The 57,671-nt window shown below is 35.5% G+C and carries 47 protein-coding genes, 1 tRNA gene, 2 rRNA genes and 1 pseudogene (1 of these 51 running past the window's edge); 30 read left to right on the top strand and 21 right to left on the bottom strand.

The features are described from left to right. Positions 1-1,771: the 3' portion of a ribonuclease R gene (rnr, locus tag BZG01_RS16660; protein ID WP_101310979.1), read on the top strand. 395 nt of this gene lie to the left of the window's left edge; 1,771 of the gene's 2,166 nt are visible here — the last part of the coding sequence; its start codon lies off the left edge, out of view; the stop codon is at positions 1,769-1,771. A gap of 185 nt (positions 1,772-1,956) precedes the next feature. Next, entirely contained in the window at positions 1,957-3,309 is a 1,353-nt protein-coding gene (locus BZG01_RS16655; RefSeq protein WP_101310978.1) for a sigma-54-dependent transcriptional regulator, read from the top strand. 8 nt (positions 3,310-3,317) lie between these two features. On the opposite strand, the gene BZG01_RS16650 is transcribed toward BZG01_RS16655, so the two are convergent. Beyond that, complete coding sequence (locus BZG01_RS16650; protein WP_101310977.1) at positions 3,318-5,864, bottom strand: response regulator; 2,547 nt, start codon at positions 5,862-5,864, stop codon at positions 3,318-3,320. 345 nt (positions 5,865-6,209) lie between these two features. Here BZG01_RS16650 and BZG01_RS16645 point away from each other — a divergent pair, with 345 nt between their 5' ends. The 3 genes from BZG01_RS16645 to BZG01_RS16635 all read left to right on the top strand — a co-directional run bounded on the left by BZG01_RS16645 (position 6,210) and on the right by BZG01_RS16635 (position 8,166). Continuing rightward, complete coding sequence (locus BZG01_RS16645; RefSeq protein WP_101310976.1) at positions 6,210-7,073, top strand: Cbp1 family collagen-binding glycoprotein adhesin; 864 nt, start codon at positions 6,210-6,212, stop codon at positions 7,071-7,073. 167 nt (positions 7,074-7,240) lie between these two features. Next, positions 7,241-7,627 (top strand): hypothetical protein, encoded by a 387-nt coding sequence (locus tag BZG01_RS16640; RefSeq protein WP_101310975.1) that lies wholly within the window; start codon positions 7,241-7,243, stop codon positions 7,625-7,627. A 263-nt stretch (positions 7,628-7,890) separates the two neighbouring features. Continuing rightward, the gene (locus BZG01_RS16635) at positions 7,891-8,166 is read left to right on the top strand and encodes a hypothetical protein (RefSeq protein ID WP_101310974.1); all 276 of its coding nucleotides are present in this window, start codon (positions 7,891-7,893) and stop codon (positions 8,164-8,166) included. Between the two features lie 402 nt (positions 8,167-8,568). On the opposite strand, the gene BZG01_RS16630 is transcribed toward BZG01_RS16635, so the two are convergent. The 4 genes from BZG01_RS16630 to ileS form a co-directional block, all read right to left on the bottom strand. Then, on the bottom strand, positions 8,569-9,312 hold the full coding sequence (locus tag BZG01_RS16630; RefSeq protein WP_101310973.1) for a LytR/AlgR family response regulator transcription factor: 744 nt from the start codon (positions 9,310-9,312) through the stop codon (positions 8,569-8,571). Positions 9,313-9,765: 453 nt separating this feature from the next. After that, positions 9,766-10,377, bottom strand: a complete 612-nt coding sequence (locus BZG01_RS16625) for a lipoprotein signal peptidase (protein WP_101310972.1) — start codon at positions 10,375-10,377, stop codon at positions 9,766-9,768. Between the two features lie 125 nt (positions 10,378-10,502). Then, positions 10,503-10,877, bottom strand: a complete 375-nt coding sequence (locus BZG01_RS16620) for a TraR/DksA family transcriptional regulator (RefSeq protein WP_101310971.1) — start codon at positions 10,875-10,877, stop codon at positions 10,503-10,505. A gap of 35 nt (positions 10,878-10,912) precedes the next feature. Next, a complete protein-coding gene (gene ileS / locus BZG01_RS16615) occupies positions 10,913-14,353 on the bottom strand; it encodes an isoleucine--tRNA ligase (RefSeq protein WP_101310970.1) in 3,441 nt (1,146 codons plus the stop codon). A 649-nt stretch (positions 14,354-15,002) separates the two neighbouring features. Here ileS and BZG01_RS16610 point away from each other — a divergent pair. Together BZG01_RS16610 and BZG01_RS16605 are read left to right on the top strand one after the other, a co-directional pair. Continuing rightward, entirely contained in the window at positions 15,003-15,413 is a 411-nt protein-coding gene (locus BZG01_RS16610; protein ID WP_101310969.1) for an OsmC family protein, read from the top strand. A gap of 111 nt (positions 15,414-15,524) precedes the next feature. Beyond that, complete coding sequence (locus tag BZG01_RS16605) at positions 15,525-16,529, top strand: NAD-dependent epimerase/dehydratase family protein (RefSeq protein WP_101310968.1); 1,005 nt, start codon at positions 15,525-15,527, stop codon at positions 16,527-16,529. A 14-nt stretch (positions 16,530-16,543) separates the two neighbouring features. On the opposite strand, the gene BZG01_RS16600 is transcribed toward BZG01_RS16605, so the two are convergent. The 4 genes from BZG01_RS16600 to gldA form a co-directional block, all read right to left on the bottom strand. Continuing rightward, a complete protein-coding gene (locus BZG01_RS16600) occupies positions 16,544-16,855 on the bottom strand; it encodes a helix-turn-helix domain-containing protein (RefSeq protein WP_101310967.1) in 312 nt (103 codons plus the stop codon). A gap of 423 nt (positions 16,856-17,278) precedes the next feature. Continuing rightward, entirely contained in the window at positions 17,279-18,535 is a 1,257-nt protein-coding gene (gene metK, locus BZG01_RS16590) for a methionine adenosyltransferase (RefSeq protein ID WP_101310965.1), read from the bottom strand. A gap of 1,259 nt (positions 18,536-19,794) precedes the next feature. Continuing rightward, positions 19,795-20,172, bottom strand: coding sequence for a GxxExxY protein (locus BZG01_RS16580; RefSeq protein ID WP_101310963.1), 378 nt, complete (start codon positions 20,170-20,172; stop codon positions 19,795-19,797). Between the two features lie 44 nt (positions 20,173-20,216). Further along, positions 20,217-21,116, bottom strand: coding sequence for a gliding motility-associated ABC transporter ATP-binding subunit GldA (gldA, locus tag BZG01_RS16575; RefSeq protein ID WP_101310962.1), 900 nt, complete (start codon positions 21,114-21,116; stop codon positions 20,217-20,219). 207 nt (positions 21,117-21,323) lie between these two features. Here gldA and ispG point away from each other — a divergent pair, with 207 nt between their 5' ends. Both ispG and BZG01_RS16565 read left to right on the top strand, forming a co-directional pair. Next, complete coding sequence (gene ispG, locus BZG01_RS16570; protein ID WP_101310961.1) at positions 21,324-23,276, top strand: (E)-4-hydroxy-3-methylbut-2-enyl-diphosphate synthase; 1,953 nt, start codon at positions 21,324-21,326, stop codon at positions 23,274-23,276. Between the two features lie 175 nt (positions 23,277-23,451). After that, positions 23,452-24,132 carry a hypothetical protein gene (locus tag BZG01_RS16565; RefSeq protein WP_101310960.1) on the top strand — a complete coding sequence of 227 codons (681 nt, stop codon included), beginning with the start codon at positions 23,452-23,454 and terminating at the stop codon, positions 24,130-24,132. 12 nt (positions 24,133-24,144) lie between these two features. On the opposite strand, the gene BZG01_RS16560 is transcribed toward BZG01_RS16565, so the two are convergent. Next, positions 24,145-24,768, bottom strand: a complete 624-nt coding sequence (locus tag BZG01_RS16560) for an HAD family hydrolase (RefSeq protein ID WP_101310959.1) — start codon at positions 24,766-24,768, stop codon at positions 24,145-24,147. A 99-nt stretch (positions 24,769-24,867) separates the two neighbouring features. On the opposite strand from BZG01_RS16560, the gene BZG01_RS16555 reads away from it, so the two are divergent. From BZG01_RS16555 to BZG01_RS16525, 6 genes are all read left to right on the top strand, one after another. Then, positions 24,868-24,941, top strand: a tRNA-Ile gene (locus BZG01_RS16555). A 312-nt stretch (positions 24,942-25,253) separates the two neighbouring features. After that, entirely contained in the window at positions 25,254-25,841 is a 588-nt protein-coding gene (locus BZG01_RS16545; RefSeq protein ID WP_101310957.1) for a TetR/AcrR family transcriptional regulator, read from the top strand. Positions 25,842-25,985: 144 nt separating this feature from the next. Then, a complete protein-coding gene (locus BZG01_RS16540; protein ID WP_101310956.1) occupies positions 25,986-27,023 on the top strand; it encodes an efflux RND transporter periplasmic adaptor subunit in 1,038 nt (345 codons plus the stop codon). A gap of 98 nt (positions 27,024-27,121) precedes the next feature. Next, positions 27,122-30,214, top strand: coding sequence for an efflux RND transporter permease subunit (locus BZG01_RS16535; protein ID WP_101310955.1), 3,093 nt, complete (start codon positions 27,122-27,124; stop codon positions 30,212-30,214). 23 nt (positions 30,215-30,237) lie between these two features. Continuing rightward, positions 30,238-31,500: a TolC family protein gene (locus BZG01_RS16530; protein ID WP_180327363.1), complete on the top strand. Its 1,263-nt coding sequence runs from the start codon at positions 30,238-30,240 to the stop codon at positions 31,498-31,500. A gap of 444 nt (positions 31,501-31,944) precedes the next feature. Further along, positions 31,945-32,754, top strand: a complete 810-nt coding sequence (locus BZG01_RS16525; RefSeq protein WP_180327362.1) for an adenylate/guanylate cyclase domain-containing protein — start codon at positions 31,945-31,947, stop codon at positions 32,752-32,754. Positions 32,755-33,008: 254 nt separating this feature from the next. On the opposite strand, the gene BZG01_RS21605 is transcribed toward BZG01_RS16525, so the two are convergent. From BZG01_RS21605 to BZG01_RS16495, 6 genes are all read right to left on the bottom strand, one after another. Continuing rightward, positions 33,009-33,179 (bottom strand): hypothetical protein, encoded by a 171-nt coding sequence (locus tag BZG01_RS21605; protein ID WP_180327361.1) that lies wholly within the window; start codon positions 33,177-33,179, stop codon positions 33,009-33,011. Positions 33,180-33,749: 570 nt separating this feature from the next. Further along, positions 33,750-34,259 (bottom strand): type VI secretion system TssO, encoded by a 510-nt coding sequence (tssO, locus tag BZG01_RS16515; protein WP_101310951.1) that lies wholly within the window; start codon positions 34,257-34,259, stop codon positions 33,750-33,752. A 248-nt stretch (positions 34,260-34,507) separates the two neighbouring features. After that, positions 34,508-35,650 (bottom strand): hypothetical protein, encoded by a 1,143-nt coding sequence (locus tag BZG01_RS16510; RefSeq protein WP_101310950.1) that lies wholly within the window; start codon positions 35,648-35,650, stop codon positions 34,508-34,510. Between the two features lie 2 nt (positions 35,651-35,652). Continuing rightward, positions 35,653-36,669 carry a PKD domain-containing protein gene (locus BZG01_RS16505; RefSeq protein WP_101310949.1) on the bottom strand — a complete coding sequence of 339 codons (1,017 nt, stop codon included), beginning with the start codon at positions 36,667-36,669 and terminating at the stop codon, positions 35,653-35,655. Continuing rightward, positions 36,669-38,468 carry a type VI secretion system baseplate subunit TssF gene (locus BZG01_RS16500; RefSeq protein ID WP_101310948.1) on the bottom strand — a complete coding sequence of 600 codons (1,800 nt, stop codon included), beginning with the start codon at positions 38,466-38,468 and terminating at the stop codon, positions 36,669-36,671. The genes BZG01_RS16505 and BZG01_RS16500 overlap by 1 nt, the downstream gene beginning before the upstream one ends. Positions 38,469-38,483: 15 nt before the next feature. Next, on the bottom strand, positions 38,484-38,876 hold the full coding sequence (locus tag BZG01_RS16495) for a GPW/gp25 family protein (protein ID WP_180327360.1): 393 nt from the start codon (positions 38,874-38,876) through the stop codon (positions 38,484-38,486). A 306-nt stretch (positions 38,877-39,182) separates the two neighbouring features. Between BZG01_RS16495 and BZG01_RS16490 the strand changes: the two genes are divergently transcribed. From BZG01_RS16490 to BZG01_RS16480, 3 genes are all read left to right on the top strand, one after another. Further along, positions 39,183-41,603: an AAA family ATPase gene (locus BZG01_RS16490; protein WP_101310946.1), complete on the top strand. Its 2,421-nt coding sequence runs from the start codon at positions 39,183-39,185 to the stop codon at positions 41,601-41,603. Between the two features lie 107 nt (positions 41,604-41,710). Further along, positions 41,711-42,163 (top strand): hypothetical protein, encoded by a 453-nt coding sequence (locus tag BZG01_RS16485; RefSeq protein WP_101310945.1) that lies wholly within the window; start codon positions 41,711-41,713, stop codon positions 42,161-42,163. Positions 42,164-42,188: 25 nt separating this feature from the next. Continuing rightward, the gene (locus BZG01_RS16480; RefSeq protein WP_245870399.1) at positions 42,189-43,517 is read left to right on the top strand and encodes a DUF5458 family protein; all 1,329 of its coding nucleotides are present in this window, start codon (positions 42,189-42,191) and stop codon (positions 43,515-43,517) included. An 80-nt stretch (positions 43,518-43,597) separates the two neighbouring features. Here BZG01_RS16480 and BZG01_RS16475 read toward each other — a convergent pair whose 3' ends face one another. From BZG01_RS16475 to BZG01_RS16465, 3 genes are read right to left on the bottom strand one after another with little or no spacing between them, the layout of a single operon-like run. Beyond that, a complete protein-coding gene (locus BZG01_RS16475; RefSeq protein WP_101310943.1) occupies positions 43,598-44,464 on the bottom strand; it encodes a TssN family type VI secretion system protein in 867 nt (288 codons plus the stop codon). Positions 44,465-44,481: 17 nt separating this feature from the next. Next, positions 44,482-45,396 carry a hypothetical protein gene (locus tag BZG01_RS16470; protein ID WP_101310942.1) on the bottom strand — a complete coding sequence of 305 codons (915 nt, stop codon included), beginning with the start codon at positions 45,394-45,396 and terminating at the stop codon, positions 44,482-44,484. Beyond that, positions 45,386-45,970 (bottom strand): NlpC/P60 family protein, encoded by a 585-nt coding sequence (locus BZG01_RS16465; protein ID WP_101310941.1) that lies wholly within the window; start codon positions 45,968-45,970, stop codon positions 45,386-45,388. The genes BZG01_RS16470 and BZG01_RS16465 overlap by 11 nt, the downstream gene beginning before the upstream one ends. A gap of 518 nt (positions 45,971-46,488) precedes the next feature. On the opposite strand from BZG01_RS16465, the gene tssD (BZG01_RS16460) reads away from it, so the two are divergent. The 12 genes and pseudogenes from tssD (BZG01_RS16460) to BZG01_RS22140 form a co-directional block, all read left to right on the top strand. Then, complete coding sequence (gene tssD / locus BZG01_RS16460; RefSeq protein WP_101261654.1) at positions 46,489-46,875, top strand: type VI secretion system tube protein TssD; 387 nt, start codon at positions 46,489-46,491, stop codon at positions 46,873-46,875. A 447-nt stretch (positions 46,876-47,322) separates the two neighbouring features. Continuing rightward, a complete protein-coding gene (tssD, locus tag BZG01_RS16455; RefSeq protein ID WP_101310940.1) occupies positions 47,323-47,721 on the top strand; it encodes a type VI secretion system tube protein TssD in 399 nt (132 codons plus the stop codon). Between the two features lie 102 nt (positions 47,722-47,823). Then, positions 47,824-49,653: a type VI secretion system Vgr family protein gene (locus BZG01_RS16450; protein WP_101310939.1), complete on the top strand. Its 1,830-nt coding sequence runs from the start codon at positions 47,824-47,826 to the stop codon at positions 49,651-49,653. A gap of 11 nt (positions 49,654-49,664) precedes the next feature. Next, entirely contained in the window at positions 49,665-50,393 is a 729-nt protein-coding gene (locus BZG01_RS16445) for a PAAR domain-containing protein (RefSeq protein ID WP_101310938.1), read from the top strand. Between the two features lie 12 nt (positions 50,394-50,405). Beyond that, on the top strand, positions 50,406-52,181 hold the full coding sequence (locus tag BZG01_RS16440; RefSeq protein ID WP_101310937.1) for a T6SS phospholipase effector Tle1-like catalytic domain-containing protein: 1,776 nt from the start codon (positions 50,406-50,408) through the stop codon (positions 52,179-52,181). Between the two features lie 11 nt (positions 52,182-52,192). Next, on the top strand, positions 52,193-53,230 hold the full coding sequence (locus BZG01_RS16435) for a DUF2931 family protein (RefSeq protein WP_101310936.1): 1,038 nt from the start codon (positions 52,193-52,195) through the stop codon (positions 53,228-53,230). 231 nt (positions 53,231-53,461) lie between these two features. Beyond that, positions 53,462-53,710 carry a hypothetical protein gene (locus BZG01_RS16430; protein WP_101310935.1) on the top strand — a complete coding sequence of 83 codons (249 nt, stop codon included), beginning with the start codon at positions 53,462-53,464 and terminating at the stop codon, positions 53,708-53,710. A 4-nt stretch (positions 53,711-53,714) separates the two neighbouring features. Next, positions 53,715-55,013: a phospholipase effector Tle1 domain-containing protein gene (locus tag BZG01_RS16425; protein WP_101310934.1), complete on the top strand. Its 1,299-nt coding sequence runs from the start codon at positions 53,715-53,717 to the stop codon at positions 55,011-55,013. 39 nt (positions 55,014-55,052) lie between these two features. Continuing rightward, on the top strand, positions 55,053-56,069 hold the full coding sequence (locus BZG01_RS16420) for a DUF2931 family protein (RefSeq protein ID WP_180327359.1): 1,017 nt from the start codon (positions 55,053-55,055) through the stop codon (positions 56,067-56,069). An 11-nt stretch (positions 56,070-56,080) separates the two neighbouring features. After that, positions 56,081-56,488 (top strand): DUF2931 family protein, encoded by a 408-nt coding sequence (locus tag BZG01_RS16415; RefSeq protein ID WP_101310932.1) that lies wholly within the window; start codon positions 56,081-56,083, stop codon positions 56,486-56,488. Positions 56,489-56,534: 46 nt separating this feature from the next. After that, complete coding sequence (locus tag BZG01_RS16410; RefSeq protein ID WP_180327358.1) at positions 56,535-57,059, top strand: hypothetical protein; 525 nt, start codon at positions 56,535-56,537, stop codon at positions 57,057-57,059. A gap of 117 nt (positions 57,060-57,176) precedes the next feature. Continuing rightward, positions 57,177-57,338 (top strand): annotated as a pseudogene (locus tag BZG01_RS22140) (IS256 family transposase); the annotation flags it as partial. Positions 57,339-57,369: 31 nt separating this feature from the next. Here BZG01_RS22140 and rrf (BZG01_RS16405) read toward each other — a convergent pair. Further along, positions 57,370-57,477, bottom strand: a 5S ribosomal RNA gene (gene rrf / locus BZG01_RS16405). Between the two features lie 114 nt (positions 57,478-57,591). Further along, positions 57,592-57,671 (bottom strand): 5S ribosomal RNA (gene rrf, locus BZG01_RS22135); the annotation flags it as partial.

Below are 57,671 nucleotides of genomic sequence, written 5' to 3'. Positions count from 1 at the left end.
ACGTAAAAAAAGCAAGCAACCCGAAGGCGAAGTGGTCGAAATCGTTAAAAGGAAAAAAACCACTTTTGTAGGAATCGTTGATGTTTCTAAAAACTATGCGTTTCTGGTTTCATCGGGCAAACAAATGCCATACGATATTTTTATTCCTTTGGCAAAGTTAAATGGTGCACAAAATGGCGATAAGGCAATTGCACAAATAACCGAATGGCCTAAAAAATCGAAAAATCCGGTTGGTCAGATTACAACTGTTTTGGGTAAACCCGGTGATAACAACACCGAGATGCATGCGATTTTGGCTGAGTTTGATCTGCCTCATATTTTCCCCGAAAATGTAAACGAAGCCGCAGAGGAAATATCCGATGTAATAACAAAAGAAGAAATTGCTCTTCGCAGAGACTTCAGAGAGGCCACAACCTTCACCATCGATCCGCACGATGCGAAAGATTTTGATGATGCATTGTCGATTCGGGCTTTGGAGAATGGAAACTGGGAAATTGGTGTTCACATTGCTGATGTTACACATTACGTAAGAAAAGGGAGTATCATTGAACAAGAAGCTTTCGACAGAGCAACCTCTGTTTATTTGGTAGACCGTGTGGTTCCAATGTTACCGGAACGTTTATCGAACGGAATTTGTTCCCTGAGACCCAATGAGGAAAAATTAACTTTTTCTGCTGTTTTCGAAATGGATGATACTGCAGATGTAATCAATACATGGATTGGTAAAACCGTAATTAATTCGAACCGACGATTCACCTACGAAGAGGCACAGGAGATTATTGAAACCGGAGAAGGAGATTTTAGTGAAGAAGTTCTTGAATTGGATAAACTGGCTAAATTGCTGCGTAAAAGAAGATTCAAAAAAGGAGCAATTGATTTTGATCGTTTCGAAGTAAAATTTGATATTGATGAAGCGGGTAAACCAACACGCGTTTATTTTAAAGAATCAAAAGATTCGAACAAGCTAATTGAGGAATTTATGCTCTTGGCCAACAAACGTGTTGCTGAAGTTGTTGGACGTGTACCAAAAGGCAAAACTGCTAAAACATTTGTTTACAGAACTCATGACCAGCCAAATCCTGAAAAACTAAATACTTTCAACCAATTTATTCAAAAATTCGGATACAGTTTAAAAACAACAAATCCGGGAGCCATATCCAGTTCGCTAAACGCTTTATTGCACGATGTAAAAGGTGAAACCATTCAAAATCTGGTGGAAACTTTAGCGATTCGCTCCATGGCAAAAGCCGAATATTCTACCGTAAATATTGGTCATTATGGATTGCATTTCGATCATTACTCACACTTCACATCGCCAATTAGAAGGTATCCCGATATGATGGCTCACAGATTACTGGAGAAATATTTTTCGGGTGCTAAATCGGTAAATAAAGAGAAATACGAAGAGTATTGCCGTCATTGCAGTGAAATGGAGCAAAAAGCAGCACAAGCCGAACGGGCATCCATAAAATACAAACAGGTGGAATTCATGCAGGAACATCTTGGTCAGGAGTTTGTGGGAACAATATCCGGCGTAACCGAATGGGGCTTTTACGTGGAATTGGATGAAAACAAATGCGAAGGAATGGTTTCAATTCGTGAGTTGGAAGATGATTTCTATGAATTTGACGAAGACAACTATTGTATTGTTGGACGCAATCATCGTAAAATTTATCAACTGGGAGATAAAGTTGAAATTTTGGTTGCCAAAGCAAATTTGGTTGCCAAGCAACTTGATTTTGTATTAGCTGATTCTGAAAAAAATATATAATTCAAAAAAAACGCAAAGCAAGGTCGGATCTCTCATTTGAAATCCGGCCTTTTTCTATTGTTAATCAATTTAATAAAACACATTTCTTAATAAATAATAAAATGAGAGGCATCATTTCATTCATCCACTCTTTTTATGTAATTTTGATTGAAACCCACACATATTAAATAAAGGTAAGGTTCCGCATGAAAAAGATATTGATAATTGATGATGATCCAACTATTTGCCTGATGCTTCAGGGCTTGTTAAAGCGTAAAAACTTTGATGCAGATACTGTGTTTTCTGCCGGAGAAGCATTAAAAAAGTTGGAGATTAATCAATTTGATCTTGTATTAAGTGATTTCCGTTTGCCTGATTTTGATGGATTGGAACTTCTCCAAAAAATAAAATCAATGCATCCTCATGTTCCCGTTATCATTATGACTTCTTATGCTGATATAAGAACCGCTGTGAGTGCAATAAAAATGGGCGCGTTTGAATATGTAACCAAACCGCTTAACCCAGATGAAATACTCTTGCTAATCAATTCTGCTCTTGCAAAATCAGAAGAACCTAAAAGTTCTAAAAATTCACAAGAGAAGAAGAACAAAGAAGAGCTTGAATTTGTAAGTGGAAACAGTCCAAATTCCTTACAAATTGACCAGTACATTAAATTGGTGGCACCCACAGATATGTCTGTTATTATTGAGGGGGAGAGTGGTACTGGAAAAGAAATTGCAGCCCGAAGAATTCACTTTGACAGTAAAAGAAAAAAGAAAGCTTTTGTTGCCGTTGATTGTGGTGCTTTATCAACAGATTTAGCAGGAAGCGAACTGTTCGGTCATATAAAAGGTTCATTTACCGGGGCAATAAACGATAAAGAAGGTCAATTTGAATCAGCTCAGGGAGGAACCTTGTTTCTGGACGAAATAGGAAATTTATCCTATGAAATTCAAATGAAGCTGTTAAGGGCTTTGCAAGAACGTAAAGTTCGTAGAATTGGAAGCAATAAAGATATTGATGTCGATGTCCGGATTGTTGTTGCTACCAATGAAGACTTATCAGTAGCAGTAAATAATGGAGACTTTAGAGAAGATCTTTACCATCGTTTAAACGAATTCAAAATTACTGTTCCTGCCTTGCGAAACAGAATTGAAGATATTGAATTGTTTTCGAATTATTTTCTCGAACTATCCAATAATGAGCTGAATAAAGAAATAACCGGATTTAGCTCCGAGGTTTTGGAAAAATTCAAATCTTATTCATGGCCGGGCAATTTAAGAGAGCTTCGAAATGTTATAAGAAGATCTGTTTTGCTTAGTCCTGAAAAGAAAGTAGAACTAACCAGTCTACCCCATGAAATCTTAAATAACAATGCCAATAGTAGTTTTATTGTGGAAGGTTCCAATCTTAAATTAATTCAGGCTGCAAACGAAAAGGAGTTAATTGTATCCACGCTCCGAAAGGTGAACTATAACAAATCGAAAGCCGCCAGAATGCTTAATATCGACAGAAAAACCTTATACAATAAGATTAAACAATACGGAATCGATATTTAAAAATAGACTTAGGCAATAATTTCATCACGAATAGATGATATTACTAAATTTGTATTGGCAGTAACAGTTGCAACCAACTCTCTTATCTCTTCGTGGTTTATCTCAGCATTTTCTTTTTTATGAAGAATGGTTTCCAATCGCGTTAAAATAGGAACCACAATTACAACCCTAAGCTGGTTAAACGAAGAAAGCATCTTATGAGCAATTTCACCAATAGCCAGATAATTTTTATCAATCAAAGCTTTATTCAATAAATCGACATTTTCGTGTGCAGAAACAATAAACTGCTCCAATATCTGATTAACTAATCCCTGATCATCGGAGGTAAATTGCTTAATTTGAGTTAAGTCGAAAAGATCATCCGACATTGTTTTGTCAGTACCTTTTAATTCAATTCTCTCTTCTTTCGCATTCCCAAATAAATCTCGAAGCATTCCCATCAGAACAGCCTCATCGAATGGTTTCACAAGGCAATCTGTCATTCCCGATTGTATATACTGTTTTAAATCCGACTCTCTCACATTCGCCGTTAAAGCAATAATTGGAATCTCAGATTTTTGGGTTTGCTCCAATTTTCTAATATTTTTACACAGCTCAATTCCTCCCATTTCAGGCATGTGAATATCTGTAAGAATCAGATCGTAATCTTTTTGCCTGATCAAATCGAAGGCCTTAGATCCATCTTCCACAAAATCTGCCTGCAAGCCCCAACTGGAAAAAATAGTTTTTAACAGTAACAAGCTGTATGGATCGTCATCTGCAACCAAAAAGGATTTTTGCTTTAAAAAATCAGGAATTAGAACCTCTCTTAATCCTTTATGCTCAGTCACCTCTTCTTTCGATTCCAATAATGGTATCCGTAAAGTAAAACAAGATCCTTCACCCAACTTACTCTCTACATACAAATCACCACCTAACAATCGTGATAATCTTCTGCTAATTGCCAAACCCAATCCTGTTCCACCATACTTCCTTGCCGAAAACGAATCTGCCTGACTGAAATCTTCAAAAATTGTTTCTAATTTATTCTCATCAATTCCAATTCCTGTATCAATTACATTGACTTCGAACATAAAGTACTTATCGATTTGAACAACAGATGATTTGATTCTAACAGATCCCTTCGAAGTAAATTTTATGGCATTACTACCCAAATTCAATAGAATCTGTTTAATTCGAAACGGATCACTATCCAAATTAATCTGAGAATCCCCATCGTATTCCCAAGTAAAATCGATTTCCCTATTTTCAGCATTAATCTTCAGAACATCAAATACGTCAAAAACCAGTGAATAAGGTTGAAACGCAATATTTTCAATATGTAGTTTGCCAGCTTCAATTTTCGACAAATCGAGAATTTCATTGACCAAGCCAAGTAAATGTTTCGAAGAGTTTTTAAGAACCCGTACGAATCCCTGTTGCTGTTCTTCTAATTTTGTTTTATTCAGCTGATTTGTAAAACCAATTATGGCATTAAGAGGAGTTCTTATCTCGTGACTCATAATGGCTAAAAAGTCCTCTTTCACTTTTGCCAATTTTTCTGCTTTCCCTTTAGCAACAATCAATTCCTTTCGGTAAAAATTACTTTTAGTGATATCGGTAAGAATGAAAATTATAAACAGAATTCCCAATATAAAACCAACAATAATAATTACAGAAATCACAAATATTGAATTACTCGCTATCATTTTAGCACTATCGGATTCATGAGTTAATTGCTGCAATCTTTCCTTTTCCAACTGACGCAATAAAATTTTAATTTTATCCCACATTAATGAGTTTTCCTCAACTAAACGCAATTCTTCATTCGAAACAATCTCTCTGTTTAATCGCTCTTTGGCCTGAGCAGTAATCAACATATTCTCTAAACTTCTCAACAAACTATCGGCTTGTGGCAAATAACTAGTATCAACCTGAATTTGAGTTCGTTGAATTACAGTTTCAATGGAATCTATTTTGGTTTCACTCTTTTTGCCACTAAAAAGTCTGGCAACAAATCCTTTCTTCTTCTTTTCCTTCACCTCAGCCGGACTAACAACTGTATCCAAAAACGTTGTAGTAGTTGTGGTAGTCTTAATTTTGGTTTTTGCCGCATCAGAGACTTCACTTAGTTGCTCCATCGCTTTTTGAGAAAGATTTTCCTTCTCTTTTGATCTTTTTAATTCAACAAACTTCTCTAATTTATCAGCACGTTCCTCCAATAAATAATTCATTGAATCAATTAATAAAAACGATTTACTACTATCATCACTAAAATATCTAAGGGAATCCAAATCATTTTGAATCTCTATAATATTTTCAGCATAATTAGCCAGGTATCGTTCCTTTTTTGTTAATGAATAAATTCTGATTTTATTTTCAGCTTCCGATAAATTTGTCAAAATCCGGTTCATTCTGGCAATCTCGGCATCCGGTTTCGATAAGTATATAACAGAATCCAGAAGTTTATTATAAGACTGGTAAGCAATCAAGACAGAAGCAAAAATAGCCAGGAACACAAATATGTACCCTGCAACTACTTTTACCTTTATATTACTTCTACTTTCTGATACCATTTGAATTTATTTGTTTTCTTATATCACAGTAAGGTTTAAATTCTTTAAGGTAAAGTTAATAAGAATATTTTTAGTCCGTGCTCAAAATACTGGTACACATTCCTTTAAACAACCCTTAACCTTTTGGGTATTTTATACCCATGAACTGGGGAAATATTCCCCAACTCCGATTCCTCAACTCTAAAACCGCAATCTATCCGCGCAAACGAAACAGCGCATTAATCACTGATAACATGTAAGTTATAATGAATAGATGAATAATCTCCTTTGGCGTATAATCTTGGCATGATATTCATATATGTAATAGAAACAAGATAATGAAACCTAATCTCTAAAAACTAATTTATGAAACGTATTCTTATAGCATTGCTGTTTGTTCCATTATTTATCTCATGTAATCAAAAAGAGTTAAAACAATTAAGAGAACAAAACCAGCAGCTAACTGTAATGGCTCAGGAAAAAGATTCTTCGATTAATGAATTTATTGGATCATTAAATTCAATTGAAGAAAATCTTGAAATGATTAAGCAAAAAGAAAATATTATTGCAGTTAACTCTGAGAATCCTAATCAATCTCAAAAACAAAAAATTGCAAGTGATTTAACTTCAATCAATAATTTGTTAGAACAAAACAAATTAAAAATTGAAGAATTAGACAAAAAATTAAATAATAGCTGGTATCAAAACTCTAAGCTACGCAAATTAACTGATCGTTTAAAAACGGAATTGGAAGCTAAAGAAGGTGAAATTATTGTTCTGAATGACAAAGTAGCTAAATTGAACATTGAAGTAGATAACTTAAATGGACAAGTGACTGAGCTAAATGGAACTGTGTTGGCTTTAAATACTGAAAACGAAAACAAAACGAAAGTAATTGAAAACGCAACAAACGAACTAAATACAGCTTACTATATATTTGGAACCAGCAAAGAATTACAAGAGAAAAATGTAATTACCAAAGACGGTGGATTTATCGGAATTGGAAAAACAGCAGTTCTTAATAAAGATTTTAATACAAGTGAATTTGAAAAAATTGATATCACCAAAGTTACTACTATTCCTGTCATCGGGAAGAAGATTAGTTTTGTAACAAATCATCCAAGCAGCTCTTATAAGGTTGAGGGAGTTGAGACAGTTGAAGGCATTACAATCCTGGATCCGGTTGAATTCTGGAAATCTTCAAAGTATTTGGTAATCGCGGTACGATAATCAATACATGGTTGAGTTTTAAGGTTGTCCAAGAAAGGCTGTCAGGAGTGACGGCCTTTCTTATGCTTTCTATTTTGTAATCAATATTCAAATGATGAAACTGTTTTGATTGTTCATGAGTTTTTGTATTTTAGTGTTTTAATTTGATTTAAATAAAAATAACATTCATGAAAGAAGCATATCAAATCAATAAAGTTTATTCTATAATCCTAATACTTGTTGGATTAATTGGAGTTTCAGCAAGGTACTTTGATGCAGGAGATTGGCAATTGACAGCCTTGATTCCTACTTTCTTTGGACTTATACTGTACTTTTGCACCACAGGCATTCAGAAAGAGAATGCCGCAGTAGGACATGTTGCTGCACTTGTAACAAGCCTAATAATAATCATGTCTCTAGTGATGCTGTCGAAAGGTATTTTTGGAGATGCAGGATGGGGCAGAAAACAATGGATATTCCTCATTATAATAGCTGGTGGAATATGGAGTTTACGCAGTCAGATATTATACTTTAAAGCACAACGAAAAAGAAAAGCCAATCAAACTAAATCATAAAAAAGCCCTAACGGGCTTTTTTGCTTATAATACGATTCAACTTCTCAAAAAACAAAACCAAATTTCATTTATAAAATAGGAATCACTTTCTGAAATATCTTTTATAGGTTCGATTAGTATCACTATTATTTTTTCACTCAAAAATACTAGCTTTTCACTAAAACATTCATGCCATCCACTCATTTAATTTTTTTCACAAATTTGTTAACTTAATATTTGTTTTTAGGAATTATATCCTGCAATACAATAATTAATAAACAAAGATGGAAAAATCAGAAGTAACAACAGGTGCTTATACTCCTTACAGCACAAAGATTTCAAAAGAAGCTAAAGATATATTTCAAAAAGCCACTGAGGATCTGGTAGGAGTTGAATATAGTCCTTTCGCTGTAGCTTGCCAAATTGTTGGCGGAACCAACTTCAGATTCATTTGCAATGCTAAAGAAGTCTCTCCAAATGCTCCTGCCACGGTTGCAATGATTGAAATTTATCAACCTATAAACGGCATTCCCCGGATTTCTGAAATTAGTAGATGTTAAGTTAAAAAATCCTAAGGCTAATCCAAAGAAACAGAATAACTTTACTTACACACTTTATGGGATACTGCTTACGCAAAATCGCTTAATCTAAAAAAGAGGCTGTCTCCTAACTATGAAACTGCCTCTTTTTCAATTCCAGTAACTCCTTTTCCTATTATGTCTCTAATTTATATGCACTATCCTCTCCTTTTGATACTTCTACAGCCAGTTCCAATAATTCAACAAAAAATAATTAAGAATATATCTGGATATTTCAGAATAATTGTACCAGATGTTTCGGTAATATTAAGTGTATCTACTTCAATTCGTTTCAACAAGAACTATAACTTGTTTGCCGTTCTTATTTCTGCTATCATTTCCTGCTGTTCTGTTTGATTAGTTTTACTGGTTGGGAACTGATAATTATATGGTATGCAATAAATCAAACACATTATTGCAGTAAGTTTTTGCAACTGGAATGTGCTGGCCATCAACTATGATCATTTTCCCTTCAAAACCATCAATTTTAGTGAGATTAATTATATATGATCTATGCACCCTAATAAACTGATTTCCCGGCAATTTTGCTGTGAACTTCTTAAGAACAGTTGAGTATAGATAGTCTCCTTTTGTTGTATGAATTACCGTATAGTTATTCTCAGCCCTTAACCAAAATATCTCCTCAAAATTAACTCTGTCAAAATGATTGTTCTTCTTTAAAAACAGACAATTATTTAAATGCTCCAAGGACAAATTTTCTTCTTTATTTTCGCCCAAAGTGTGATTCAACTTCTCACTATTATTCACTGCAATTGTTAATGAAAAATGTATTTGATTTAATGTCGGATTTTGCAATACTATTACACTTGGATTCGCCTCCTTTAGCTTTTCAATACTAATTTGCCCAACAGTTGAAATGAGAAATATAAACGGAATTCTGAATTCACATTTAATGATCTCTGCTAATTGACATCCGTTAAGATCATCGTTCAAATTTACATCAATCAGAACAATATCGATTTCGGTACTCACTAAAAATTCGAGAGCTGCTTTGGAATGAAATACCGTTTTAACTATCTCATAATCCATATCGTTTAAGCAGTTCAGAATTCCTTCATCAATGGCATATTCATCCTCAACTATTAAAATTCGGATCTTACTTTTCATACTCTTTAGTCAATTTAATATAACAATTGCGCAATATCGAATACTTTAAGTATGCTACAGAAGTGTTCTTACATACATCATTCAGATAAAAATTAAAAAAACTACCATTAAGAGAATACTTCCCGTTTGATAGAAATGAATGGTATTTGCATAAATTTACAATTGCTAGTCGTTAGTAGTAGTCTTTATTAACACACAAACTCCTTAATTACAATTCAATCAAGAAATATAATCATAAACATGAGTTTAATAATAAATATAAGACAATCTGAAACAATCAGCAAATAATAATTTATGTTTTGTAAGAAAAAGAAAAGTCACAGGAAAATTTTACCTTACATATTTCCAGACATTTTAACGAATCAGGAATTGGTCAGGCAGTACTTGCTTATCAATAGTACAAAAAGCCCTAAACGGGCTTTTATACTTACTATATTGATATAAATTATTTTTTTATTTATGCTCTTTCATGAAATATTTTCGCTGAAACAAAAGGATAAAAGTAACGCCAATTGTTATGTATGAATCGGCAATATTAAAAACCGGACGAAAGAAAATATAATGTTCTCCGCCCCACATGGGTAACCATTCAGGAAATCTTCCTTCCAGAAGAGGGAAATAAAGCATATCAACTACTTTGCCATGTAAAAAAGATGCATAGCCTCCCGCTTCAGGCATAAAAGTTGAAACCTGATAGTAGCTGTCATTAAAAATTAATCCATAAAAAGCACTGTCAATAATGTTACCCATTGCTCCTGAAAAAATCAAAGCAATTGAAATTACTAATCCCAAAGGCGCTTTCTTAGTCGAGATATCGTACAGATACCACCCAATACCGCAAACAGCAAATATTCGAAACAAACTTAAAAGAATTTTCCCCCACTGACCTTCTAATTCCATTCCGAAAGCCATTCCATTGTTTTCAATAAAATGAATCAAGAACCAATCCCCGAATACTGAATACTCTTCTCCCAGCATCATATGGGTTTTGATCCAAATTTTTACTACCTGATCCAAAACAAGAAGTAGTACAATAAGTACTACCGATTTTTTAAATAAAGACATATTGACTATTTAATCGTTAACAGCTAATCTATTTCAGATTCCAAATAAATAGAAACCCTGATTTGTAAACAAAAATGATTGGAAGAATATTCTTCCAATCATTAAGATATATTCAATAAAAGATCTTACTGTTTGTTTTTAGCCTCGATACTTAATGTAGCATGAGGAACAGCACGAAGTCTTTCTTTAGCAATTAAATTACCTGTCTCACGACAAATACCATAGGTTTTATTTTCAATGCGGATTAGAGCTATTTCCAGATGAGAAATAAACTTCGCCTGACGTTCAGCTAAACGTCCTGCTTCCTCTTTCGACAATACAGAAGCGCCTTCTTCCAATACTTTAAAAGTAGGTGAAGTATCTTCAGTATCATTTCCAGAACTATTCGAGATTACTGCTTTTAAAGTCACATAATCTTTTTTTGCTTTCTCAAGTTTAGCATTAATCAAATCTTTGAATTCCTGCAACTCTTCGTCTGTATATCGCTTCTTTTCTGCCATTGTTTCTATTTTTTTTAAAGATAACAAAAAATCGATTATTCACTAACTTTTTCAATCTTAATAAAGCTCTCTACACCCTGCTCAATCTCAACTGCTTTAGCTTCATTCTTAGCTAATTTTTCTACTAATTCAATACTAACTGCTAAGGTCTGAGTCCCAATGTATTCTTTATGAGCAATTACAGCATCATTAATAGAATCATGCATCATAATTTGAAGCTTAATTTTATCGGTTACATCAAAATCGCTGTCCTTCCTTAAATTCTGAATTCTATTGATAAACTCACGGGCAATTCCTTCTTTACGTAATTCTTCGGTTATGTTTACGTCCATTGCAACAGTAAGTTTCCCTTCATTTGCAACTAACCATCCTGGAATATCTTCAGAAACAATTTCTACATCTTCAGGAGTCAGGCTGACATTTTCATTGTTTACCACAATTGTGTAACTACCTGCTTTTTCGAAAGCAAGAATATCTTCCTGAGTCATTTTACCAATTTCAGCAGCAATTTGTTTCATTATCTTACCATGCTTTGGCCCTAAGGTCTTAAAGTTAGGCTTGATATTTTTTACTAAAACACCTGTTGTATCGGTAATGAATTCCATTTCCTTCACATTAATTTCTGAAAGAACGATATTCTTAATAGCCTCTAACTGAGGCACCATAGAATCATCAAGAATGGGAATAATAATCTTTTGCAGAGGCTGACGAACACGTATTTTCACTTTACGGCGTAATCCAAGTGACATTGACGAAATCTTCTGAGCCATATCCATTCTTTCTTCCAGTTCAGAATCAATTACTTCTGGATCGTATTTAGGGAAATTCACCAAATGAACCGATTCTTCAGTAAAACGACCGGTAACTGAATTCAGATCTTTAAACAATTGATCCATATAGAAAGGAGCAATTGGTGAAGCCAATACAGAAATGGTCTCTAAACATCTGTACAAAGTTTGGTAAGCAGAAATTTTATCGGTAGAATAGTCTCCACCCCAATATCTTTTTCGACACAAACGAACGTACCAGTTTGATAGGTTTTCATTTACAAAATTCTGAATTGCACGACCGGCACGAGTTGGCTCATAGGCTTCATAACACTCTTCAACTTCTTTAATTAAGGAGTTCAACAGAGAAAGAATCCAACGATCAATTTCAGGGCGCTGTTCCATTGGCACGTCAGCTTCAGAATAAGTAAATCCATCAACATTCGCATACAATTGGAAGAAACTATAAGTATTGTAAAGTGTTCCGAAGAATTTACGGCGAACTTCTTCCACACCACCTAAATCGAATTTCAAGTTATCCCAAGGCTGAGCATTGGTAATCATGTACCAACGCAACGGATCCGAACCATATTTTTCAATGGTTGAAAATGGATCAACTGCATTTCCAAGACGTTTAGACATCTTATTGCCTTTTGCATCCAGCACCAAACCGTTGGAGATGATGTTTTCGAAAGCAACACCATCGAAACACATGGTTGCAATGGCATGCAAAGTAAAGAACCATCCACGGGTTTGATCAACACCTTCGGCAATAAACTGAGCTGGAAACAACTTGTCGAAATTCTCTTTGTTTTCGAAAGGATAATGTTGCTGCGCATATGGCATCGCACCTGAATCAAACCAAACATCAATCAAATCAAGCTCACGGAACAATTTCTGGCCTGTTTCACTCACCAAAACCAAACCATCAACGTATGGTCGGTGCAGGTCGAATTTCTCGTAATTCTCTTTGCTGTTATCTCCTTCGATATAATCGGCCAGGATATTTTCGGTCATGAAACCGGCAACCATCGATTTTTCAATTTCAGCTTTCAATTCTGCAACTGAACCTATACATTTTATTTCAGCGCGATCCTCACTCACCCAAATTGGCAGTGGAGTTCCCCAATAACGGGAGCGGGAAAGATTCCAATCCTGCAGATTCTCCAACCATTTTCCAAAACGACCTTCACCTGTTGATTTAGGTTTCCAGTTAATGGTTTTATTTAGTTCGATCATACGATCGCGGACTTTTGTTGTTTCGATAAACCAAGAATCCAATGGATAGTAAAGAATTGGCTTATCTGTTCTCCAGCAATGTGGATAGTTGTGAACATGCTTCTCGACTTTAAAAGCCAGACTTTCTTTCTTAAGGGCAACAGCAATGTCGATATCTAAAGTCGCATCATCATCTGTTAAGGTTGGATCGTAAGCATTTTTCACAAAACGACCGGCATACTCACCGTAAGCCTCAACATTCACAAATTCTTTTACAAACTCTTCACTTAAATCTTCAATTTTGAAAAATTTCCCGGTACGATCAACCATTGGCTGCATTTTACCTTCTTTATCGCGAAGAATTAGTGGTGAGATACCAGCTACTTTGGCAACCCTGTCATCATCCGCACCAAAAGTTGGAGCGATGTGAACAATACCTGTACCATCTTCTGTTGTTACAAAATCACCTAAGATGACACGGAAAGCATCACCTTCAGGTTTTACCAAAGGCATTAACTGCTCGTAACGAAGACCTTCCAAATCGGCTCCTACATGTTCCGAAAGCGTTTTGTAGGTTAAACGCTTATCGCCAACTTCATATTCTCCCAATTCAAGTCCTTCGTATTTTTTATCAAAGAAATTGTAGAATAAATTTTTAGCCAAAATAACCACACAAGGAATTCCTGTATACGGATTAAAAGTGCGAACACGAACGTATTCGATTTTTGGACCAACAGCCAAAGCGGTATTCGAAGGAAGTGTCCATGGAGTAGTTGTCCATGCAATAAAATAGGCATCGCAATCTATTCCTTCGTAAAGAAATTCGCTTTTCTCATCGCGGGCCACTTTAAACATACCAACAGCTGTAGTATCTTTCACATCTTTATAACAGCCAGGCTGATTTAACTCATGAGTTGATAAACCGGTACCTGCTGCAGGAGAAAACGGTTGGATTGTATATCCTTTGTATAATAAATCTTTCTCAAACAGTTGTTTCAACAACCACCAAAGTGTTTCAATATAACGGTTATCGTAAGTAATATACGGCTCTTCCATATTTACCCAGTAGCCCATTTTAGAAGTTAAATCTTCCCACTCACGGGTATATTTCATTACATTGGTACGACAGGCCAGGTTGTAATCATCAACCGATATTTTAGTCCCAATATCTTCTTTGGTAATTCCCAGTTCTTTCTCAACACCAAGTTCTACAGGCAAGCCATGTGTATCCCATCCTGCTTTACGGTTCACCTGAAATCCCTTTAAAGTTTTGTATCTGCACACAATATCTTTAAGAGCACGAGCCATAACGTGGTGGATACCAGGCATACCATTTGCTGAAGGTGGTCCTTCATAAAAAACAAATGTGGGATTGCCTTCGCGAGTCTGCAAACTCTTCTCGAATGTATTATTCTCGTTCCAATCTTTTAGAATATCCTTGTTGACCTGTGATAGATCAAGATTCTTGTACTCTGGGAATTTAGTGCTCATTTATTGTAAAATTTATCTTGTATTCGCTAATTCCGATCCACATTCGTATTCATCATTAATCCATGCTAATTAGATACTGATTGACAAATGTCTACCGACATTATTCCGACTAAAATTATCTTATCTGTTATAAAAAGTTTACAAATATAGAAAAATTACAAGAATTGATGGTCATAGTGCTTGCAGAATCAAGGGACTAAGCTCTATTTAATCAGTAATAAAAATTGACTTTTTTAGAGCCTTTGCTGATTGCTTATAATTCGAAATTATAAGCTCTGTTTTCGGTTTGAATTTGAAAGTGGAAACAAAAAAAAGATCTCCGAAACATTGCTGTTCAGGAGATCTATTTATCAGACCTTACTTGATCTAATCAGAGCTTTATTATATGTGCGTGTTTCTTATCTAAGAATTAAATCAAATCATGCACTTTGCGAATACCATAAACATCTTACATGCAAAACTCAAAATCCTTTCTGATGCAATTGAAAAAAAATAAAATAAACAAGGAATTTAACTTCTAATCTCATACATTCTGACAAGAGTAAATTTTATTATCTAACTCGTATGAAGATTTTACTATCTATTTTATAATTCTTAAATTCACAAAACTAAAATTGCTTATTACACACTTCACTAAATATAAAACAGCATGACAACTATCAAATCAAAATATCTGGGTGATTTACGGACTGAGTGCATTCATTTGCAATCGGGCAATAAAATTTTTACAGATGCTCCAACTGATAATCAGGGAAAAGGGGAAGCATTTTCGCCTACCGATTTATTAGCAGCCTCACTAGGATCGTGCATTATGACCATAATGGGAATTGTTGCCCGCGATAACAATATTGATATTACCGGAACTGAGCTGGATATCACTAAAATTATGGCGAGTGATCCAAGAAGAGTTGATGAAGTAATTGTTGAATTCAACTTTCCTGATAAAAAATATACTTCAGAGGAAAAACAAATTATTGAAAGCGTAGCAGGAACCAGCCCGGTACCTTTAAGTGTTCATACTAAAATGACACAAACGATTAAATTGAACTGGAAGAGATAAAAGAAAAACAGAACGCAAAGGCGCCAAGGCACAAAGCTATATTTCCTTACATTGTGGCTTAGCGGCCTTGCGTTTCAACTCATATTCACTCTTTAACACATTCACTAATCCATGATTTTAGTTACCGGTGGAACGGGTCTTGTTGGCTCACATTTACTATTTGATTTACTTTCGAAAGGCAATAAAGTTCGTGCTCTGAAAAGAAAAAACAGCAATATAGAGTTCGTACTTACTACTTTTACTTACTACTCAAGCAATGCCAACGAACTTTTTAAATCCATTGAATGGATAGAAGGAGATATGCTGGATCCCTTTTCGTTAGAGGATGCTCTTGATGGAATTGAAGATGTGTACCATTGTGCGGCTTTGGTCTCTTTTAGTAAGGAAGACGGCAAAAACATGCAGGATATTAATGTGGAGGGAACCCGCAATTTGGTAAATGCCTGCCTGGATGCAAATATTCGGAAATTTTGCATGGTAAGTTCTATTGCTGCCTTGGGTTCGCCCGAAGAGGGAGAAGATACTGTAACTGAGAAAACGCCATGGAGTCCGGAAGAAAAAAGGTCGGGCTACTCAAACAGTAAATTTAAATCGGAACTGGAGGTTTGGAGAGGAGTAGAAGAAGGCTTAAATGCGGTGATTGTGAACCCTTCAATTATTTTGGGTCCCGGACAATGGGACAAGGGAAGTTCGCTTCTTTTTAAGACTGTTGCCAAAGGTTTAAAATACTATACTCAAGGAATTACGGGCTATGTTGATGTTCGTGATGTAAGCCATTCGATGATTGAATTGATGAAAAGTGATATTGTGAATGAACGCTTTATTTTGAACAGCGAGAACTGCACTTTCGAATTCGTTTTTAAAACCATTGCCAAAGGTTTAGGCATTGCCGGACCTACAAAATATGCGAACCCAAAAATGACCGAAATTGCCTGGCGATTAGCCTTATTGAAAAAGATATTCTTTTTTAAGCCTTCCGGATTTACAAAAGAAAATGCACGATCGGCACACAATATCAAATACTACTCGAATCAGAAAATAAAAGAAGCTTTGAATTTTGAGTTCGTTCCAATTGAAAAGAGTATAAAGGATACATTGAAGCATTATCCCAGATAAAAAAAACCAGCAAATTATCCTTTACCTAACATCTTAATTACCTCTTTTAAAGTTTTGTTTTCCTGTTTTAGTTGGTCTATTTGAGCATCAGCAGGCTTATTAATGTTTATTTCATCAGCCAGAACTTTGAAGAAATTTAATTGTAAAACTTCACAAATATCCCACAGCCGATCGATTTGCATGCTAGATCGTTTTAGGATATGATACATGGAATTCATGCTGATTTGTAATTTTTGTGCAAAATCGGCCGTACTTAATCCTTGTCGATTCATTTCGGATAGTATCAATTCATTAATTGCTATTGGATTTTTAACTTTTGATTTCATACTTTTTGATTTCTTATTGTAATAATTATTCAACTTCGAACAATGATATCGATAAGTATAAAGCTAATAATTATTGTTTTTCCCCTACTATAAATGCATTTTTATTTTACTTTTTTGTAATTTATTTTGCTTTTTTATGATTTCCCTCTGCAAATATTGGCATTCCTCATTATTTTTTATGCATTTATTTTGCCTTTGTTGTAATATTTATTGCATTATTATTCATTTAATACACATAACCCTCATGATAATTGGTTTTTATTGGGTTAGGGATTGAAGTGGAAAGCCCGCAAGGAGGAACGACTGAGGACTTGGAATGGAAAGCCCGCCCCGTAGGGGAACCCCCGAATGAATATTTACAGAAAAAAGAAAAGCCACTCCAGATAGATGGAATGGCTTTGTATATATTGTATTTGTTGTTGTTTACAAATTGAACGCTTCTTTTACTTTCTCGATGTAGTCTAATTTTTCCCATGTGAATAATTCCACTTCAAGCTCAACGCCATCAAAGTAAGGAGATTCAAATTTTTTCACTACCATACGAGGGGTACGCCCCATGTGACCATAGGCCGCTGTTTCTTCGTAAATAGGGTTGCGTAATTTCAATCGTTGCTCAATAGCAGCCGGACGTAAATCAAAAAGCTCGGTAACTTTATCGGCAATTTGACCATCGGTAAGGCTAAGATTCGATTTGCCGTAGGTGTTTACATAAATTCCTACTGGCTCGGCAACACCAATTGCGTATGAAAGCTGAACCAGCAACTCATCTGCTACTCCTGCAGCCACTAAATTTTTGGCAATATGACGGGCTGCATAGGCTGCTGAACGGTCAACTTTCGAAGGATCTTTTCCTGAGAATGCACCACCTCCGTGAGCGCCTTTTCCTCCATAAGTGTCAACAATTATCTTACGGCCAGTTAAACCGGTATCACCATGAGGACCACCAATTACGAATTTTCCTGTTGGATTTACGTGCAAAATAAAATTCTCATCGAACATAGCTTGTATGCGCTTTGGCAATTGCTTAATTACACGAGGGATCAAGATGTTGCGAACGTCTTTCTTAATTTTAGCCAGCATCAACTCATCGTTCGGGCCAAAATCGTCGTGCTGAGTAGATACTACAATTGTGTGTACTCTTTCGATGGTATCATCATCGGCATACTGAATGGTAACCTGCGATTTTGAATCGGGACGAAGGTAGGTCATTTCTCTTCCTTCGCGACGAATAGCTGCTAATTCTATCAGCAAACGATGCGAAAGCTCAAGAGCCAAAGGCATGTAATCGTCGGTTTCCTTACAAGCGTAACCGAACATCATTCCCTGGTCGCCGGCTCCCTGTGTCATAGGATCTTCGCGATCTACGCCACGGTTAATATCAGCTGATTGTTCGTGAATTGCAGACAATACACCACATGAAGTACCGTCGAACTGGTATGCGCTTTTGGTATAACCAATGCGGTTAATTACCTCACGGGCAACTTCCTGAGCATCGATATAGGTTTTGGTTTTTACTTCACCGGCAAGAACCACCTGTCCGGTAGTAACCAAGGTTTCACAAGCAACTTTCGAATTAGGGTCGAAAGCTAAAAACTTATCTAATAAAGCATCTGAAATCTGATCAGCAACTTTATCCGGATGTCCTTCAGAAACTGATTCTGATGTGAATAAATATCCCATAATATTTTAATAATAATTAGTTGTGATGTCGATATCATGAATTCCTTCAATAGTAACGACAGGCAATGTTGTTTAAGATCATTATCTAAATAATGACATGATACAGGAAAGTAATGGTTGGTTGTCTACATGCAGAAAAGCATATAGTTCACCATTTAGCATTTTTTTCTGTGGTTGCAAGCAGCCAAATCTTTCCACTTATTTCGGGGCAAAGAAAAGTATTATTTCGGAAAGAAACAAAACTAAAGAGCCACTTTTACAACATTTTAACAAAAGCTTCAGCTGAAAAACAGGGACTTCTGAGTCAATAAAGAGCTACAAGTCTTAATTATAGTGATAGTTACACTTTTGGTTTATATCTAAAAGGTTTTACCATAAATTTCTGGGATTTAAGAGGGTTTTCAAACTAAGATTTTTCTATACGTTGAGACTCCCTACTATTTACAGCTTACATTTTTTACCACAGAGAGGAAGTGTAAGAATTAAACTAATTCTTTTTTTCTCTGTGAAACTCTGTGTGCTCTGTGGTCAGTTTTTTTACGGAAAGGTGGCTAAGTACAAACTAACTTTTTACCACAGAGAACACAAAGACACACAGAGGAAGAACAAGACTTAAAAAAAAGTATGAGAATTAAACTAATTCTTTTTTTCTCTGTGAAACTCTGTGTGCTCTGTGGTAGTTTTTTTTACGGAAAAGTGGCTAAGTACAAACTAACTTTTTACCACAGAGAGAGGAAGAACAAGACTTAAAAAAAAGTATGAGAATTAAACTAATTCTTTTTTTCTCCGTGAAACTCTATGTTCTCTGTGGTCAGTTTTTTTACGGAAAGGTGGCTAAGTACAAACTAACTTTTTACCACAGAGAGCACTGAGGGCAATACTGCCAAAAATTCAAATATCTTCTAAAACGAATCGGTATAAAAGACAAGAAAGATTTTTTTCTCTCTGAGATATTCCGCGTTCTCGGGAGCAGAATCGCTTTACATGGTGTGAAATCTAAATTAAAAACCAACTTTTTACCACAGAGAACACAAAGACACACAGAGGAAGAGCAAAACTTTGAAAAATAAAAAAAGTCTAATTCTTAAACTGATTCTTTTTTTCTCTGTGATACTCCGTGAACTCTGTGGTAGAATCGTTTTGCATGCTGTGAAATCCTATTCTCAATTTATTTTTTTACCACTGAGAGCACTGAGGGACACAGAGGGCAAAAACAGCTAAAATTAAAATAGCTACTAATAGAAACCGGGATAGAAAGATTAATACCCATTTATAACTCTCTTAATTCCATACTTTAACTTTTCAACGTTGAAATTAATCATCAGTCCAACTCTTTTATCGGCAAGTTTTAAATAAGTTAGTGTTTGTGCTAAATGAATATCTTTAAATGAGTCAATTGATTTTAACTCAACAATAACCTGATCCTCCACAAATAAATCAAGTCGATACCCACAATCCAGTTTTACACCATCATAACTTATAGGAAGTGGCATTTCTTTTTCTACTTTTAAACCTGCTTTTTGCAATTCATAAAACAAACACTCATGATATGCTGATTCTAATAATCCCGGACCAAGGCTAGTGTGTACTTTCATTGCAGCCTTAATTATCTTTTCGGTAATTTCGTTTTCCTTCATATTGTTTTTTCTGTAAAATTAAAGCTACATCAAAACAAATAAAATCACAAAGTGAGTTCATGAAAAATATCCTCTAAATTCTCCGATCGGGTTTTCATCTCTAAAATCACCAGATTTTTAGATACAGCAAATTGAAATACATCTTTACGGATATCTCTTAGGGAAACAAAACAATAACGATTTTCGCCAAGGACTTCAATTTCATTCACTCCGCTAATTTCCTGCAATAAGTCTAAAGATACTTCAGAAGCAAATTCAACTTCGACCACATGAGATGATTTTGAGGACGCAAGAAAATCTATATTCCGATTGGCCACCAACTTTCCTTTATTTACAATTAAAACCCGCTGGCAACAAGCCTCTACTTCCTGCATGATATGCGTCGAAAGCATCACAGTTTTTTCGCTTCCGATATCAATAATTAATTTTCTAATTTCCAGTAACTGATTTGGATCCAATCCGGTAGTCGGCTCATCCAATATCAGCACCTTCGGATCATGAATTAAGGCCTGAGCAATTCCAACTCTTTGGCGGTATCCTTTCGAAAGAGAAGCAATTTTTTTATTCTGTTCGGCGCCTAAGCCAGTTAAATCAATCATTTCGGCAATTCGCTTTGCCTTACTTTTACCTAATTTATAAATAGATGCCACATGACCGAGATATTCTTTCACATACATTTCCAAATACAATGGATTGTGTTCGGGCAAATAACCAATTTGTCTTCTAATTTCAAGAGAATTCATGCTAACATCCAGTCCGTTTACCTCTACCAGGCCTGAAGTTTGGGGAATATAACCAGTAATAATTTTCATCATTGTTGATTTTCCCGCGCCATTTGGGCCTAAGAATCCAACAATTTCACCTTGATTAATTTCAAAGCTCAAATTGTCCAAAGCCTTTTGTTTCCCGTATATTTTGCTTACTTCCTGAGCTTTTACCGACATAAAGTTAATTTTTTAGTGTCTAGAGTTAAAAGTACTTAAAGTAAGAAAGCTTATCTTCAAAATCATCTAAGTACTGCATTACAAAATAAATGTAAATTGTGGTGAATTTAATAATTCTCTCGCTCTTTCACCAGTAATTCATAATTCGTAATTAATAATTCAAAATTGAATTACCTACCTTTGTATTTCAATACTAAAACCTAAAAAATGAGTTTCCCGAAACATCAACTTTTTTGCAAAGATCTGTTTAACTACTCTCGCCGCATATCATCAGAATCCAAAATTGGCAATACTGCGCTGGGTAGTACAAACCCAATCCGAATTCAATCGATGACCAACACCGATACCAATAATATTGAAGCGAGTGTTGAACAATCCATCAGAATGATAGAATCGGGAGCAGAATACATTCGATTAACTGCGCAAGGGACAAAAGAGGCCGAAAGTCTGAAGTTCATCAAAGAAGAATTGGTAAAAAGAGGATACAATACTCCTTTGGTTGCTGATATTCATTTTAATCCTGCTGCCGCATTAATTGCCGCAAAATATGTAGATAAAGTACGTATCAATCCGGGGAATTTTGTTGATAAACGAGCCGATTTTACTAGTATTGACTATGGAGAAACTAAATATCAGGAAGACCTTGAAAAAATAAAAGATAAATTCATTCCCTTACTTCGCATTTGCAAGGAAAACAATACAGCTATTAGAATTGGAACCAACCATGGCTCTTTATCCGATCGGATTATGAGTAGATTCGGAGATACACCACGTGGAATGGTAGAAGCCACTTTAGAATTTCTCAGAATTTGTAAGGAACAGAATTTTCAGAATGTTGCCATCTCGATTAAATCGAGCAATACAGTAATGATGGTGAAAACTGTTCGTTTGCTGATTTGTGAAATGGAAAATGAGAATATGCACTATCCCTTGCATTTGGGTGTAACCGAAGCGGGGGAAGGTGAAGATGGCCGAATAAAATCGGCCGTTGGAACAGGAGCATTATTAAATGATGGAATTGGCGATACCATTCGGATATCACTTACCGAAGATCCGGAAATAGAATCTCCGGTAGGAAAAAAACTAGTCGATTACGTTTCTGAAAAAGTTGGTCATGCGCCAATTTTACCGGTTAAAAATACAGACATCAATCTCTTTGATTTTTATAAAAGATCCACATCGTTAATTGGGAATATTGGAAGTCAAAAAGTTCCTGTTGTGGTTACGGATGCCAGTCACGAAAAATGCATTTCAACTGATCTGCCGGAGAAAGCCGGTTACATTTTAAACGAAGATACATTTGAATGGGAAAAAGGCAAGTTAGCCAGCGATTATTTGTTTGTAAATGGTTTCGATGCCATTTTTGCCGACTATCCAAAAGAATTAGGAATAATTGTAGATCAGGAATGCTGGGAAATGGCCAATAATTATGCTGAAAACACCTATCCTCTGTTTCAGGTAAATCAATTTACAAATGCTAACCTTTCCTTCTTTCACACAGATATCTATTTTGTTGAATGCACCTATTCTGATTTATCAGACGGGTTTATTCAGGAAATAATCAAGAATCCAAAAGTCGTTTTGGTCTGCTCATCAGTGCATCAAAATGCATTTGCGGAACAAAGAGCTTTTGCTTTCCGATTGGTTCAATCTAAATGCAAAGCACCTGTAATTTTCAAAAGATCATTCAAAGAATCAAATTTGGAAAATATTCATTTAAAGGCTTCTGCTGATTTAGGGAGCTTATATTTTGATGGATTCGGGAATGGAATCTGGCTTGATAATAAAGGTGAGCTCTCCCATGAAGATGTCAACTCAACAGCATTTGGGATTTTGCAGGCCGCAAGGGTAAGAACAAGTAAGACGGAATTTGTCTCGTGTCCTGGTTGCGGAAGAACCCTATTCCAGCTTCATGATGTTGTTGCAGAAGTCAAAAAACAATTTTCTCACTTAACCCATCTGAAAATAGCTGTAATGGGATGTATTGTAAATGGACCCGGCGAAATGGGTGATGTAGATTATGGTTATGTAGGAGCCGGACCGGGAAAAGTATCATTGTACAAAAACCGCGAATTGATTAAGAAAAATATACCAAGGGAAAATGCCATTCATGAACTTACAGAGATCATTAAAGGTCATGGAGATTGGATTCATAAATAATCCATTTTAAACTTTTTTTTATCACTCTTTGTTTTAGTATCTTGCATATAGACCAATATGATTTTACATAGTGAAGAACAAAGTCACACTACTCATTTTTCTTTTCTTATTTAATTTTGCTAAGGCAGAAAAACTCGAACTAAACGGGATTTTCCTTGGCAAAAATATCTATGTAATGAACCCATTTTCGGATTCGGGAGTGGGATTTTGTGTGTATGAGGTAACTGTTAATGGAATGAACTCTGCTGATGAAATTAACAGCAGTGCTTTTGAGGTCGATTTATCTAAATTCAATTTCCCCATTGGAGAGAAAATAAACATTACTCTCCACTATAAAGATGGATGCTTGCCAAAAATCATTAACCCAGAGTGCATTAAGCCGATTAGTTCATTCAACCTGCAAAGCGCCGTTGTTGATAAAAAAGGATTCTTGATTTGGACGACCAAAGATGAACTGGGCTCATTGCCATTTATCGTTCAACAATACCGTTGGAACAAATGGATTACCATAGGAGAAGTTGAAGGCATTGGACTCCCTCAATTAAATAAATATCAGTTGGATGTACGCCCGCACTCAGGCAAAAATACATTCCGAATTTATCAGTTAGATTATACCGAAACACCTAATTATTCTTCCGAAATAAAGCATCAATCTGCTTTACCAAGCATTACATTTGGTCCCGAAAAAGTAAAAGATGAGCTACTATTCACCAGTGAAACCCTTTACGAGATTTACGACAACTACGGAAATATCGTTTTTAAGGGCTTTGGCAACAAAATTAAATTGGAAGGCCTTCAAAATGGATTGTATTACATCAATTACGACAATACAATGGGAAGTTTCCGTAAGAAATAAGCCTGCCTAATTTTAAAACAAATCAAGAATCGTTTCCCCTTTTTCCAGATCAAGAAAGTGAGCCTGCATGCCTACCGATTTTGCGGCTTCGTAGTTCGCATACATATCGTCAATAAATAAAGTTTCCGAAGCAAGTAAACCTTCATTTTTAAGAAGAGCAGTATAAATCTCAGGATCGGGTTTTCTCAGCCCCATATTGTGCGAATAATAATCTTTTTCGAAAAAGTCGGAAAGGCAAACACCATGAACTTTTTGAATCATTCCCATATAGGCTTCCCAGTGAATTATATTTGTATTACTCAAAAGGAATATCCGATGGTTCTGTTTAAGCTTTTCCAATAGCTCCAACCGCTCATAAGGCAGATCTAAGAGCATAGAGTTCCATGCCGCATCAATTTGCTCATCACTAACTTCGCCATTAATATGCTCCCTTATTTCGAGCCTAAACTGATCGGCACTTATTGTTCCTTTTTCCAAGCGATCAAACAAACCATTGGTTTGATATTCTTTTTTCACCAAATCGGTATCAACCAAGCCAATCTTTTTAAAACTCTTAACTGCCTGATCCGTATCAATATTGAGGAGTACTCCTCCAAAATCGAAAATTATATTTGGGATGGAATTGTATTTTTGCATAAAAAAATTGTTTCAAATATTGAATAATTCAATACAAATATGTAACATTGCACTCGCAAAACAAAGGTAATAATATACTTTTACTGTCTTGTTTTCATCGGGCCTATAGCTCAGCTGGTTAGAGCACCTGACTCATAATCAGGGGGTCCATGGTTCAAGCCCATGTGGGCCCACCCCCAACAAAAAACACCTAATCGTTTGATTAGGTGTTTTTTTTATGCTTTTTGTTTAAAACTAAGCGGCGTAATTCGGATGAAGCAGAAATTAGTAAAAAACAAAATATCCGAATCGTAGAAATTTTGAACAAAACATACAGCACGTACGTTTCAGGTAACTCATCTTCACACAAACAATTTAAAACATTACAAAAATAGATAGTATCTGCCACTAAATCGACCAGAATACTCATTTGGTCGAAAAATAGTTGTTTTGTTTTGGTAGAATAGAAAAAATAAGTAGGTTTAACTTTTGAAAAAAAATCGAACATGATACTAGATAAAGATGAAATAGCCAAGAATGAAATTATCAGCGAAGCCCAAAAGCTTTTTCAGCAGTATGGCCTCAAAAAAACCACTATGGATGAAATAGCATCCGCTTGCGGAAAGGCTAAAAGCACTTTGTATTATTACTTTAAAAGCAAAGAAGATGTGTTTGATGCTGTTATTAATTTGGAATTAATTACCCTCAGACAAATTGTTAAAAACAAGGTAAGTCTGCAAAAAAGTATGTTAGATAAAATAAGTACATACATTGTAGAATTTCATAAAGAAGTAATTCGAAGAGCTAATCTTTACAGGATTATCAAACAAAACTATTTTGCAGAAATCGCTGCAAAAAAGTATTTTTCAAAAATGATCGAATTTGAGAAATCATATATTATTCGGATTATAGAGGATGGATATGATTTGGGAGAATATAACATGGTGGAACGGAGCGATATTGAATGGGTTGCCGAAATGACACTGGTTTCTTTTTATGGATTGGTAGAATACTCCATTGAAAAAGATGGTTTTCTTGATGAAGAAAAAATGCTGAAAGCAGTTAAAATATTGGCTCCTAGGATTTTTTGCTAGTTTTAAACTAATTTGAATTAGTTAGTTGCATCTATTGATAAAGATTTAAAAGGAAATCAAAGTCAAAAGGTGGAATATAATTTGTGATGATCAATTTTCGACCAGAATACCAAAGTAGTATCTTAAACTAAAAAAGAAAAAGCAATGAGGAAAATAATTTTAACACTATTTGTTGGATGTGCTGTATTGAGTTGTGGACAGGATAAAAAAGCACAATCTGAACAGGAGAGTTCCCCTGTAGGTACTCGTGTAAAAATTGCAATGGCCGAGGAGATGAGTGAGGAACAGATCCTGAATTATACCGGCGTAACTGAACCAATTTTATCGGTTCCCTTAAGTTTTCAACTGCCGGGAGAAATTACAGAAATTAATTTTGAGGAAGGCGATCATATTCTTAAAGGCCAGGCAATTGCTGTTTTAAATAAAACATCTTACCAAAGTGCTTATTCTGCCGCTTTGGCCATGCAAAAACAAGCAATAGATGCCTACAACCGAATGAAATCTGTTTATGACAATGGTAGTCTGCCCGAAATTAAATGGGAAGAAGTAAAATCGAAATTGGAGCAAGCCAATTCTGCTGCACAAATTGCTAGGCAAAATCTCGATAATTGCACTATTACCGCACCCTTCACAGGAATAATAGGAACACGAAACATTGAAGTTGGCTCCAATGCAATACCTGGAATCACAGCATTCAACCTGATTTCTATGAAAACAATTTATGCCCGCATTTCTGTTCCTGAAAATGAAATTAACCAAATCGAAAAAAATCAAACAGCAAAAGTTACTCTTTCGGCTCTTGGAGACAAAAAGTACGATGGCAAGGTTCTCAAAATTGGGGTAATCGCGAACACCATTTCAAAAACCTACGAAGTTAAAATCAAGCTTGAAAACAATAATTTGGAAATAAAGCCAGGTATGGTTTGCACGATCAATCTGCCACTTCAAAATACAACATCAAATTTGCTCATTCCCATTCAGTCGGCTATGCAAGATGAATTTCAAAAGAACTACGTATATGTTGTCAATAAGGAAACCAGAAAAGTGAATCGAAAATATGTTCAGATAAGCGGTATCATCAACAACAAACTGTGTGTAAGCTCCGGATTAAAATCCGGCGACTGGTACGTAACAGAGGGAGTGCAAAAACTATCAAATAATACAATAGTCAATTTTAAGTAATCAACACTACGAACTATTTCCAAATAATAACACAGACTCAACGTAGTATTACAAGAGCCTTGCGTGTTTTTTATTGTTTTTGATAAAAAAATGACACAATGAATAAAAAAATAAATCTCATTGAATCCGCCATGAAACACCGCCAAATTATTTTGGCTTTTGTTTTGGTAATGATGATTCTTGGAATATTCGGTTTGATAAACATGCCCCGACGGGAGTATCCCGAATTTATTGTCCGCCAGGGAGTAATAATTGCTCTTTATCCTGGAGCTACTTCTTTAGAAGTAGAGGAGCAATTAACCAAAGACGTTGAAAATTACATTTTTGGCTATGAGGAAGTACGAAAAGAGAAAACTCATTCCATCTCTACGGAAGGAATGATGATTATTTACGTTGAGTTAAATCAGAATGTTCACGATTCAGATAAATTTTGGTCGAAATTACGACACGGGTTGTCCGAACTAAAAATGCAATTGCCTGTCGATGTTTTGGCATTAATTGGGAGCAACGATTTTGGCGATACTTCGGCCTTACTGATTACCATGTCATCCGAAAAAAAATCATATCGTCAGCTGGAAGACATCATGGAAAAATTGGAAACAGACATTCGTAAAGTCAGTTCTGTTTCCAAAATTAAGCACTCAGGAACACAAAAAGAAGAGGTTTACGTGTATATTCAGCAAGACAAGCTGAATGAGTATAATATTGATCTATCAACCATATTTGCAACATTCAAAATACAGGAATCGCTCAATTATTCAGGAGAACTTGATAATAATAAATTAATTCTTCCTGTACACCTTCCTCCACACTTTGAATCGGAAGAAGATTTATTGGAGCAGATTATTTATTCCGACCCCGAAGGAAATATTATTCGATTAAAAGATGTTGCCCGGGTTGAGCGAAAATATGAGGATACTAATAACTTTATCCGCAACAATGGGAACAATGCCCTGCTAATTTCTCTGGAAATGCAGAAAGGAAAAAATATTGTTCAGTTTGGTGAAGATATTAAGGAAGTTCTCGCCCGGTTTTCGGAAAAAACTTCGGATGATGTAAAAATAAATGTGATTTCTGACCTTCCCGATGTTGTTGATCACTCCATTTCCCACTTTATGGTGGAATTTTTGATTGCCATTTTAGCGGTATTTGTAGTAACCATGATTTTGCTGCCTTTCCGGGTTGCTCTTGTAGCCGGAATAACCATTCCTATATCCATACTAATTACTTTGGGAATCATGCAAATGGTGGGCATTGAGTTACACATTGTATCGCTTGCCGGCTTAATTGTTGTGTTGGGAATGGTTGTTGACAATGCTATTGTTGTTATCGACAATCATCTGGAAAAACTGGATCAACACGAAACTCCATGGAATGCAGCATGGAAAGCAGCAACAGAACTGGTGATACCAGTATTGTCAGCCACCGCTGCAATTGTTGCATCCTTTTTCCCGCTCATGCTCATGCTAACCGGATTGGCTGGTGATTTTGTTGGTACATTTCCAGTAACCATAGGTATTGCTCTGGGTGTTTCAATGCTTGTTGCTGTCTTTTTAGTTCCTTTTATGTGCTACATTTTTATCAAAAAAGGCCTGCACAAAGAACAAACCGATAACACAACCAATAAAAAAAGTTTCTTAGACCACATGCAAAATTGGTACGATACAATGCTTGAATGGACTTTCAGAAATGGGAAAACCACAATTGCTTTGGGCGCATTATCAGTAATACTAGGCATTTTAATTTTCACGACAGTAGATCAAAGACTTTTTCCTGCAATGGAACGAAGCCAATTTCCGGTTGAAGTCTATCTGCCTGAAGGCGTATCGCTCAATGAAACGGAAATGGTTATAGACAGTCTTGAAAGAATACTCTCAAAAGATGAACGGGTAACCAATGTTGCTGGTTTTGTTGGTGCCGGATCTCCCCGGTTTAATGATTTATATGCACCTCATTTGCCTGCGAAAAACTATGGACAGCTCATGGTCAATACAATTTCTAATGAAGCAACAATAGAAATACTGGATGAATACGCAAAAAAATATGCAAATATATTTCCCGAAGCAGTAATTAGATGGAAACAATTAGCCATGGAAGAATTCGATTCTCCAATCGAGATTCGTATTTCGGGAGACAGTATTGCCGAATTAAAAACAGAGGGAAGTAAAGTTGAACAGATTTTAAAAACAAATGAAAATATAACCTGGGTGCGAAGCGACTGGGGAGAAATGCGCCGCGGGATTAATGTTAAAATTGACCAAAACAAAGCCAACCAGTTAGGGTATGCTAAAACTTTAGTGGCATCTTCGTTGATGATTTCGCTTGATGGAATCCCTTTAACAACCATTTGGGAGGGAGATTATCCAATAAGCGTTGTGTTAACAAAAGAAGAGGAACAATGCAATAGCATTAACGATCTTGAGAATCAATACATCTCATCTCCTTTAACTTTGGAATCGCTACCTCTTAGATCAGTGGCCACACTTGAACCCGAATGGACAGAAGGAAATATTTGCCGAAGAAATGGTCTGCGCACAATTACCATTAAAGCAGATCTTGAACGAAGCGTGATTCCGTCCGGTGTTTTTAAAAAAATAAAACCCCAGATTGATCAATTGGAACTCCCAAAGGGAATTAATATTGAATATGGTGGTGATGATGAAGCTACAAATGAAAACATGGGACCTTTAATCAGTTCCTTATCGATTAGCCTCATATTGATTTTCTTTATTTTGATTGTTCAATTTAAAACCACTCGTCGTGCACTATTAATTATGTCAACCATATTAATGAGTATCTTGGGTGCAGCCTTAGGATTAAAATTAACAGGATATCCATTCGGAATGACATCTTTTATAGGCATAATAGGGCTAGTAGGAATTGTTGTTCGAAATGGAATCATCCTGATTGATTACGCCATGCACTTGGTAATAAATAATAATTTGTCATACAAAGAGGCAGCCATTGCTGCAGGTAAACGTCGGATGAGACCTATATTTCTAACTTCTATGGCTGCTGCTATGGGTGTTGTTCCAATGATTATAAGTAAATCTCCACTATGGGGTCCATTAGGATCTGTTATTTGTTTTGGTATGATTGTAGGAATGGTTCTGACTCTAATGATCTTACCTGTTCTGTATTGGAAGGTATCCGGCAATGGACCAAAGAACAAAAACCAACCAGTAGTTTAATTTATTTATTAAAACAAAAAAAAATGGCTCGCTATATATTATTACTATTTATTTGTGCTTATTCCTTTCAAGGATCAGCACAAAGCTTATCGCTTGATTCATGCCAATCTTTAGCTCATGAAAATAATAAAAGACTTAAAGAAGCTCAGATGAATCTACAGGCTTCAGAATTGGTGAAAAAAAATGCTTTCACCAATTACTTTCCGAAACTTGATGCAGGAATAACCGTTTTTAAATCAGATAAAAAACTTTTGGAATTAGGTCTTGCAGGAACGCAAATGCGTCTATTGGATTATGCTAATTATGGCCATATTTCCGCCATACAGCCAATTTATGCAGGAGGAAAAGTTCGGAACGGTAATAGATTAAGCAGTTTGGGTGTTGAGATTAACAAAGAAAATCTGACGTTAACCGAAGATCAGCTTAAAGTAAAAACGGAAGAGCTTTTTTGGTTGTCAATTTCATTGCAGGAAAAAATGATAACACTTTTACAATACGAAGAACTGGTTAACACTCTTTTAAAAGATGTTGAAGTTTCGTACAATGCAGGTTTAATTCAAAAAAGTGATCTGTTAAAAGTTCAATTGAAACAGAATGAATTATCAACAAACAAATTACAACTTCAAAATTCTATAGATATGGTCGCAATGACCTTATGTCAACATTTAGGGATAAAATATTCAGAGAAAATTCGTTTTGAAGATGAATTACTTACAACTGATCTACCAATACAATACTTCGAAATCCACAATGAAAGTGTTGTTAATCGTTCAGAGTTCAAAATTCTAAGCAAACTTAAAAGAGTAGAAGAGCTAAAGTATAAAATGATAAAAGGAGATATACTACCTCAATTTGCCATAGGTGCAAGCGGTATGTATCTGGATGTTTTAGACAATGATAATACCAGTTTATTAGCATTTGCCACTTTAAGTATTCCAATATCAGATTGGTGGGGAGGAGGTCATCGATTAAAGGAAAGCAAAGTACACATTAGAATAGCTCAAAACAAAATCGATGAAACTTCAGAATTACTTGAACTTGAGATGGAGAAAGAATACAGAGATTTAAATGAGGAATATCAGCGAATTACGGTATCCCAAAAGTCTGTTATTCAGGCAGAAGAGCACCATAAAGTTATTAAAGACAATTATTCAGCCGGCTTGGTAAATACATCAGATTTACTGGAAGCTCAGGCCATGCTTCAGGAAGCAAAGGATGGAGAAACAGATGCTTTGTGTACTTACAAAATACGATTGGCTAACTATCTAAAATCCATTGGAAAATAACAAGATGACAATCTTGCTGCATAAATGAAACACATCTTCACTCTACGGCATCTCATTGAGCTGAATATGTGTTTCACTTTCTGATATTAAATAGAAATCACCAATAAATAAATGAAATCGGTAATTCAATACATTTTTGGCAAACCAAAATTTTGGTCGCAACTACAAATAATTTTTCTTTCCATAATTTGGTGGAATCTATTTTTTCAATTATTTATTACGTTGCAATATCTAACAATGTTAGGAAATGATATTGAAGAAGGAACCCCAAAATTATTGTTTTTAATCAACGATAACATAACAATTACGATACTAATAATTTCAATTTTTGCCATAATCAGCAGCGTTTTTGAAATCTTTTTTTTTGTAAATTCTTTCCGGAAAAAATCCTTTCTCATTACATTTTTTTTAAAGTTATGTAGTTATTTAATCGGTTTTGCTCTATTGAGTATAAGTCTCGGCCTTTTTCATTACTCCATTGAAAAAGGTTTGGGATTTATAGATTCGGTTAAACAGATTAATGATTTTATTTTTAATCCAATTGGCTTGTATTTTTTCATTATCGGTTTGTTTATCAAGTACACATTAGATGTATTTCTGGGTGCGTTAAAGCGTACTGGCTTGTCGCTTTTTTTTAATTCACTATTCGGAAAATACAAAAAACCCTTTGAAGAAAACCGAATTTTCATATTCCTCGACCTTGTTTCATCAACTAATTATTCTGAAAAACTAGGACACGAAAACTATAGTGCTTTTTTGCAAGAATGTTTTCTCACCATCAGTAGCAGCATTGTAAATAATCGCGGAATTATATATCAGTTTGTAGGCGATGAGGTGGTTATAACCTGGAAAGGCAATAAAAAAGAAAATTACAAAAGAGCTATCAACTTTTATTTTCAGTTTATCGATGATTTAAATAAAAAAGAAAAGCTATTCTTAAAAAAATATGGAATTCATCCCGAATTTACGGCATCTCTAAATTCAGGCAATGTAATGGTTGCCGAGGTTGGCGATATAAAAACAGAAATAGCTTACCATGGAAGTGTCTTGAATACAGCTTCTCGCTTACAAAAACAGTGCAAAAAATACGGAGCCCGACTTCTTGCAACCGAAGCATTCGTATCTAACCTCAGAAAAACACAACACGATTATACTTATGAATTTTTAGACTTGGTACACCTCTCAGGAAAAGTAAACTCCGAAAAAATATTCCATATTAAAAGAGAAGATCTAAACGACACTATTTCAAATTGAATGTCCTTCTATTCTCCGATATTTATAGACAAATTACTCACTTGTATGCTAATAAATAGTTAAAAATATCCTACGAAGTTCGATGTACTGTTAGTGAAGTTGGTTCAGATATGGCAAGGTGCAATGAATAAAATCGTAAAAAAAGTATTCCGCAGAAGCATTTGTACTTCGATGATCAAAGTAGTTTAAAATACCTAATAATCTTAAATCGTATTTCCAATACTCCTGAAAGCTTCGTATCTGGCTTCTCAAAACTATCCCACCTTTGCATGAGCAAGGCTGTTATTTTTGGTTTGTGTTAAGATCACTCTTAAATTATGAGTCAGCGAATAGGCCTGTTTAAGATCCGGATATTGGGTAAATAGAATATCTGCATACCATACCAAGCTTAAAAAGTATTTAAACCCGGATACTAAGCTCTCCATTGAATACATATACGGTAGTGGATTTCCGCTATATTTAAATTTAAAAAAAATGTTCTACTGTTACGTTCTTCGGAATAGTCAACAAGATCGGTTTTACATTTGGAGTACTAAATTCTACCTATTAATATTTAACCTTCAATAGTTTTCGGGATTTCTCTATCAATACCAGCCAAACACTTGTCGGCATATTGTTAATTTTCAAACACTTACCAACACAACCCCAACTTATTTTAATTTTAAAAAAGCAATTCCCTCCAGAAGATAGATTAATACTGCATAATTAAAGATATTATGAAATAGTAAATTCACAACTAAAGTAGACGATTGGGATTTAGCTTTATCAATTCCTTGTGAATATACAGACCAAGCTCGTAAAATTGAACAATCAATAAAAAGAGTAAAAAGTATATTTATTCTCTAATTGCGAAGCAGGAAAGAGTCGATTGCTTACTCCAAAATATTTGAGTCCATGGTTCACCCCGATACTTCGGGGCATGTGGGCCCACCCCCAAAAAAAAACACCTAATCGTTTGATTAGGTGTTTTTTTTATGCTTTAAATTGACTTTATTTCATCTGGCATTGTGCCGATAAATATCTAAATCTCTTTGTTTTGCCTCCAGTTTCTCTTTTAATTCTTCAATGATACTCACATAAGATTCAATATCTGTTTTTGCATCTTCCAGGTTAAGTAATTCTATTTTCGCCTCCTTTAACTCAAGATAGGTAAGAATGATATTGTTATACATTCCAACATTCGAAACACTATCTTCTGCAATAAACTTATTTCTCATTACAGCTAATTCTGTTGAAATTAGCTGATCAGTAAATTCAATATTAGTGCCCTTAATTTGAATCATATCAATTAATGCTTTTACTTTATCCATTTTAAGGGCAAAATTACTGATTTGTTTTTTCTCCAAACTCAAGTAATTCAACCGATTATGCAAATATTTATTTTCTTTTTCGGGTACTTTTAAATTAAAAAACACAATAACAACAACCAAGGAAGTAGTTAAAAGAAACAGGAAAAAGAAGCTAATAAATGCCTTTCTGCGTTGCTTTACATTTAGTGATTTCATCTATTTTATATTTTAAGTTTTTGTTCTATGGAACTTACCATATTATCTTTCTCTTGTGTGTACAAAGACTTTAACATGGAGTTTCATATGATTATAATTGTATGTTTTTGCCATATAGCCTGTCCCGAACTTGTTTCGGGAGAACTTACCATGCTGAAATAATCATCTCCCTGTGTGTCAAAATATCCTTGTCATGGACGTTTCATATTTCAAAACGCTTTACTGGTTTACATTCAATTTACGCAGCACTATTCTTTACCAAAGAAGAAGGGCCTCTTTTTCTTTGCCGTAGTTGTTCCTTCAATTTCTTCTTCCATTAGTGTTTCTTCCTTAACAAAAAGATCGGTCTCTATTTTCTTACCGATATAATCTAAACCTGAAAGAGTTTGCAACACATGCTCTAACAAACTAAGCAGCTTTATGGTTTTGTCAACAGATATACTAATTTTATTATGGTCGTAGCGATGCTTAATAACTCGGTTTAATGCATCCTCAAACTCCCCTTCGTTAATATTGCACCAATCCGATATATAAGTCATAAATTCATCCTTACCACATGCTTGCCATCCGTCAATTGAATTCTTAACAATTCGAGCCAAATCCATCACCAAAATTACCATCTCAACAGGATAGTCATAAGGAGTTACAATTCTATATCTAGAAAGAGTTACACTTAAAAAGTCGAGCAACTTACAGCAAATTTCATTTAAAGCTTTGGCAAGAGGATTATCTTGCTTTTTCAGGCGGATTTTATTAATGATTGAGGAAGAAAACTTCTCAATGGAACTAATATAAGTTTCCACTTGCTTATAAACATCAAATAAATCAGGATTCGATGCAATAAACCTTGACGCAATAATATAATCAGAATCTACACCCCAACTTCCATCCATCTTTGTTATTTTACCAAATACAAGATGATTTTGCCCCAATAAAATTTCCGATAATTCGTCCTCTTCTAAAATAGAAATTTTCATTTCAGGTGCTACAAAAGGTTTTCGAACCGGACTTTCCGCCGCATTTGCCATTCCAATTGGTTGACGGGAAAAGGGATCTATAGATAAAACGACATAATATACCGCATCACTTTCTGTTTTAGGCAAATCACACTTAAATTCTTTTCCGTTTGTAATGGCGTAGGAAAAGCCACTAGGAAAAACAATACCTACAGGTTTAAAAGTTACCAAAAGTTGAATATTATTGTCAATATCCATCCACAAAAAGTCTCTTTCACTCCTAACAAGTCCAAAATTTAGTGGCGAAACCGACAATCCAGCCACTTCCATTCTATTCTTAATGAATGAGTTCTCCTGAGCAATAAAATGCTTTTTATTAATATTCATGCCATCTACCCAATTTACAGGCAGAAACATATCATTTTCATTTACCATAGTTAATCGTTTTTAGAACCTCGCTTTTTTTTGTATCGTATCGTAACATTTACAATGTTGGTACTATTTCTTCTTTCTGTCGAAAATTCTTTTATTAAAATATTCTTTCCTTCTACATCCTTAATTATTGCCTCAAAAGTCATTAAATTGCCATTGCATCTAGCCATTAAATATTTATTGCTCTCATTGAAATATTTCAAAAATTTCTCTTTATCTCCGACTCCTTCGGCAATCTGCTGAAGCATAACCGTTAACTCACCATCAGTGGGCAATGATTCATCTTTTACAATTTCCTTTTCAATCTCTTTAAACACTTGGTACACTTCTGGGGTTTCTGGAATATAATCCTTTTCTATTTCGCCATCCGACTTCTTAGCCGAGGTAATTTTATGTTTTTCAGTTGGTTTAACACGCACATATATTTTCTTTTGAGCAGTAAATTCCCTGTTTCCATCTACCACCAAACTAATCGTCTTATAACCTGGTTTAGTGAATGTATATTTTACGGATTTTCTTTTTGAATTCATCTGACTAGAACCGTCAACTTGCCATTCCCATGAGCTTCCTCCTTGAGCACTGCAGGTAAAAACAGCCGAAGTGCCAACATACACCTGTTTAGGGCCTGCAATTCTTGGAATAACAACAACAGGCTCATCGTCCTTAATTTTCTCTATATGAATCGATTCTTGAAACTCATATCTATCATTAACGATAAGCGTAACTGTATAATCTCCATGCTCGGCATAGGTATGAATAGGCGACTTTTCATGTACCAATGCGGTACTGTCTCCAAAATTCCACTCGTAAGTATGATCTCCTGCCGTATTATTTCTAAACTTCAACATTGCATTCGCCATATGTTTATCTCCTAGCACCTCAAAACTAACTTCTGGAGGGGCCTGATAATCAAAGTATTTAAAACCTAATATCGCCAACAACGGAATCAAGAGAAGTATAAAAAAATTAGAAATCATTGAGTCAATCCTAAATTGACGAGGTTCACCATTATTTTTTGCCATTATTGTTTGAATATTTGCACTCCATTTATAAATAAACAGTAAGGATAAATATTACTTCCTCTTTCATCTAAAACATGCAATATTTCCCGCCCTTCAAGAACCATTGCATCCTGCTCACCTATTTCACGTTTGCTATTTAATTTGATATTAATAGTTCGAACAAAACCAGTTTGAGAATCCTGACTCTCCATCAATCCTTTTTCAATTACCACCTGTTCAATTCTTTCCCCCAAAACATCATACACCAATGCTTTAATGTCCTTTTCTGTCACAATTCGCCCTCCTGATAACATCATATACCTATTATTATATAATTGTTCATCAGAGTTTAAAACATTTCGAGCCCCAGTCAGAGGAGTAATAAAATAGCCCCCAGCTTGCTGAATAGATGCCCCTTTATAGGGTAATATTGGAGTATTCGGTTTTATTCCTTTTAAAATTTTTCCGGCCGTGGTATAATATTTTACGAAAATTGTATCAGCAATTTCTTTATATTTTAAAAACATATACACGGGACTATGATACCTTTTCTTTTGGGTTACCGATTGCTGCAAACGAGCTATTATTTGTCCAAGTACTTTCAGGTCATCCGAAAATTTACCATTATCGAGCATTGCAAATGCAGCACTTTCGTTCCTCAGTTTTCCAATCAAAAAATTAATTGCTTCACTGGCATTTTCTGTTGACATGCCTGCTACTCCATCCCTGCGTAAAAGAAATGTACCATTTTCCCATTCGCTTCCATTTTGGACTCCGTATTCCTCATAGATAACACCATCATCTCCTTCCACTACATCCAGAGCAAAAAAAGCCTCCTCGTCCTGTAAGCTAATTACCGATAAGTTCTCACTACTCTTAAAAACCTTCTCTCTTTCGGTAAGATTAACCACTGGCAAGGCATTTGCAAAACAATTTACCGACGATAATATTCCGGAATCAAAATCCTCATTAAAGCAGATTCGCAGCCAACAAATATTCTCATCTGTTTGGGAACCATTAGCTTTAAAATCCTGTTCGGATGAATTTGTTTTCTTTATTCTTATAAATTGTCTATCGTAGTAGGACAGAACCCTTTTTTTAATACCTGTCAACTCACTTTTCGAGCTTCCCCAATCAACCGTTAATTCTTCGTCTTCTTCGGAATTCAATCCAAATTCAACTTCTAATTTCTCGTCATTAAGAAAAAATTTTGCACTTCTCAGTTGTCTATAAAAAGTGTCCCGAACAGAGGTATTTTCTTTGTAATCGAAAAACAATCGAAATGTACTTAAACCATCCGTATTTACAGGTATTTCAATGCCCAGCAAAACATCGTTTTTATCCAGAACGATTCCTTTTAGAACATCCGATTCAATTCGTGATTTAAAGCGATAATCGGTCATTTGATAATATGCCGAACTAGAAAGGATATACTTAACTCCTCCTTTAAAAAGAGAAGTCTCCTGAAGAGAAATAAATTGCAATTCCCGAAGCGCATCAAACTCGTTTCGTATCCGACTCAAGAATTTATAATTGGCAGGTAAACATGCAACCGAATCGGTAGGATTAATAATTGCTACAGAATAACCAGGCTGCACTCCGCCATGAATATGAGGAATCAACTGATTCATTAATTTTTGGGCTACACGATCCTGCACTTGATCCATTTCGTGATAAATAGACTCACTTTCTGCGGCAAGTGCCGAAATTAGAATTCGTACCAAAGGATCAAAAGAGGATTCATCGTACACTTCATCAATAGCCCACATCCGTGATGCCTGTTTCAACATCCTCTCTTTTATTAACTCTTTATGCTCCATTTACTTCATATTATTTTAATAGTAGGACAATGGACCCATGAAAAAGTACCCCGAAAATGCAAATGGCTCGTCTGTTTGTGCTAACCTTCCGTTTACTTTCAAATCCAACTTCTTCTTCATACAGGTTACATTTTCCCCAACACCAATTAATGCTTGCGAAAAACTTATTTCTATCTCCAGATTATCCAATCTATTTTCGTGATTTTTAATTGACAAACATAATCCTGATTTGATTTCTTCTTTCAGTCTGCTATCATTAATTTTATTATTAAAATCACTATCCCAGATGGAACAACCAAATGTTTCATCATACAAGCAATCTCCTAAAGCTGTTGTTATGATTAGATATAAGTGTTGAGAAATAGATTCTTTCAAACTACAATGTTCATGATCTTTTTTTTCACACAACCTTCCTAATTTTAACGGTAACGAATAGTATATCATTCAAAATTTCAATATTAATGAAACTATAATTAAATAAATAAAAACACATCTGAATCTAGATTAACAAATGGTAATAAAACTACGAATTTATCAAAAAAAACAATTACTTCCATTTTTAATTTAACCAAAAAACATTTTTAATAAATTAGTTAATAAAATATAATAATTATATTTGTTATGTGCTTAAAATAAATATTAATAACTTTATGATTCTAAAGTGCCTGTTTTACCACTTATATTATTTCATATTGTTTAATTACAGAATACAACATGATAAAAATCGAAAATGGCTTAATTAAACTATCCGACGAAATTAAAAATGCCATAATAGTAGCACAATCATGCGCTAAAGAAAACAGCAATCCATGCTTTTCTCCCGCACATCTACTAAAAGGACTTCTTCACAAAAACAGTGGCATCCGAGAACAACTATTTGCAATGGATGTAGATGTTTACTATTTGGATGAATGGGCTGACGTGCGTATGGAGGGCTGCCCAAAAGACAGCAGATTATCGAATCCTATTCCTGCTGATGATGGAGTAGAAAATATCTTTCAGGAAGCAGAAGAACTGAATTTACTAAACCAACAGTCAGAATTAAATTCGCTTAGTGTTTTAACAGCTCTAATAACTCCAGGTGTTGGCTTTACTTTCGACCAATTAAAAACATTCCCTCTTCAGCGCGATCAGTTACTTAATAAATTTTTTAGCGAAAATTCTACCGACACTAACAAAACGAAAGAGAAGAGTTCAAAATCAGATCTGGAATATCTTATTGATCTGACTAGTTTAGCAAAGAGTCATCAACTTTCTACAGTAGTGGCCAGAGATCAGGAACTATTAAATATTACAGAGACAATTGGCCGATTTACAAAACCACATGTGCTTATAACCGGCGAATCAGGAGTCGGCAAATCTGTAATAATTAATGGATTAGCATCTATTATATCACAAGGAAAAGCTCCTGCACTGCTCACACAATCAAGAGTATTTAAACTTCAAATGGAAAGTATTCTTGCAGGAGCTACTTATAAAGGCGAAATAGAAGACAGACTTCGAAAAGTATTTAAACAACTGGAACAGCTAAATCGTCCCATTCTTTTTCTAGATGATCTTCAGACACTAATAGATGATAAATCCGGGAATACTGGAATAACGCACCTTCTTAAATCGGAATTAAACAAAGGATACTTTGTTTTAATCACAACCATTCCTAACGATTCATTCCGAAAGTTAATTGATGGCGACAGCGCTTTAAAAAGACTTTTTGAACACTTAAATATTGAAGAACCGGATACTACTCATGCCATTGAAATGGCTCTGAGTGCAGTATCACAATTACAGGATCACCATAAGCTAAACATACAGCTGGAACATATCTCCGAAGCTGTAACTCTTGCATCCCGTCACTTTAGCGAAAGAAAGTTACCCGACTCGGCAATTGATCTTATTGATCGAACCATGGCAGGAACCCGTGCTCAAATGGATACATTACCAAGTGAGATCGACCAATTAGAAAAACAACTAAAAGCAGTCGATTGCGAACCAAATGATATCGACATTATCGATGCAGGACTACGAAAGTTTCTCACCTATATCGGGCAACCACAAGATGAGTCAGATGAACTTAACGAACCTGTAGCCAACTGTTACAAAATGATTGATATTTTACGACATGAGATATCCAATCAATCCGACGAAATTAACTTTCACAATTTAGCAAACACCGTTGCCAGGGTTAGCGGTATTCCTGTTGGTAAAATAATGACTCGAGAAAGAGATCGGTTACTAGGCATGGAAGACACTTTAAAATCTGCAGTAATTGGTCAAGACCAAGCAGTAACTGCAGTTTGTGAATCCATACTCGAATCCCGTTCTGGACTTAACAGACCAGGACAGCCAATCGGTTCATTTTTCTTTTTAGGTCCAACCGGTACGGGGAAAACAGAACTTGGAAAACAACTTGCCAACTTCTTATTTCAGTCATCAGCATCCTTAATTCGCTTCGATATGTCTGAATTTAAAGAAGAACACTCTGCAGCTTTATTATATGGTGCACCTCCCGGATATGTAGGATATGAAGAGGGTGGTATGCTCGTAAATAAAATCAGACAAGAACCTTACTCGGTTGTTCTTTTTGATGAGATTGAAAAAGCTCACCCTTCTGTTTTCGATATTTTCTTACAAATACTTGACGAAGGTACCATACATGATCGTTTAGGAAAGACAGGTGATTTCTCCAATGCAGTAATTCTTTTCACATCCAACATAGGAAGCCAATCGATTGTTGATCAGTTTAATGAGAAGAAAACCTTACCAAAATCGGATAAATTAATGGAAAGCATGGCCAATTATTTCCGACCAGAATTCCTAGGTAGACTTACAGGGATAGTTCCTTTCTCCCCAATAACAAAAGAGAATATCACAAAGATTTTTAATCTTCAACTCAAGGAACTAACAGAAGCACTCAACCAACAAGAAATTGAATTGGAAATCAACAATAAAACCAGAGAAAAACTTGCTGAAGAAGGATACTCTCCTCAATACGGAGCCCGCCCTCTTCGTAATATTATTCGCACCAGACTGCGCACTCCACTATCACGAATGATTATTGGAAATGAACTTCAGTCCGGACAAAAAGTGACTGTATCATTCGATAAAAATAAAAAATTAAAGCTAAAGGTTAAATAAAACCAATTGCATTTCAAAGGTACATAGACTAATAAACTCCAAATCCAACAATAATATTTTACCATAGAAATCTATTAATTAACATTTAAATAAAAAAGATACAGAGCATGAACGGAAATTTTGAGCTTGGTGGAACAGAAGTAAAATTAGATGCCGGTGAGGCAATCCAGGAAATTCCACAAAACAAAACCCTATTAATCGAGAAACTAACTTACGACGCTCCGATTAAACCAGATATTGTAAAAGGTCTCCATACTGTTGAAGAAGTTTTTCAACACTATAAGCCTCAAATAGAAGTAGATTTTGAGACATCAGAAGGAACCTCACAAAAAGAAACCATTGGCTTTACAAACTTAGGAGATTTTGGCATAAAAGGCATAACTGCACAAAGTGAGTTTCTTAAAAGTTTAACCACTGAAAAAGAACAGCACAACAAAATAATTAAACAACTAAAAACGAATAAAATTTTAAAGGCTGCCCTTACCGATCCCGATGCCAAGGCTGCCCTTTCGGCTACTATCAGCGGATTAATTGAAGAATTAAACGAATTGGAGAGATAATAAAATGCTACAGAACAAAGAGCAAATGGATAATTCGCTAGCAACTAACGAATTACCCCTGGAAGAGAATTTAAGTAAATTGGCAAAATATGGCGGATTTGATCTGCTTGAAACAGCTATTGAAGGAGTTCAAAACATGAACCCCGAGCGTAAGGCCAGAAAAAAAATCTTCTTTACAGAAAACACAAAAAAAGAGGAACGAGAGCAATTAAAAAGAACTCTTGAAATATGGTCCGAAGCAATAAACCGGTCAAACGACCTAAACGAGATGATCGACAGCAGTAAAGAAAAAGCTGCAGAAACAGCCCAAACCTTGAAGAAAAACCTTGGCACGGTAATCGAACAAACCAGAGATTTGGAACGCTCCTACCGAAGCATGGCTTTATTCTACAAAAACTCCGAACAAGATAAAGTAAAAAATATATCCATAATGAATGCAGATCCGGATCAAATTAAGGATTTGGACAACACCCGTTTCATAGATGCTGTATCGTCTGAAATAAAGAATACTTACGATCGGCTTGACCTTAGTGACAACTATGGTCTATTAGTTTTACCTGGTTATCTGGGATCTAACATGCTGATCGAAAAATGGGGTAAAATTGCTTACGACAACAAAGTAATGATGGTAACCGATTTTGAGCATTTGGATGAAGCTGATGATGTTATGGAAATGTTTAGCGCCGCAAACCTTTCGGGGGGTGACATGTTCCGCTCCAACGTAATGATGACCTGTAACTGGCTGGTTGGCAGAGGTAAATTCGACGAAGTAAACGAAGAAGATGACCTTTACGTTCCACCCGCAGGAGCATTAGCCGGTAAAGTTTACCAAACCCTTATGTCGCAGGTGACTGCAGGTAAAAAGTTTGGTGGAATTAACGAAGTGCAAGGAGTTAAATTTGATCTTCGTAAAAGCGAAATTTCAAGCCTCGAAAAAATGGGATTAATCCCAATGGTGAACGAATACGGTAAAGTTATGGCTTTCTCGGCCAAAACTCTATTTAACGGCGCTAATCTAGGCCTTCAAACTTATTCGGTTGTTAGAGTTTTTGATTACGTAACAAAAGTGATGATGGATTTTCTTAATCGCAGAGCTTTTGAGAATTTCAATGCCAAAACACGCAAGGAACTTTTAAAACAAATCATTCAATTTTTAGATACCATATCTGGTCCGGATAAACTAATTGAAAATTTTACCATTAAACGTTTTGAGCAGGATCCTATTCAAAAAGATCGGGTGCACCTTGACATTCATATGAAACCATATTTTCCAGCTAAGAACTTCCTAATAAAAATGGAAGGTCAAAAAGGAGATGATGGAAACGAATGGGACAGCGAATATGCCCAAGACTAACTCCGGTAATTAAATAAAAAAACAGGCTTACTATTCATTTAGCAAGCCTGTTTTTTTTGTCTTCCAATAGGTCAAACAAATTAATCATTTAACCTTTGACACACGATTACAGCGTTTTCTTTTATGTTATTTCTATATACTGTTTGCTCTGTATTAACCTGTTTCCACCGACCAATAAAGCGAGGCCGACGATAAAAAATCCAACTATGCAGCTTATCTTCCTGCGCACCGTAATTAATTAATTCTTCAGGATGTTTTTGATTATAATCATTAATAAAATGATAAAAAAACATTCCAAAATCCATATTCTCCGGAGCACGAACTCTAAATCTTGAAACAAACTCAGCATTATTCGACTTTAAAAACTCCAAAGTAATAATATATGGATTCTTTAAATCCTCATATTCCGGCCTTACATATTTTTTATGGACAGGATATTCCCACTTCCTATAAATAGCCAAAGGGATATCCATTGCACTGTTAAATAAATAACGAAATATCCATGGGAGTATTACACTAATTGTGGCGGTTAAAAAGAAATAATGCATCCCACTCACCCCAAATCGTCCGGCAATCTGTATAAACACAATAAAACCAATTAAAACCGTAACTAGTATAAACAAGAATTGTGCTAACCATTTCAGCTTCTCAGGCCATTCGAAATATTTCTCTAACGCCACAATCATCAAATAACCAAACAACAAACTCAACACCATAATAGCAATATAGTTGGAAGCTATACCATAAAACATTAAATTACGAATTGTAAACAAAGCGCAAACTGTATAGGCAAGAGCCGCAACAAGAAAATATAAAATCATCTTCTTTCTATCATGTGCGAACAACTTTTTTAAGCTTTTTGAGAATGCAAAAAACATCGCTCCAAAAAAGAGAAACAATATTGAAACCGCATTAATATCCCCGGCTAGTAAATTTTTTAAAATCATAACTCTGATCTGTTTTTTTAGGAACTTAATACGGAAGAATAACCAAGAACACCAAAACCATCAGGCGAAAACTCCTGATCCGTTTTACATTTAAAATCGAACTCATATTCTACCGGCAATAAATACTCCATAATTTCCACTATAAATTTATGAATTGGTCCACCTTCCAGATAATCCTTAATTTCTTTTTCCGCAACTCCCTCTATCAAAAATCGAACCATTGGAAGTTCTTCCGTTGTATTTCCCACAATAAAATTTCGACCCAAAATAATTTCATTATCTCTTTTTTTCTCTTGACTTTTTATGCAAATCAAGCTCTTTTCATAGGAGACAGACTTATTTAAAAACAACTGCAACACTTTACAAATCTTGCCCAAATTTCCTTTTAAAGAATATGCCAAAGGAGCAAGCTTAAGTAAAAACTGCTTCTGACACTCTTCAAGCTCACCATGGATATCCCAAAATCTGACTAAAAAACTTTGAAATTGATGATCCTGATTTTTAAGCAAAGAAACTTCTTGTTGTTCAATCTTCACCAACACCCTAAACAATTCATTCTCAAAAGGTTTGAAAAAATTTCTAGCCTCCCGCTCTTCTCTTTTTTGTTTTTGATGAAGCTGAATTAATTGCTGCACACTTTCTCTTCCACTTCCTTCATTCCTTTCATGAATAACTCCTTCGGGCAATAAATCGTAAATTCCATTTCGAGAAAGAAGCAAATTTACCAATCCCTGTTCTTCATTCATTCCCAACCGGGCCTTCTCTACGTCTCTTCTGAATGGCCTATTGAAAGCACTATTCATTTGAATCATCAAGTTCTCGGGCAACAGACCACGATCGAACAAAAGATTGGTAACTATTTCAGCTTTCAGATTAAATGGCAAACCATTAATATCCTGCATACACCCACTCAAGGTATTTTCATTCAACATCTTTTAAAATCTTAGCATTTGAAATTACATGAAACCTATTAATTGAATCCCGTAAATGATGAAAACGAAGATCGCCTCCTGCATCGGCCGCAACAAAAACATCATTATCTAAATAAAACCCGACTTCCTTTACAGCACGGAAATTCTCTTTAAAAAAGACTAAATCTCCCTCCTCTAAAAAATGACAATCTTTAAACAAATAAGTTTTTCGTGCCTCATAAAGCTCTTTAAAATCTGCAGGTAACTTAGTTCTAAGATTTAAATAATATAAGTATTGAATAAAACTTACATTTAAAGATCCCAATTTCGCCATATTTGAATCCCTAACTATAGTCCACTTATCAATACTTTGATATAAGGCAATACTCTTTATTTGATCCTTCTCTACGTGAAGAATCAATGCATACTTTTGTTTTAAAGCCACAATTGCAGGTTCATCATGATAAATTGTATTGTGAATAATTTTTTTAGACCCACAAGAAAACAAACCGCACAAACAAACCAACAGACCAATTGCCGGGATTAATCTCCCAAATTCATTCTTCCCAATAAATGATGAATTATTTCGCAGCATTAATTAAAAATAAAGGTTTAAGCAGATTTTGCAGTTAATACAAAATCAGCTAACAAAATTATGAAAGATTATAGCTAAGAAAAAATATTAAACCGTAATTCTTTATTAAAATAAAGAAAAAGGCCCGAAACATTAGCAAATAAAGTATTCTTATGTGTCATATAAATTAATTGAAAAATAACGTTAATAATAAATAGCAATAATCCAAACGAATCTATAATTATTTTTTCAAGAAAATAACACTTAGCAGAATAAAAACATCAAAGCAAATAAAAACCCTCTTAATACTTTAAAAACAAATAATAATTATTTTAAAAATATTTACATATAAAATTAATATTTTCGAAAACCCACAAAGCCTCATTACAAAAGGGAAACAGAGTATTTTTAATATGTTTACATCTGGGCAACGAAAGAAAGATATCAACTTTTACAATGCTGCATAATTGGATTTTTAAAATACTATTCATAATTTCACCATCGTATTATTATTATTATTAACATTTAAATTAAGTTTTATGTCATTTAAAGCAAAATTAAACGTAGGTGGAAAGACCATGAATGTTCTTTCCTGCAATTACGATTTAACTCAAGAAGTTGATGCCACAGGTCGTCCATCATCTGTTACCCGTGGTGGTCGTATCATGTTAACAGTGGAAAGTACTGGAGATACTGATATGTTCGAATGGATGTGTAATAACTTTGAGAGAAAAGATGGCACAGTAACTTTCTTAAAGCGCGATACAGACGCTAAACAGAAAGAATTGTCATTTACTGAAGGATACCTTGTGAAATATGAGGAAAAATTTAATGCCTTTGATAATATGGCTATGGCTGAATCGTTTACCATCTCTGCCCGTGAAATTAAAATGGGTAATGGTGAGCACATTAATGAGTGGGTATAATCTTACCTAGGAAAGGGGGACGACATATTTATGTCGTCCTTCCCAACTAAAATCAGGATACCTTCACGTATTCCTAAAAGAGGGACGACATAAATATGTCGTCCTTCCTAACTAAAATAAGAATACCATCACGTATTCTTATATAGGGTAAAAATATAAAATTACCTGAAAAAAGAATAAAAAAATCCTGATAAAGAAGAGGGTGTCTAAAAAGTTACGTTCTATTGTCATTCTGAGCTTGTCGAAGAATCTTTCACTTTGAAAAACAGATGTTTCGTCCCGATAGCCATCGGGATCGCTTAACATGACAATCCGGTACAAAATATTCCTTTTTGGACACCTTCTTCATTTTTAAATTTACCGACTCCGTTTTCTTGTTTTAGCAAACATCTAAACCATAATTAAACGGACAAACCTGTTTTTAACCCAATGTAAAACGCAATCAATATGTCATTTCTGGCTGAATTTATTATAGACAACTCTGTTGCAAAAGTAATTAATTGTCATTTTGGGATGGATCAAGCCATCACTGTTAACGGACGTGCTTCACAAAAACCTGTTGGTGGAGGAATTATTGAACTGGAACTGGAATCGACCTCCAGTACCGAATTTTTCGATTGGATGGCGTCTCCTGATAAACGCAAGAGTGGAAGTGTAACTTTTTATCGCAGAGATGCAATGTCTCGGTTAAAAAGACTTGATTTCACAGATGCCTTATGCGTTTCCTACCACGAGTATTTTCATTCTGAGGGTTCACACCCCATGGTAACTAAAATGAAATTATCGGCTCGGGAAATTAATCTTGAAAATGTTACAGTTGTTAATGACTGGAATGCAGAAGCTTAATCAGATAGAAAACATTCGATAGTAATTAAAACAATTTGAAAGCATTTCACGATGGAAAAAGTAAATCCATACATAAAAATATACTAGTTAAAAACTACCAGCATGGCACTGCAAACAAATACAATCATAAAAATAGATGGAGTACAATACCCTAATTTTCTTGATTTACAGATTATTCAAGGAATAAATACCCATCACTATTTTGATATCACCATATTGTGGGAGCAATTTACCGGGGAAGGAAATGCAATCATCGATAAAACCCAATCATTAATTGGACAACAAATAGAAATTCTAATTTCTGATAATGTTGGCGACTCAAGTCTTCCGGATGGTACTTTTATAGGAATTATTACAGAAGCCGAATCCATAAAATCGGAATTCTCATCGATTGGAGATCACATTCGAATTAAAGGATACAGTCCAACCATTTTATTGGAAGATGGACCAAACTGTATTGGATATGAAGAAAAAGATTTATCGGAAATAGTTCGTTTAGTTACTGCCTCTTATCAAAGTGGTACGGAAACCACTATCAATCCAATTACCCGAGATGTTTTTCCATACATAGTGCAATACAATCAAAGTGCTTTTGGCTTTTTAAGTCAGTTGGCTTCGCGTTTTGGTGAATGGTTTTATTACGATGGACAAAAAATAATTTTCGGATCGGAAACATCGGAACCATTACAATTAAAATATGGTATTGATTTGATGGATTTTAACCTGAAAATGCAAACTCACCCAAAAACATTTAACTACGTAACAAGGGATTACTATTCCAATGAAAAACTAGAAAGCTCGATCACTGCCGGAACTGAGTTGCCAGGATATCATGCACTAATGGCTGAAAAATCGGAAACTATGTACGGGCAGGAAACCATAGTCGATTTTCACCGACATACTGCCGACGGAGATTTAAACCAAGCATTAGAAAATGCTGTTATAAAACAAGGTGAAGCTAACGTTGCCCGTATGGTTATTTTAACCGGAAGCACAATGAATCCAGGTCTTAAAGTGGGTGGATTGATTTCTATTGCACAAAAAACTGCAAATGGAGAAACAGCCTATGGTACTTACATTATCACCAAACTATCGCATACCTGTCAGATGTCGGGCGATTACAAAAATAATTTCGAAGCAATTCCGGAAAATGTTGTTTATCCTCCCTATACCAATGTTGCTCTATTCCCTAAATGCCAGACTCAAACCGCGTTGGTTGTAGAAAATGCCGATCCTCAGGGAATAGGACGAATACGTGTACAGTTTAGCTGGCAGTTAACTGCTCCTTCGCCATGGATTCGAATGACACAACCACATGGTGGTGTGGATAAAGGATTCCATTTTATTCCAGAAATTGGTGAAGAAGTAATGGTTGGTTTTGAAGCCGGAAATGCCGAAAAACCTTTTGTAATTGGAACATTATATCATGGCGCAGCCAAACCAGAAAGTTTTACAACCGACACCAACGATATAAAAGCCATTCGAACCCGAAGTGGACACACCATAGAGCTGAATGATACCGACGGCGAAGAAAAAATAAACATATACGACAACGAAGGCAGTATTATCACTTTTGATACCCAAGCCAAGTCATTAATCATTAACTCAGCTGAAAATATTGATATCTCCGCCAAAAACATCAATATTACTGCTGAAAAAAATATAAGGATTGGTGCAAAAGCCAATATTGATGTATCTGCCGAAGGAGACTTAAGTAATCAGGCCAAGGGAAATGTTATAGTTCAGTCTGATGGAGATACCTCCATATCAAGTAGTGGAGAATTAGCTATGGAAGCTACATCAGATGCAACATTAAGCGGAATGAATACCATTATAGAAGGATCTGTTGGTGCCGAACTAAATGGGACTCAAACAAAAGTAACAGGAAGTGCAATGGCGGAAGTGTCAGGAGGAATTGTAACAGTTAACTAAACTAAAAGATTATGCCAGGACCAGCAGCAACCTTAGGGAGTATGCATGTATGCCCCATGGTAACGGGCTATGTGCCCCATGTAGGAGGACCGGTAAGCGGACCCGGAGTACCTACCGTATTAATTGGTGGCAAGCCTGCCGCCGTCATGGGTGACATGTGCACCTGCGTAGGCCCACCCGATACTATTGTGCAGGGTGAAGCAACCGTACTAATTGGCGGAAAACCAGCTGCAACAATAGGGAGCATGACAGCTCATGGAGGTTCTATTACAGTTGGAGAACCAACTGTGCTGATTGGTACAGGAGGAAGTGGTGCTACAGCAGTAACACCGGTTACAAGAATACCTTTTCCTAAAATTACACCCCTGCAAAAGTTTAAAGCCGTTGTATCCGGTAATGGAGCGCAACTTAATCAAGCCATAGCCAATCAGGACGCTTTAAGACAGCAAGCTGAAGAACAAGCTCTTGCTCCTAAAATTATTAAAGCCGAGTTTTTTGATGATGAAACAGATGAAAGAATTGATAAAGGAAAATTGATAGAAGTGATAAAAATGCGCGTTTTTACCAAAGACTTTGCCGATGGAGATACCGTTAGCATTGACTTAAAACGTAGCAGAATAAAAGACAAAGACGGCAATAAGCTGGACGATGAAGAGGTAGTTACATTAACAGGAACGGTTAATAGCGATGTGGCCATTGTCGAATACGAAGTGCCCGATTACAGTAAAGAAAACGAATAAATTGGATTTGATATGAGTATGACAAACGATTATGGTACGTATCAATTTACGGTAACATCGGGTAATACCAAAGATAGTATTGTGAGTAACAAAGCAAATTTATCTGATGGAAATGGTGTACATATTAGGGTAAGCATGTTCTTTGACGGAACAAACAATAATAAATTTAACACCGAAGGGAGATTAGAGTTTTTTGAAGGTGTTCATGGCCACAAACATAATGCTGAAATGGCAGCTGCTTATGAGAAACGCTTACGAAGTGGTAAGTCAGGGCTAAAAATAGACGATAGTTACGCCAATGATTATAGTAATGTAGCGCGTTTGTTTAAAAATTATGATGACGACCCTACAAATAAAGATGTACGCACAGGATGTAGATATATTGAAGGAATAGGTACCACATCCAATGGAGAAGATATTCTGGATGAGGATGGTAAAAAAGTTGGCGTTAATTTAGGAGGAGATGACAATAAATATGGTGGTGGTTTTGGCGATGGAGCAACTGGTATAGATAAAAAAGTAGAACGAGGTTGCGAAAAATTAGCAGAGGCGTGTAAAAAAATAGCTAAAGATGATACAATTGCAACCTTGACCATTGATGTTTTTGGTTTTAGCCGTGGCGCAGCCGCAGCACGCCATTTTATTTACGAAATAACAAAGGATAAAGTTGAAGCTACAACACAATCCTATGGAACAAGCTCAGGTTATGTGCAAACAATAAACATACCCGAACAACCTCCTTTTGGTGCTTTTGGCAAAGCTTTGCATGGCAAGAGCCTTATATACGAAGGTGATATTACAATTGAATTTGCAGGTATTTTCGATACAGTACCTGCTTATAGAGCTAAATTAGATGGAGGAACCAAGGCTTTACATTTAAATGCTGTAAGTAAGGCTAACAGTATTTTACACCTTACAGCTATGGACGAAAGACGCAAAAATTTTGCATTAACTACAATACAACAAAAAGGTAGCTCGGCTATTGAAAAAGAGTTGCCAGGAGTACATTGCGATATTGGTGGATCGTATACACCCATTGCAAAAGAAAAAGATAAAATAGTATTTGCAGGTAGTTATTACGATATGAAAGATGAAGTACAGTATCTGTTGGAAGAAGGATGGTATTGGAGCGAAAAACAATTGGAGTGTAAATTTGGCTACTTAGGCACTTTAACTAGGGGGCTAATTAATGCACAAGGTTACATTAAAACAGTAGGTACTAAAAAAGTTAAAAATGAATATAGCTTTATCCCTCTTCATATTATGAGAGATAAGGCTCAACTCAATACCCAAGGGGTTAAGTTTAAAGATATTATTTTAAAAAAGCATCAAATTCCTGAAGAGTTAAGCTACACCAATGAACGCTTACGCGATTATGTTTTTAGAAAGGGAAAACCCATGAAGTTTTATACTAGGAAGGAAATAGACAGAGAAATTGAGTTTATAAAAATAAAGGAGAATCCAAAAGCATTATTGAACGAGCCTCATGTAGCTAAAGTGGATGCGCTAAGTATAGTTAATTCTCATAGAGTTGAGCATATAGAAACAAATAATGATGCAGCTATAACTACTGAACAAAGTAAGCCGCTAAATGCCAATGATTATCCCGGGCATCCAGACTTACAACGAAAAATTAATGACCATTTAACGCTTATGGGCTTAAGAGCACAATATTTTCACACCTCGCACGATTGTAGTAGTTTAAAAGCTGCTACTGGCATAGCCTATTTCGACCCCTATGCTGCCAGTATACGCACTAAACCATCACGAGGAATAAATCAAGGATAAAATCAAAATAGATGAAACAATTAACAATTAATATAATTTACTTATTTATGGCACTCAATCTATTTGCATGCAAGCCTGCTAAAAAAGGAGAACAACTTAAACTAGATTGGCAACCAGGTGTTAATGCCCCCAAACACTATCCCATTGAAACTATTTTTGGTTCGTTTTCAAATGGAGAACGAGGGTGTGGTATAACTACAGGCATTTGCCAATATGGAGGCTGGGGCTTGGGTGGTAAAGAGATGTCATCCGGGCATTTTGTACCCAATAAATTAACCCTTGGCTGGTTTTCGTATGCCGAAGATAAATTTTACAAAGGCGAATTTGATCTTCCTGCTGATACCATGCAAGCCTTATTTAAGCAAGGCTTTACTGGTCGAGAAGGAACGCATTTTAGATATAACTACCTCATTGTAAATGCTTATCCCAAGGGGGGGGTGGCCTTATGGATGGATGTGGGAGGAAGCAGAATCGTTGAAATTGCCCATTTTCAGGGTGAAGAAATGGAATACAATTGGAAGTCAATGTATCCATATACGACTGACACTAGAGACGAATTGAATGAGTTTGTAATGCAGCAAGCCAAAGGCTCCCTTGAATATATAGCCCAGCACGGCATAACGCAAGAACCCTTTAAAACCATTTTTAGGCAACGCTACTCTTATACCATTGCCTTGGATAGTGTGCAGCATAATAAACCACTGTATATAATGGCCGAGTTTTTCAATGGCGAAATGGATACCATGCATGGTGAAGAGTTGGAGCATAACTTTTTTAAAACAAAAGCAGTAACTAAATATATTTCTTTTCAATGGGTAAAAGATAGAGTAGTATATTATGGTAAGGTATATTTCGAACCCAAAGAGATGTTTGATTTATTTGCTAAAATGAGTGCAGAATGCCCAGATGAGGCTTATGTAATGCACTTAAAGCCTAATTACAATACCCGTAAGTTAACAGTTACCTTAAGCAGTAGCACACAAGAATTAGAGATACAGCAAACAGGTAAAATAGGTAAGTCGATAAATCAGGATGATGCCAATATGTAAATGTAGCTATGTCAGCCCATTTTCTTACGATGGTTAAATGTTTAATGATTACACTCATGGCACTCAATCTATTTGCATGCAAGCCTGCTAAAAAAGGAGAACAACTTAAACTAGATTGGCAAAAAGCTACGATCCTTAAAGGAAGTAACAGAGTTTGTTGTTAAAAAGCTGCATGCCAAATATAAATACAAAGGGAACCCCATATATTTGCTGCGTAAAAGTGAAATGTATATGCAGCTGGATGCTTTCGGTGTGACGGGAGAAACACTTAAAACATATGTACGAGTAGCTCCTTATGCCGGACGAAAAGATTGGTTAAGGATATATAAAGACTCTCCAGAAGTGCATGTAGAAATTGATAGTCCCAACAAAATGATTTCCATGCCTATTGAGTACGATGTGGAACTATCGCAACGAGATGTACAACTCAATAAACTCAACCAAAAAGCGGCTAAAATTTTAAACAGCCGAATATGTTGACGGTATAGGAACAAAAAAACATTTACCAGATCGTAAAATTTCAAGTGCTGTAGGCTCATATAAAAGGGGTATAACCGATAAAGTTACGGATGGATGTAATCAGTTAGCTGATAAAATTGAGAAATCGATAGGAAAAAGAAAAATCACATCACTTACATTTGATGTATTTGGTTTTAGCCGAGGAGCTGCTGCTGCAAGGCAGTTTATTTACGAAATTAATAAACCTGCAGGTACTAAAACTATACAAACAGGCCCCCGTTCATTTCAAGAAGTAGCAACGCCCGCACGGGGTGATTTGGGTAAGGCATTTGAAGAAAAGGGAATTGTTTACGATGGCGAAATTAAGGTGCAGTTTGCCGGTTTGTTCGATACAGTTCCTTCGTATAAGGGGTTGTCAAAAATTGTTATGGATGAGGTTACTAGAGCCGATGATGTATTGCATCTAACTGCTATGGATGAACGAAGAGCCAATTTTTCGCTTGTTAATATAGCAAGCAAAGGATTGCAATATGAAAAGGAGTTGCCAGGGGTTCACTCTGATTTGGGGGGCGGTTATCTGGAGGAGGAAGACGAAGATAAAAAAATATTCTTCCAAACACGGTCCCGTTCTGCTGAAAAAGAAATAGAGTACTTGTTAGAAGATAGTTGGTATAAAGACAGATCGAGTCTAACAGTAGATCCATCTGTTATGGGAACGTATTTAATAGGAAAAAAAAAGGTTAAATACCATTATAGTTTTATTCCTTTACATATTATGAAGAAAAAGGCTGTGGGTAAGCCTAATGAGATTAAGTTTATTGAGAGAACTTTAAATGATAATTTTGATCCTCCTGACGATTTGAAAAAAACACATGATCGTTTAGATGATTATGTATTTAAAAAGGGTAAACCCCTGAAGTATCATACTGTACAGGAACTAATAGGCGAAATAAAAAGTAAATTTACTGATAACGAAATAGACACAATACTTGATAAAATGCATTCAAGATCAGGTATCCCAGATTCGGGTTATAAAGATTATATCAGGGGAAAAGTGCCGAAACAATGGGTATTTGTATACGAACAGGGGTTTAACCAATTTATGAATGAAAACTTACATGAAGATGATTTTATACAATATCCCGAATTGCATCAAAAAATAATAGACCGTAAACAGTTAAAATACTTACGTTTAAATTACTTTCATACTTCACACGAATGCATAGCAACAGACGAAATAGTTGATTATTTTAACCCCTATAAAACAAGTGTACGCGATGTTCCATCTCGTGAAATCATAAACGATACACAATACCGAAAATAAGCAATGAAAAAAAACATTAGATACCTTATTATAATAATTATGTCATTAAACTTACTATCATGCCTTACTGGTCAAAATAAAGCCAAAATAGAATGGCGTTTAGGTGTAAATGCACCCAAATATTATCCAATAATAGTTGCAAGTGGTAGTTTATCAAATGGACGCAAATCGGCTCCACTTACAACGCGGGCAGATGTTAATGATGGTTGGGGGCAGAGTGGTTTAGAAATGAGTACCTCTTATTTTATACCCAATAAATTGTCGGTAAAGTGGTTTTCTTATGCCGAAGATAAATTTTTTGGTGGCTCCTTTGATTTGCCCGAAGATACTTTGCGCACTTTGATGAAACAGGGATTTAAAAGACCTAATGGAAGCATAAAAGGGTATGTTTACCTTTATGTAAATATGTACCCTCAGGGAGGAATTGCATTATGGGCAGAGGCACCTGGCTCAAGGATTGTTGAAATAGGTCACTTCCAAGCCAAAGAAATAGATTACGATTGGAAAAGCATGTACCCTTCAAGTAAAAAATCGGGTAGAGAAGATTATAATAAAATGGTTATGGCTGATACTCCAGGAGCAGAAGCATATATTGCAAAGCACGGCTTTAGTCAGGAACCTTTTAAAACAATATACAGGCAACGTTATAATTACACCATAAGCATTGATAGCATACCATTTAGCCGAACAGAATTTATACAGTTTAAATCATTTAACGGCGAAATGGATACCATGGAAGACGAAGAGCTAGAAAGTAACTTTTTTAAAACCAAGGCAGTACCTAAAAATATATTTTTTAGATGGCGAAAAGGTATGGTAGTGTATTTTGGTGAGATAGACTTTAACGAAGATGAAATATTTAAAGCCTTTGCTAGTATGCAAAAAGAATGTAAAGAACAGCCTTTTGTATTGTATTTAAAACCTGATTTTAGTACGGGTAAGTTAGGTGTTTGTTTGCGTGGGAACAATCAGGAAACACAAGACTCTGTAGAAATAGAAATTAAAAAAGCTGGTCGCATAGGCAAATCTTCGATACAACCACACCAAAAGAAATAGGTTAAACAAACATGGTACGAATATTATTTTATCTACTCATGGCACTCAATCTATTTGCATGCAAGCCTGCGAAAAAAGGAGAACAACTTAAACTAGATTGGCAACCAGGTATTAATGCTCCAAACCACTACCCTATTCGAAGCATTTTTGGTTCGTTTTCAAACGGCGAACAGAGTTGTGGTATAACTACAGGCATTTGTCAATATGGTGGTTGGGGCTTGGGGGGCATGGAGATGTCGTCAGGGCATTTTGTACCCAATAAATTAACCCTTGGCTGGTTTTCGCATGCCGAAGATAAATTTTACAAAGGCGAATTTGATCTTCCTGCAGATACCATGGAAGTTTTATTTAAGCAAGGTTTTACTAGTCAAAAGGGAATACATTCTCGGCATAACTACCTGAGGAAGCAGAATCGTTGAAATTGCCCACTTTCAAGGCGAAGAAATGGAGTACAATTGGAAGTCGATGTTTCCAGATATGACTGACACTAGAGACGAATTTAATGAGTTTGTAATGCAACAAGCCAAAGGGTCCCTCGAATACATAGCCCAGCATGGTATAACGCAAGAACCTTTTAAAACCATTTTTAGGCAACGCTTCTCTTATACCATTGCCTTGGATAGCGTACCGCGCAATAAAACACTGTATATAATGTCCGAGTTTTATAATGGTGAAATGGATACGATGCATGGTGAAGAATTGGAGCATAACTTTTTTAAAACAAAAGCAGTAACTAAATATATTTCTTTTCAATGGGTAAAAGATAGACTAGTATATTATGGTAAGGTATATTTTGATGCCAAAGAGATGTTTGATTTATTTGCTAAAATGAGTGCAGAATGCCCTGATGAACCCTATGTAATGCACTTAAAACCTAATTACGATACCCGCAAGTTAACAGTTACTTTATGTAGCAGTACACACGAAATAGAGATACAACAAACAGGTAAAATAGGTAAGTCGATAAATCAGGATGATGCCAATATGTAGCAGTATCCCATAAAGTGTGTAAGTAAAGTTATTCTGGTTTTTTCGGAGCCTTTTTCTAGCTCAAGAAAAAAATTGGAAATAACTTTAGGTTAGTCTCATATTAAAAGCACACTTACTATGGAACCAAAAGATTTATTGACCGATGAAATTTTAAAGCAATTCAAAACAGGAAAACAGCTAAATGACTTTCTGATGCAAGTTCAAAAGCGAGGCATTGAGAAAATGCTCGAAGGGGAACTTGATGATCATTTAGGTTATGAGAAGCACGAAAAGGCAATAGCCCATAATTCCAGAAATGGCTACGGTACAAAGAAAGTGCGAACAAGTTTGGGAAAGTCTGAGTACCATCGGCACTGACAGGCTTAACTTCACTGTTCGGAATGGAAAGAGGTGGAACCCTGCTGCTATAAACACCTTAATTCTTTTGATCCTTTTGGAGGATCTACTCCTTAATCGTACCAAATCCATCCGGCACAAAAATATTTTATAACAAAAAAGAGTCTCATTCCTCATTGGAACAAGACTCTTTAAAAGTTGGCGTCGACCTACTCTCCCACCAAAAAGGCAGTACCATCGGCGCTATCGGGCTTAACTTCTCTGTTCGGAATGGGA

This window comes from Labilibaculum manganireducens (genome assembly GCF_002843385.1).
In the GTDB taxonomy this organism is placed as follows: Bacteria; Bacteroidota; Bacteroidia; order Bacteroidales; family Marinifilaceae; genus Labilibaculum; species Labilibaculum manganireducens.
The sequence above is the reverse complement of the archived record's forward strand: the minus strand, read 5'-3'. Positions and strand labels throughout refer to the sequence as shown.

Bases quoted from the DNA above. Each gene is read 5' to 3' on its own strand.
- BZG01_RS16430 (WP_101310935.1), top strand. From the start codon at position 53,462: ATGCAGCTGGATGCTTTCGGTGTGACGGGAGAAACACTTAAAACATAT.
- BZG01_RS16510 (WP_101310950.1), bottom strand. From the start codon at position 35,650: ATGGTAAATGAAAATGATATGTTTCTGCCTGTAAATTGGGTAGATGGC.
- BZG01_RS16485 (WP_101310945.1), top strand. From the start codon at position 41,711: ATGAACGGAAATTTTGAGCTTGGTGGAACAGAAGTAAAATTAGATGCC.
- BZG01_RS16445 (WP_101310938.1), top strand. From the start codon at position 49,665: ATGCCAGGACCAGCAGCAACCTTAGGGAGTATGCATGTATGCCCCATG.
- BZG01_RS16655 (WP_101310978.1), top strand. From the start codon at position 1,957: ATGAAAAAGATATTGATAATTGATGATGATCCAACTATTTGCCTGATG.
- BZG01_RS16415 (WP_101310932.1), top strand. From the start codon at position 56,081: ATGGTACGAATATTATTTTATCTACTCATGGCACTCAATCTATTTGCA.
- BZG01_RS16610 (WP_101310969.1), top strand. From the start codon at position 15,003: ATGACAACTATCAAATCAAAATATCTGGGTGATTTACGGACTGAGTGC.
- BZG01_RS16505 (WP_101310949.1), bottom strand. From the start codon at position 36,669: ATGGCAAAAAATAATGGTGAACCTCGTCAATTTAGGATTGACTCAATG.
- BZG01_RS16530 (WP_180327363.1), top strand. From the start codon at position 30,238: ATGGCTCGCTATATATTATTACTATTTATTTGTGCTTATTCCTTTCAA.
- BZG01_RS16500 (WP_101310948.1), bottom strand. From the start codon at position 38,468: ATGGAGCATAAAGAGTTAATAAAAGAGAGGATGTTGAAACAGGCATCA.
- BZG01_RS16410 (WP_180327358.1), top strand. From the start codon at position 56,535: ATGTTTCCAGATATGACTGACACTAGAGACGAATTTAATGAGTTTGTA.
- BZG01_RS16635 (WP_101310974.1), top strand. From the start codon at position 7,891: ATGGAAAAATCAGAAGTAACAACAGGTGCTTATACTCCTTACAGCACA.
- BZG01_RS16630 (WP_101310973.1), bottom strand. From the start codon at position 9,312: ATGAAAAGTAAGATCCGAATTTTAATAGTTGAGGATGAATATGCCATT.
- ileS (WP_101310970.1), bottom strand. From the start codon at position 14,353: ATGAGCACTAAATTCCCAGAGTACAAGAATCTTGATCTATCACAGGTC.
- tssO (WP_101310951.1), bottom strand. From the start codon at position 34,259: ATGAAATCACTAAATGTAAAGCAACGCAGAAAGGCATTTATTAGCTTC.
- metK (WP_101310965.1), bottom strand. From the start codon at position 18,535: ATGGGATATTTATTCACATCAGAATCAGTTTCTGAAGGACATCCGGAT.
- BZG01_RS16540 (WP_101310956.1), top strand. From the start codon at position 25,986: ATGAGGAAAATAATTTTAACACTATTTGTTGGATGTGCTGTATTGAGT.
- BZG01_RS16480 (WP_245870399.1), top strand. From the start codon at position 42,189: ATGGATAATTCGCTAGCAACTAACGAATTACCCCTGGAAGAGAATTTA.
- ispG (WP_101310961.1), top strand. From the start codon at position 21,324: ATGAGTTTCCCGAAACATCAACTTTTTTGCAAAGATCTGTTTAACTAC.
- BZG01_RS16450 (WP_101310939.1), top strand. From the start codon at position 47,824: ATGGCACTGCAAACAAATACAATCATAAAAATAGATGGAGTACAATAC.
- BZG01_RS16535 (WP_101310955.1), top strand. From the start codon at position 27,122: ATGAATAAAAAAATAAATCTCATTGAATCCGCCATGAAACACCGCCAA.
- BZG01_RS16625 (WP_101310972.1), bottom strand. From the start codon at position 10,377: ATGTCTTTATTTAAAAAATCGGTAGTACTTATTGTACTACTTCTTGTT.
- BZG01_RS16565 (WP_101310960.1), top strand. From the start codon at position 23,452: ATGAACCCATTTTCGGATTCGGGAGTGGGATTTTGTGTGTATGAGGTA.
- tssD (WP_101261654.1), top strand. From the start codon at position 46,489: ATGTCATTTAAAGCAAAATTAAACGTAGGTGGAAAGACCATGAATGTT.
- BZG01_RS16650 (WP_101310977.1), bottom strand. From the start codon at position 5,864: ATGGTATCAGAAAGTAGAAGTAATATAAAGGTAAAAGTAGTTGCAGGG.
- BZG01_RS16645 (WP_101310976.1), top strand. From the start codon at position 6,210: ATGAAACGTATTCTTATAGCATTGCTGTTTGTTCCATTATTTATCTCA.
- tssD (WP_101310940.1), top strand. From the start codon at position 47,323: ATGTCATTTCTGGCTGAATTTATTATAGACAACTCTGTTGCAAAAGTA.
- gldA (WP_101310962.1), bottom strand. From the start codon at position 21,116: ATGTCGGTAAAAGCTCAGGAAGTAAGCAAAATATACGGGAAACAAAAG.
- BZG01_RS16640 (WP_101310975.1), top strand. From the start codon at position 7,241: ATGAAAGAAGCATATCAAATCAATAAAGTTTATTCTATAATCCTAATA.
- BZG01_RS16545 (WP_101310957.1), top strand. From the start codon at position 25,254: ATGATACTAGATAAAGATGAAATAGCCAAGAATGAAATTATCAGCGAA.
- BZG01_RS21605 (WP_180327361.1), bottom strand. From the start codon at position 33,179: ATGGAGAGCTTAGTATCCGGGTTTAAATACTTTTTAAGCTTGGTATGG.
- BZG01_RS16420 (WP_180327359.1), top strand. From the start codon at position 55,053: ATGTCATTAAACTTACTATCATGCCTTACTGGTCAAAATAAAGCCAAA.
- BZG01_RS16600 (WP_101310967.1), bottom strand. From the start codon at position 16,855: ATGAAATCAAAAGTTAAAAATCCAATAGCAATTAATGAATTGATACTA.
- BZG01_RS16605 (WP_101310968.1), top strand. From the start codon at position 15,525: ATGATTTTAGTTACCGGTGGAACGGGTCTTGTTGGCTCACATTTACTA.
- BZG01_RS16440 (WP_101310937.1), top strand. From the start codon at position 50,406: ATGAGTATGACAAACGATTATGGTACGTATCAATTTACGGTAACATCG.
- BZG01_RS16470 (WP_101310942.1), bottom strand. From the start codon at position 45,396: ATGTTGAATGAAAATACCTTGAGTGGGTGTATGCAGGATATTAATGGT.
- BZG01_RS16465 (WP_101310941.1), bottom strand. From the start codon at position 45,970: ATGCTGCGAAATAATTCATCATTTATTGGGAAGAATGAATTTGGGAGA.
- BZG01_RS16475 (WP_101310943.1), bottom strand. From the start codon at position 44,464: ATGATTTTAAAAAATTTACTAGCCGGGGATATTAATGCGGTTTCAATA.
- BZG01_RS16620 (WP_101310971.1), bottom strand. From the start codon at position 10,877: ATGGCAGAAAAGAAGCGATATACAGACGAAGAGTTGCAGGAATTCAAA.
- BZG01_RS16560 (WP_101310959.1), bottom strand. From the start codon at position 24,768: ATGCAAAAATACAATTCCATCCCAAATATAATTTTCGATTTTGGAGGA.
- BZG01_RS16580 (WP_101310963.1), bottom strand. From the start codon at position 20,172: ATGAAGGAAAACGAAATTACCGAAAAGATAATTAAGGCTGCAATGAAA.
- BZG01_RS16435 (WP_101310936.1), top strand. From the start codon at position 52,193: ATGAAACAATTAACAATTAATATAATTTACTTATTTATGGCACTCAAT.
- BZG01_RS16490 (WP_101310946.1), top strand. From the start codon at position 39,183: ATGATAAAAATCGAAAATGGCTTAATTAAACTATCCGACGAAATTAAA.